The sequence below is a fragment of the Pseudomonas sp. 20-5 genome (assembly GCF_056782835.1).
In genome coordinates this window covers 3,042,180-3,098,482 of the sequence record NZ_CM165584.1, presented here as the reverse complement: position 1 = coordinate 3,098,482, position 56,303 = coordinate 3,042,180, and the positions used below count along the sequence as shown (strand labels likewise).

Genomic DNA, 56,303 nt, shown 5'->3' with positions numbered 1-56,303 from the left:
ACTCCGACGATATCTTCAGCAACCGCCTGCGCTTCCGCATCATGTTCTTCGCCTGGGCCTCGGCGTTCTGCCTGCTGTTGTTCATGTACCAGGGCCTGGGCCTGTTTCCCTACCTCAGCAGCAAGCTGGTGATCTTCTGGTTCACCGGCAGCCTGCTGCTGTTCGGCGTGCAGCGCCTGCTGGTGCTGCGCCTGTACCGGGCCTGGATGAAACGCGGCATGTACCTGCAACGCACGGTGATCCTCGGCTTCACCGAGAGCGGCATGCACCTGGCCGAATACCTGGTACGCAACCACGACATCCGCTCCGGCATCATCGGCTTCATCGACGACCGCTCCGAGCGGGTCCCGGAGAACTACAACTCGCTGCCGCTGCTGGGCAACACCAAGGACCTGGAGAAGCTGATCCGCCAGGAACAGGTCGACCAGGTGCTGGTCGCCCTGCCCTGGTTCGCCGAGGGGCGCATCGGCGCCATCGTCCATCGCCTGCGGCAATTGCCGGTGAACGTCCTGCTGGTGCCGGACATGGCTGCCTTCCGGCATGCCCACAACCGCATCGTCGATGTCTCCGGGATCCCCATGTTCAACGCGTCCGAGCTGCCGCTGCGCGGCTGGTCGCCGCTGATCAAGCGCTGCGAGGACCTGGTCCTGGCGAGCATCGCGCTGGTCCTCTTCGCCCCGCTGATGGCCCTGGTGGCCCTGGCGATCAGGCTCGACTCCAAGGGGCCTGTGCTGTTCCGGCAGAAACGCTACGGCTACAATAACCGGCTGATCTGGGTCTTCAAGTTCCGCTCGATGTACACGGAAAGGACCGACGCCAACGCCGAACGCCAGACCACCCGCGACGACGACCGCATCACCCGGGTCGGCCGCTTCATCCGCAAGACCAGCATCGACGAGCTGCCGCAGCTGTTCAACGTGCTCGCCGGCAGCATGTCGATGGTCGGCCCGCGCCCCCACGCCACCGCGACCAAGGCCGCCGGCATTCCCTTCGAGGAGGCGGTCAGCGAATACAGCTCGCGCCACCGGGTCAAGCCCGGCATCACCGGCTGGGCGCAGATCAACGGCTACCGGGGTGAGACCGACACCCTGCACAAGATCAAGAAACGCGTGGAATACGACCTCGAATACATCGCCAAGTGGTCGGTGTGGTTCGACCTCTACATCCTGTTCCGTACGGTGCCAGCCGTACTCCTGACCAAGGAAGTCTACTGATGAACGCCGTCGCCCCGCTGATCCCCTGCATCGTTTCCGGCGGTTCCGGGACCCGCCTGTGGCCGGTTTCCCGGGAGAGCATGCCGAAACCCTTCATGCGCCTGGCCGATGACCAGAGCCTGTTGCAGAAGACCTTCCTGCGTATCGCCGGGCTGCCGGACGTCGCCCGCCTGCTCACGGTGACCAACCGCGACCTGCTGTTCCGTACCCTGGACGACTACCGCGCGGTCAACCGCAGCGGCCTGGCCCAGGACCTGCTGCTGGAGCCGGTGGGACGCAATACCGCGCCGGCCATCGCCGCCGCCGCGCTGCATGTGCAGGAGCACTTCGGCGACCAGGCGCAGTTGCTGATCCTTCCCGCCGACCACCTGATCCGCGACGAGCAGGCCTTCGCCGCGGCGGTGGCCGAGGCTCGCGGACTCGCGGCCCAAGGCTACCTGGTGACCTTCGGCATCACCCCGGAGCGCGCCGAGACCGGCTTCGGCTATATCGAACAGGGCGCCCCGCTGGGCAACGGCTTCCGGGTCGCGCGCTTCGTCGAGAAACCCGACCAGGCCACCGCCCAGTCCTACCTGGACAGCGGCAAGTACCTGTGGAACGCCGGCATGTTCTGCTTCCAGGCCGCCACCGTGTTGCAGGAACTGGAGCGCCACGCGCCGGAGGTGCTGATCGCCGCCCGCGCCGCCCTGGCCGACGGCAGCAGCCTGGAGAACGGCCAGTGCCGCCAGCGCGAGCTGGCCGCCGGGGCCTTCGCCGAGGCGCCGGACATCTCCGTCGACTACGCGCTGATGGAGCGCTCGGACAAGGTCGCCGTGGTGCCCTGCTCCATCGGCTGGAGCGACATCGGCTCCTGGCAGGCGCTGCGCGAACTCAGCGCGGCGGACGAGAACGGCAACCAGGTACGCGGCGAAAGCGTGCTGCACGACGTCAGCAACTGCTACATCGATTCGCCGAAGCGCCTGGTCGGCGCCGTCGGCGTGCACGACCTGATCATCGTCGACACCCCCGACGCCCTGCTGGTGGCCGACGCGGCGCGCAGCCAGGACGTCAAGTTCGTCGCCCAGGAACTCAAGCGTCGCGGCCACGACGCCTTCCGCCTGCACCGCACGGTCAGCCGGCCCTGGGGCACCTACACCGTGCTCGAGGAAGGCCGCCGCTTCAAGATCAAGCGCATCGTGGTGCGCCCCAAGGCTTCGCTGTCGTTGCAGATGCACCACCATCGCAGCGAGCACTGGATCGTGGTCAGCGGCATGGCGCTGGTGGAGAACGGCGAGCGCGAGTTTCTCCTCAACACCAACGAATCCACCTTCATCCCCGCCGGGCATAGCCACCGCCTGAGCAACCCGGGGATCATCGACCTGGTGATGATCGAGGTACAGAGCGGCGAGTACCTCGGCGAGGACGACATCGTCCGCTTCAACGATATCTACGGTCGCGCCCCCGCCAGCGACGAGAAGAAAGCCTGATGCGCTGCGCCCTGGTCATTCCCACGCGCAACGCCGGCGCGCACCTGGACCGGCTGCTGCCGGCCCTGGCCGCGCAACGGCGGCAGCCGGACAGCATCCTGGTGGTGGACAGCCGCTCCAGCGACGACACGGTGGAGCGCTTCCGCGCCTTCGGCGCGCGGGTCGCGGTCATCGAGCCGGCCAGCTTCAACCACGGCGGGACGCGGCGCTGGGCCAGCCAGCAGGTCGAGGCCGACGCGCTGATCTACCTGACCCAGGACGCCATTCCCGCCTCGCCCGACAGTTTCGCCAACCTGCTCGACGAACTCTATGCCGAGGCCGACATCGGCGTGGCCTACGGCCGCCAGTTGCCGCACCCCGGCGCCGGCCTGCTCGGTGCCCAGGCGCGGCGCTTCAACTACCCGCCGGAAAGCCGCAGCAAGCGCCTGGCCGACGCCTCGGAACTGGGGATCAAGACCTGCTTCAGTTCCGACTCGTTCTCCGCCTACCGCAGCGACGCCCTGGCGGCCGTCGGCGGCTTCCCCGAAGACGTCATCGGCAGCGAGGACGCCTACGTCGCCGCGCGCCTGCTGCAGGCCGGCTACGCGGTGCGCTACGCGGCCAGCGCCGAGGTCTACCATTCCCACGATTACCGCTTGCTGGAAGAGTTCCGCCGCTATTTCGACATCGGCGTGTTCTACGGCCGCGAGCGTTGGATACGTGCCGCCTTCGGCGGCGCGGGTGGCGAGGGCAAGCGCTATGTCCTCGCCGAGATACAGGCCTTGCGTGCCGCCGGTGCCCTGTATCGCGTACCTGAAATAGCGCTGCGTAGCGCGTTCAAGCTGCTCGGCTACCGCCTTGGCCAGTTGGAACGCCACCTGCCGGTCGCCCTCAAGCGCCGCATCAGCATGTTTCCAGGCTACTGGAAGTGAACATCATGACCTACAGGAAGTGCTCCCTCATGAAACGCACCCTCCTCATGCTCGCCATGCTCGCCCTGGCCGCATGCAACACCCCCGCACGGATTCCCGCACCGGACAGCGACACCGTGGACAGCGGCAAGCGTGCCCTGGAAGAACTCGCCAGGCTACCGCCGGCGATGGAGCGGGTGCGCGTCGGGGACACCCTGCGGATCGTCCGCGATGCCGGGGAGATGCCGACCCTCTCGGCGTTCAACGTCGCCACCATCTATGAACTGACGCTGTACACCGTGCTCAACGACGGCAGCATCTACTATCCGTTCATCGGTCGCATCCAGGCCGCGCACCGCACGCCGCAGGAAATCGCCAACGAGCTGACCACCAAGCTCGCGCCGATCTACCGCGAGCCGCGGGTCACGGTGAACATCAACCAGGCGCCGGGCAATACGGTGTTCGTCGGCGGCGCGGTGCGCAACCCGTCGGCCGTGCCGATCCCCGCCGCCAACAATATGGAGCAGGCGATCCTCGGCGCCGGCGGCATCCTGCCGGTGGGCGACGCCCGCCGCGTGGCGCTCATGCGCGAGGACTCGGAAGGCCGCTATCACGCCTACTTCCTCGACTTCAGCCAGTTGATGAAGATCGGGCCGGAAGGCCGCAAGCCCCTGGCCATGCAGCGTGGCGACATCGTCTTCGTGCCCAAGTCGATGGTCGGCGACCGTATCGAGGGCGTCGACGTCTACCTGAACCAGTTGCTGCCCTTCGCCAAGTCCATCGGCGTCGGCGTCAGCTACACCGTCAACAACGATCGCTGAGGAGCGACATCGCCATGATAGAAATTCGTTCCTTGCGTGATCTGTTGCGCCTGCTGTTCATCTACCAGCGCGAGTTCAAGCTGGCGGCCCTCAGCGCGGTGGTGATCATCGTCCTCGGCGCCTTCCTGCTGCCGGCCAAGTACGAGTCCAACGCACGCCTGCTGGTCAAGCCGGGCCGTGACTCGACCCTGCCGATCGAGATCAGCAACCGCCAGGCGCTGGTGATGCCGAGCACCCAGCGCGACCCTATCGTCGACGAAGAACGCCTGCTCACCGGCCGGCCGATCGTCCGTCAGGTGGCCGAGCGCTACCTCGAGGTGCTGGCCAACCGGCCGCCGCCGGAGGGCCTGTGGAAGCGCACCAAGTTCTATGTGAAGAAGGCCATCGGCGCGGTGTTCGACGGGATTCGCGTGACCCTGGAAACCTTCGGCGTGATCGAGGAAACCACCGCGGTCGAGCGCCTGGCCAAGGACCTCGAGAAGAAATTCGAGGTCACCCATGCGGCCGGCTCGACGGTGATGGAGATCAGCTTCACCTGGAGCGAGCCGGAAGTCGCCCAGGAAGTGGTCAAGGCCTGGATCGAGATCTACATGGAAGAGCGCACCCAGGCGCTCGGCCGCAAGAGCCTGTACGCCTTCTACGAGGCGCAGACTGCCGACAGCGCGGCGCAGATCAAGAGCTACAAGGCGCAGATCCTCAAGCACCTCAACGAGATCGGCGCATCCAGCATCGAGGACCGCCTGCAGGACCTGTCCGAGCGGATCAACGTGCTGCGCGGCGAGCGTTTCAACTCGATCCGCCTGATCGCCTCCTCCGACAGCGCCCTGGAATCCACCCGCCAGCAACTCAAGGGGCTGCCCAGGGAGATCGTCACGGTGCGGCAGATCGCGCTGAACCCGGCGCAGCAGGACCTGCGCCGGCTGCTCAACCAGAAGCGCCTGGAACGCGCCGACATGATGCGCACCTACACCGACGACGCGCCGCCGGTGAAGGCCCTGGACGCCTCGATCCGTGCCCTGGAGAAGGAAGTCCAGGACGAAGGCGCCACCGTGCAGAGTTCCGAGGACCGCGCGCCGAACACCCTGACCACTCACCTGGAACGGGTCCTGCTGGACGAGACCAGCAACAACGCGGCCCTGCGCACCCAGCTCGCGGAGCAGGAAAAGCAGCTCGCTGAACTCGAGGCGCAACGGCGCGAAGCGCTGGACATCGAGCCGACCCTGGCGCGCCTGCAGCGCGAGCTGAACGCCACCGAGCGCAACTACGCGCTGTACGTCGACAGCCTGGAGAAATCGCGGATCGACCGTGAACTGGACAAGAGCCAGATCAGCAACATCTCGGTGATCGAGGAAGCCACCTACAACCCCGGGCGGATCTTCCCGAAAACCCTGCTGATGCTGTTCCTCGCCGTGCCCTTCGGCCTCGCCGTCGGCCTGCTGGTGGTCTATCTCTGCTACCTGCTCGACCAGCGCATCCACGACGGCGGCCTGGTCGAGGAGAAATTCGGCCTGCCGCTGTGGACCACCCTGCCGGAGCTGAGCAACAGCACCGCGGAGAGCAGCAACGCCTTCACCGCCAGCATCTACCGGCTGTACGGGCTGCTGCCCTACGCGCGCATCGAGGAAAAGGGCCTGACCCTGGGCCTGACCTCGGCGCGCCACGGTGAAGGCGTGACCTTCATCATCGAGCAACTGCGCCGCCTGCTGGAGGAAAACGGCGTGCGCGTGCGGATCGGCGGCGAACCGGCCCAGCCGGGTGAAGTGGTATTGCTCGACGCGCCGGCCCTGCTGGACAGCCGCGAGGCCTTCATCGCCCTGCGCCGCGCCGACCTGATCGCCCTGGTGGTAGAGGCGCAGAAGAGCACCGTGCCGGTGGTCGAGCATGCGCTGACCATCCTCACCACGGCGTTCGGCAAGGTCGACGGGATCATCATCAACCGGCGCCGCTTCGAGGTGCCGAGCAAGGTCCTGCAGACCATCGCCCGCTACCGGAGCGCGTTCTGATGCGGATCGCCCTCCTCGCGCCCCTGCCGCCGGAAAAGAATGGCATCGCCGACTACGCCAGTCATTTCCGCAACGCCCTGCAGGGTCTCGGCATCGAAGTAGCCACGCCGCTCGCCGGCGTGGCGGCCGACAGCGCGAATATCGCCAGCCGGCTGGACAGCGTCGACTGGAACGCCTTCGACCTGGTCCATGCCGAACTCGGCGGCGGCCGCCTGGGCGAGTTCATCGCCCTGCGCGAGCTGCGCAAGCGCTTCCCGCGCCTGCCGCTGAGCGCCACGGTGCACGATCCGGAGCGCATGGTCTGGCGCCGCGAGCGCCTGCCCTGGCCGCTGAACCTGCTGGAACGCCTGCCCTCTCCCCTGCCCCAGGCCGCCGTGGTGCTCGCCGACCCGCTGACCCTGCGCGAAGAGCGTGCCGTGGCCCAGGGCCTGACGCGCCTGGTGACCCTCACCGGCCTGGGCGGCGAGTGCCTGGCCCGGCGGATGCGCCTGCCGCCCGGGCGGGTCGAGGTGATCAACCACGGCAACCTGGAGATCGCCACGGTGCCGCTGCCGTCGCTGGACACCCTGCGCCTGCTGTACTTCGGATTCATCTATCGCGGCAAAGGCATCGAGGACCTGCTCGAGGCCCTCGCCGACCTATTCGCCAGCGCGCCGGAGATGCGCCAGCGCGTGCGCCTGACCCTGGCCGGCGGCACCGCCGCGGAAATGGCCTTCGGCGCCGGCGGCAACTACCTCGACCAGTTGAAGGCACAGATCGCCGAGCTTGGCCTGGCCGACGCCATCGACTGGAACCTGAACCTGGCCGCCGCGGACATCCCGCGTACCATCCAGGCCCACCACGTGATGGTCCTGCCGTACCGCGAGTCGAAGAAACTCGGTCTGCTCGGCCAGCAGCGCGGCACCAGCGGCGCCCTGTCCTGGGCGGCAGCCTGCGGGCGCGGCGCGATCACCTCGGACGCTCGTGCCTTCGCCGAGGAAGTCGCCAGCGGCAACGGCGCCATCTACCCTCAGGGAGACGTGGCAGCCCTCTCCGAACAGTTGTTGAACCTCGCTCGCGAACCCCGCCTGGCACAGGCCTGGGCCGAGCGCGCCGGAGCGATCGGCCATGCGCGGACCTGGCCGCGCACCGCGCTGCGCTTCCAGGCACTGTTCAACGACATGGTGGGAACCGTTCATGGCACGTAAGGGACTCTATCTGGGCGGCAGCGCGCTGCTGCTCGCCGTGGTACTGCTGCTGGTGTTCTGGGGGCGTCCCGCCGACGCCGAGATCCAGGTACTGAAGGCGCCTCGCGCGGTGGTCTGGAAAGACTTCCTCGGGGTCAACGCGCAGTTCCTCTGGTTCAGCCCGGAGCGTTACAACAAGCAGATCGACCGCCTGCAGGACCTGGGGCTGGAGTGGGTGCGCCTGGACCTGCACTGGGACCGCCTGGAAACCGCCGAGGACCAGTACCAGCTGGCCTCCCTCGACCAGTTGGTCAAGGATCTCGAGGCGCGCCAGCTGAAGTCGGTGTTCTACCTGGTCGGCTCGGCCCGCTTCATCACCACCGCGCCGTTCTATTCGCCCTTCCAGGACCAGTATCCGCCGCGCGACCCGGAAGTCTTCGCCCGGCGCATGGCGATGCTCTCGCAGCGCTACCCGAGCGTGGCCGCCTGGCAGGTATGGAACGAGCCCAACCTGATCGGCTTCTGGCGGCCCAAGGCCGACCCGGAAGGCTACGCCAAGCTGCTCCAGGCCAGCACCATCGCCCTGCGCATGGTCGACCCGGAGAAGCCGGTGGTTTCCGCCGGCATGGCCTTCTTCAGCGAGATGCCCGACGGCCGCACCATGTTCGATGCCCTCGGCCACCTGGGCGTGGAGAGCCTCGGCACCATCGCCACCTACCACCCCTATACCCAGTTGCCGGAAGGCAACTACCCGTGGAACCTGGACTTCGTCTCCCACGCCAACCAGATCAACCGCGCCTTGCGCAACGCCGGCGTGCCGGCGATCTGGAGCACCGAGTGGGGCTGGTCGGCCTACAAGGGGCCGAAGGAGTTGCAGGACATCATTGGCGTCGAAGGCCAGGCCGACTACGTGCTGCGTCGCCTGGCGCTGATGAGTGCACTGGACTACGACCGGATCTTCCTCTTCACCCTCAGCGATCTCGACCAGCGCGCCAGCGTGCGCGACCGCGACTACGGCCTGCTCGACCTGGACGCCAACCCCAAGCCGGTCTACCGGGCCCTGCAACGCTTCCTCAAGGTCACCGGGCCGAAGCTGCGCCCGGCCGACCCGCCGGTCACCGAGGACCTGCCCGACGGTTCCTTCAGCATCGGCTGGACCCGCGAGGACGGTCGCAACGTCTGGCTGTTCTGGTCGGCCCGCGGCGGCAACGTGCGCCTACCGAAGCTCAAGGAGGCCACCCTGCACGATCCGCTCAGCGGCAAGGTCACGCCCTTGAGCGGCAGCGACGGCCTGGAAGTCCCGGTGAAGTCCAGCCTGCAGATGCTGGTCTGGGAGTGAAGCCACCCATGCGTATTCTCTGGATCCTGCCCTACTCGCCCTGGCCCACCACCAGCGGCGGCAAGACCCGCCAGTACCACCTGCTGCGCAGCCTCGCGGCACGCGGCCACCGGATCACCGTGCTGCTGCACAGCAAGCAGCCGGTGAGCGCCGAGGACCGCCAGGCCCTGGAGCCCTTCCTCGAACGCCTGGTCGTGCTGCCGCGCCGACCGCTGCGCAGCCTCTCCACGCTGCTCGCCGCGCTGTTCGCGCCCTACCCGCTGCTGGCCAGCGTCAACGGCCTGTCGGCGGAGCTGCAACGCACCGCCACGGAGTTGCTGCGCGAGCCCTGGGACGTGGTCCAGGTCGAGCACAGCTATAGCTTCCAGCCCTACGAGCGACCGCTGCGCGACGCCGGCCAGCCGTTCGTGCTCACCGAGCACAACGTCGAGTCGTCCCTCGGTGCCGCCACCTACGACCGCCTGCCGGGCTGGGCGCTGCCCTTCGTGCGCTACGACCAGTGGCGTTACCGCCGCTGGGAACGCCGGGTGATGAGCCAGGCGGCAGCGGTCGTCGCCGTGACCGAGAAAGATGCGCGGCAGCTCGGCGCGATGCTCGGGCGCCCGGTGCCAGTGGTGGTCAACGGGGTCGACTGCGAGCACTTCGCCGCCGCCCGGCCGACGCCCGAAGCGCAGCGCGTGCTGTTCCTCGGCAACTACGAATACGCACCGAACGTCGATGCCGTGGAATGGATGCTCGACGAGATCCTGCCGCGGGTCTGGGCACACTGCCCCGAGGCGCGCATGAGCGTCTGCGGCTATGCGCTGCCGGCGGAGTGGGCGCAACGCTGGAGCGATCCGCGCATCGAATGGCAAGGCTTCGTTCCCGACCTGCTGCAACTGCAATCGAGCAGTTCGGTGTTCCTCGCCGCGCTGCGCCATGGCGGCGGTTCGAAGCTGAAGGTGCTCGAGGCCCTGGCCGCCGGGCTGCCGCTGGCGAGTACCGCGCAGGGCGTTTCCGGCCTGGAACTGCGGGACGGCGAGGACTACCTCGGCGGCGAATCCGCCGAGCAGCTCGCCAACGCCGTGGTGCGCCTGTTGCAGGACCCGGCGCAGGCCCGCGCGCTGGGCGAGAACGGCCGCGCCTACGTACGTCGCGCGCACGACTGGAGCGTCGCCGCCAGCCAACTGGAACAGGTCTACGCCGGCCTCGCCGAAGGAGCGCCGGCATGCGCATAGGACTCGACTACCGCACCGTCGGCAGCTCGCCGCACTCGGGCATCAGCCGCCAGGTCTATGCCATGGAGCAGGCCCTGGAAAGCCTGCCCGGCACGCAGGTGACCCGCTTCACCGTGGCCCCTCTCGACGACCCGCTGCGCCAGCGGGCGGTCTGCCCGCCGTGGGGCTGCCCGCGCACCGCGATGCACCAGCCGCACCAGCGCCTGCGCTTCGAAGCCGGGTTCCTCCCACGCGCCTTGCGCGAACAGGACATCGACCTGTACATCAGCACCTTCAACATGGGCCTGCCGCTACCGCCGCGTCCGCCGGGCGTGCGCTATGCGCTGCTGATCCACGACCTGTTCCAGATCACCCTGAAGAACTACCACGCCAACCGCCTCAAGGCACTGGTCTATCGGATCAGCGACTACCTGTCGATCGCCTATGCGCTGCGTGTCGCCGACCGTGTCTGGACCCCTTCGCAGTACAGCGCCGACGAGGCTGTGCGGCTGTTTCCCGGGGTCGCCGGGAAAGTCCGGGTGCTGCCCAACCAGGTCGACGGCTTCGCCGGCGAACCCGCCGACCTCTCGGCACGCGGCCTGCCGCCACGCTACTGGCTGCTGGTGGGTACCCGCGAACTGCGCAAGAACGTGCCCTGGTTCGTCAGTGCCTGGACCCGGGCGCGCGCCCAGGCGCCCGGCGTGCCGCCGCTGGTGCTGGTCGGCAGCCTCGACCACCTGCCCGAGGAACAACGCGGCTTGCCCGGCCTGCACGCGCTCGGCGGGCTCGACGACGCCGAACTGCACGCGCTGTACCGCCAGGCCGAGCGGCTCTGGCAACCGTCCTACGCGGAAGGCTTCGGCCTGCCGGTGGTCGAGGCGCTGAGCGTCGGCACGCCGGTGGCGGTGGCCAGCGGCACCTCGCTGGACGAAGTCACCCCGCCGTCGGCGCCGCGCTTCTCGCCCAGCGACGGCGCCGCCCTGGAACGCCTGATGCTGCGCCTGGCCGATGCGCCGCGCGAAGCCTCGGCGGAAGAACTCATCGCCTGGGCCGCGCGCTTCAACCGCGAAGCCTACCGGCAACGGCTGGCCGCACTGATCGAGGAACTGAGTTGAGAATGTCGTTGGGAAACCTCGTCGCTGTCGTCTTCGGCCTGGCCTTCGGCGGAGCGCTGCTGATGCTCAGCCCGGCCAAGGCCGGCGCCGCCATGGTCGGCCTGGCGGCCGCGGTCACCATCCTGCGCTTCCCGTTCTGGGGGCTGCTGCTGTTCGCCCTGGTGGCGACCTTCATGCCCTACTCCACGGTCAACGTGGGGATCCGTTCGACGGTCAGCGAAGCGATCCTCGCCCTGACCTGGGGCGCGGTGCTCTGGCACATCTTCCTCTCGCGCCTGCCGCCGGCGCCGGCGCTGCGCTACCGCTCCACCGAGCGCATGCTGCTGTGGCTGATGCTGTTCACCGTGCTGCCGTTCGTGGTCGGCCAGGTCAGCATCAAGGCCGAGGCCAGCGGCCTGTCGAACTGGCTGCGCTGGCTGCTCAACCTGTCCATCGTGTTCCTCGCCGGACGCCTGCTGGTGGAGCGCAAGAACCGCGAGACCCTGGTCATCGCCCTGCTGCTGGGCACCCTGGCGATGCTGCTGATGTCCATCGCGGTGTTCATCCGCTACCGCTCGGCGTCGGGGATGGCGCCGATCCTGGCGATGTTCAACTACGCCAACCTGGACACCCTCAAGTTCGGCCTGGAGGCGCTTTCCTCGCGGATGGGCTCGCCATGGATGCACCCCAACGCCACCGGCGGGATCATGGCCCTGCTGCTGCCCCTGGCGTTCTGCTACGGGGTCGCCAACCAGGGCTGGCGGCGCGGCCTGGGCCTCGCCGTGGCGGTCCTCGGCGCCGCCGCGATCCTCCTCGCCAGTTCCCGCGGGGCGATGCTCAGCCTGGCGGTGGTGCTGTTCTGGATGTCCCTGCGCAAGGTGCCCTACACCGGCCGCCTGCTGTTGCTCGGGGTCGGCCTGGTGGTGGTCCTGGTGCTCAGCTACCCGCCGTTGCAGGAACGCCTGGCGACCATCTTCTCGCCGCAGAACGCCAGTACCGAGGTGCGCTTCGACGAATACCGGATGTTCCCCAAGGCCGTCGCCCGCTATCCGCTGGGAATCGGCTTCAAGGTCGACCCGCCGGTGCCGGGTACCGACCTCCTGGGCATCTCCAACCTGTGGCTGAACTTCATGTACAAGGTCGGCCTCGGCGGCATGCTGCTGTTCATCGCGGTGACCTGGCGCTGGTGGCGCGAAGCCCGTCCGGAGAAAGGCCCGATCCGCCTGACCCGCGACAACGCGATCTGGCTGGGCAGTACGGGCGGCATCCTGGCGGCGCTGGTCAGCGGCCTGTTCGACCACTACTTCAGCTTCGCCGTGGTGATGATCGGCCTGTTCTGGCTGCTGGTCGGGATCAACCTGCTGGAAGCCCGCCGGCTGTTCCCGGAACGCCAGCCGCAACCGCGGGCGGTGGGTTATCGCAAGCTCAAGCGACAGCTCGAGCGCGGGGCCGAGGCCTGAGATGCTCGGCTCCGCCTTCTGGCTGACCCTGGCCACCCTGCTCGGCCTGTGCCTGGGCTTCGCCCGCGAATGGCTGCTGGTGGCCTCCTGGGGCGCCGGCGAGCGCAGCGACGCCTTCCTCATCGCCCTGTTCCTGCCCGAGGCCCTGCGCATGTCGCTGGCCGGCGGCGTGCTCAGCGCGGCGGCCCTGCCACTGTTCCTCGAACGCCAGGGCGAACGTCGCCTCGACTGGCTGGCGGCAATCCTCCCGGCGCTGCTCGGTATCGCCGTGGCGCTCAGCCTCCTGCTGCTGGCGGCGGCGCCCTGGCTGGTGCGCTTGCTCGGCCCGGGCCTGGCCGAGACGGCCAGCGCCCAGGCCGCGGCCAACTTGCGGGTCCTCGCCTGGTGCGTGCCGGGGCTGATGCTCCATGCGCTATTCAGCATCCCCCTGCAGGCCGCCGAGCGCTTCGTCCTGGCCGGGCTCGGCTCGCTGCTGTTCAACCTGCCGCCGGTGCTCTACCTGGCCTTGCACGGCCAGGCCAGCCAGCCCGAACAACTGGCCCTGGCCTGCCTGCTCGGCAGCCTGCTGATGCCGCTGGTGCTGCTGCCTTCGCTATGGATCGAGGGCTGGCGGCCCTGGCACTGGCGCCTGTCCGGCACCGAACTGGGCGAGCTTGGCGGGCGCATCGCTCCGCTGTTGCTGAGCAACGCCGCCAGCCAGGGCCTGGCGCTGGTCGAGCGGCTGGTGGCCTCGCTGCTCGGCGAAGGCGCGGTGACCTGGGTCAACCTGGCGCGCAAGCTGATGAACCTGCCGCTGATCGCCCTGATGAGCCTCAACCAGGTGTTGCTCGGCATGATGAGCCGACGCCAGGGTGGCGAGCGCCTGGCCCTGCTTCGCCGCGGCCTGGAGACCGCCAGCCTGCTGACCCTGCCGGCCGGGGTCGGGCTGGTCGCTGCCGCACCCGGCCTGGTGGCCCTGTTGCTGCCGCGGCAGACCGCCGGCTCGCCGTTGCCGGCGCTGCTGGCCTGGTTCGCCGTGCCACTGGTGTTCGGCGCCTGGAATGCCTTGCTGGCGCGTTACGCCTACGCCGCCGGCGATACTCGCCTGCCGCTGCGCTGCGAGCTGCTCGGCAGCGCGCTGAACGCCGCGCTGCTGGCGGTCCTGCCGTTGATTTTCGGACTGCCGGGGATTCCCCTCGCGGCCCTTGGCGGGGTGCTCTGCACCGCGCTGCTGCTGATGCGTCGCCAGGCCCTGCTCGGCGCCCTGCCCTGGGCCCGGCTGTGGCTACTGAACGCCCTGGCCATGGCGCTCGCCGCCGGCCTGCTGTTCCGCATCGACGGTATCTGGCTGCAATTGGGCCTGGGCACCGTCGCCGGCTGCCTGGCGCTGCTCGGCATGGCGCTCTGGCTGCGGCCCTGGCGCACCGATTGACCCATGGCTCCGGGTAGGGAGCCTGGCCCTGGGGGCCTTCGAACAACCACTGTGAGTTAGCGCGTCAAGCGGGAGTTGCAAAGTGAAAAAACGCTGGATTCAGATGGATGTGACCCGCGGCGTGGGCATCCTGATCATCGTCTTCGGGCACAGCTGGTTCGTCGCCAGTTCGCCGACCGTGCTCTATCCGTTGCTCTCTCCGTTCATCCTGCCACTGTTCTTCTTCATTTCCGGGGTGTTCTTCAGGACCGAGCAACCCTTCGGCGAGATGGCCCTGCGCAAGGCCGACGCCCTCCTCAAGCCGTTCTTCGTGACCATGCTCGGCTACGTCATCCTCCGCGACCTGCTGCGCGGCCAACCGCTGCTGCCGGACATCGGCGGAGTGCTGTACGCCTCGGTCGACACCCTGCCCTGGCAGGCGCTCTGGTACCTGCCGCACTTCTGGGTAGCGACCCTGTTCGCCTGGTTCATGCTGCGCGTCATCCAGCGTCTCGGCCTGTCCCTCGCCGCCAGTTGCGTGCTGCTGGCCGTGCAACTGGGCCTGGGCATCCTGTTCCTCAAGACGTTCTGGCAGATCCCGGTGGAGTTCGGCGGCGAACAGTACCTGCTGCCAGGCCTGCCGTTCAGCCTGGACATCACCCTGATCAGCAGCGCCCACTTCATGTTCGGCTATGTCCTGCGCGACGTCCTGCGTCGCCACCAGAGTTCGTTGCTGACCCTGTGCATCGCCCTTGCCGTGACCACCGCCAGCTTCCTCTACTACCCGACGGTGGTGGACATGGCGCAGCGCCGCTACGACCACTGGTTCTGGGCCACCGTCCAGGCGGTGAGCGGCGTCTACCTGTGCTGGGCGCTGTCCGGGCTGATGATGAAGATCGACTGGCTGGGCAAGGCGATGACCTACATCGGCCAGTCGACCCTGATCCTGCTGATCTTCCACGGCGAGATCCAGCACAAGACCTTCAACCTGCTGGTCCACCTGGGTCTGTCGGAACCGGCCGCTGCCAGCGTCGCCCTGGTGATCTCGGTGATCGTCTCGCTGCTGATCGGCGAAGTGATCAAGCGCGTCGCGCTGCTGCGCGCCCTCTACTTCCCCTTCCCGGTGCGCAAGAAGGCCGCCGCGGTCCAGGGCGGCGGCGAAGCGCGCTGACGCCCTCGGCCCGGCGCGCCTGCGCCGGGCCTTTCCCCTCCCGTCTCCCTTTTCCCTGACGGGCGGCCGACCTCGCTTCGACCTGGCCGATGATCGCCCGCTCCTTTCGCTGAGCGGGTTGGTACGCGGGCATTGCCTCCCTAGAATATGGAACATCGTTCCGAAATCTTTAAAAAGGGAGAAGCCATGACCTCTGCGGCCGTCGAGACCACCCCGCTAACCTGTGACGTGCTGGTCGTCGGCTCCGGCGCCGCCGGGCTGGCGGCGGCGGTGACCGCGGCCTGGCACGGGCGCCGGGTAGTCCTGGTGGAGAAGGACCCGGTGTTCGGCGGCGCCAGCGCCTGGTCCGGCGGCTGGGCCTGGTTGCCGCGCAACCCGCTGGCGCGTCGCGCCGGTATCGAGGAGGACATCGAGCAACCGCGTACCTACCTGCGCCACGAACTGGGCGAGCGTTACGACGCCGCGCGGATCGACGCCTTCCTCGAAGCCTGCCCGCACATGGTGGCCTTCTTCGAGCGCCACACCCACCTGCGGTTCGTCGACGGCAACGGCATCCCGGACATGCATGGCGACACGCCGGGCGCCGCCGAGGGCGGCCACCAGTTGGTCGCCGCGCCCTATGACGCACGGCAACTGGGCCCGCTGCTGCCGCGCCTGCGCAAGACCCTGCGGGAGACCTCGTTCATGGGCATGCCGATCATGGCCGGCGCCGACCTCGCCGCCTTCCTCGACCTGACCCGCTCGCTGCCGGCCTTCCTGCATGTCGCCCGGCGCTTTTCCAGCCACCTCTGGCACCTGCTGCGCTACGGTCGCGCCATGCACCTGGTCAATGGCGTGGCCCTGGTAGCGCGCCTGGCCAAGTCCGCCGAAGCCCTGGGTGTGCGCCTGATCGAATCGGCGCCAGCCCGCGAACTGCTGCTGCGTGACGGCAAGGTGGTCGGCGCGCTGGTCGAGAGCGCCGAGGGACTCCTGCGCATCGAGGCAGGCGCCGTGGTCCTGGCCTGCGGCGGCTTTCCCCATGATCCGCAGCGCCGCGCCGAGCTGGCCCCCACCCTGGACACCCTGCTGCCGCTGCCGCCGCCGGGCTGCAACGGCGACGGCTTGCGCCTGGGGGAAAGCGCCGGCGGCCGGGTGGCCGACGACCTGCGCTCGCCGATCGCCTGGGCGCCGGTCTCGCGAGTTCCCCACGGCGATGGCGAGACCGGGCACTTCCCGCACATCATCGAGCGCGGCAAGCCCGGGCTGATCGGCGTGCTGGCCAACGGCAGGCGCTTCGTCAATGAGGCGCACGGTTACCACGACTATGTCGCCGCCCTGCTCGAGGCCACCCCGCCCGGGCAGCCGGCACGCTCCTGGCTGGTCTGCGACCGGCGCTTCCTGCGTCGCTACGGCCTCGGCTACGTGCGTCCGGCGCCGCTGCCGATCGCCGCGCACCTGCGCAGCGGCTATCTCAAGCGCGGGACCAGCCTGGATCAGTTGGCAAGGAGCTGCGGCATCGACCCGTCCGGCCTGGCCGCCACCGTCGCCGAATACAACCGCCACGCCCGCGAGGGCCGCGACCCAGAGTTCGGCCGCGGCGGCACGGCATTCAACCGCAAGCAGGGCGACCCGGCGTATCCGGGGCCGAATCCCTGCGTCGCCCCCATCGAACGCGGACCGTACTACGCGGTGCAGGTCGAGCCCGGCTGCTTCGGCACCTTCGCCGGGCTGAAGACCGACGCCCAGGCCCGCGTGCTGGACGGCGGCGGCCAGCCGATCCCCGGCCTGTACGCGGCGGGCGCGGACATGGCGAGTCTGTTCGCCGGCCACTATCCCTCCGGCGGCATCAACCTGGGGCCGGCGCTGACCTTCGGCTACATCGCCGGCCGCCATATCGCCGGCGCCCTCGGCTACGAGCAGGAGCAAGCGCAGCGCGGTTGAACGTTCCAGCGGGCGCAGCGGCCTAAACAGGCAAGCTTTCCTTCGGAACCCAAGCATGAGCGCAGCGCCACCGGATATCCCCGCCCTGCCCGCCGGCCTCTGCTACGTCGACGACCGCCAGCCGGGCATCCGTCGACGCCGGCAGGGCAAGCGCTTCGTCTATTTCGACGCCAACGGCCAGCGCATCGGCGACGCCGAGGAGATCCGCCGGCTGGACAAGCTGGCCATTCCGCCGGCCTATCGCGAGGTCTGGATCTGTCCCGACCCCAACGGCCATCTCCAGGCCACCGGCCGCGACGCCCGTGGGCGCAAGCAGTACCGTTACCACCCGCGCTGGCGCGAGGTACGCGATGCCGACAAGTACGAGCGCCTGCTGCGCTTCGGCCAGGCGCTGCCGGGGCTGCGCCGGCACATCGACGCCCAGTTGCGCCTGCCCGGCCTCGGTCGCGACAAGGTGGTGGCCCTGGCGGTTGCGCTGCTCGACGCCACCCTGATCCGCGTCGGCAACCACCGCTACGCCCGCGACAACCGCTCCTACGGCCTGACCACCCTGCGTACCCGGCACGTGGACGTGAACGGCAGTCGCATCCGGTTCCGCTTCAAGGGCAAGAGCGGCATCGAGCACGACGTCAGCCTGGAGCATCCGCGCCTGGCGCGGGTGCTGCGGCGCTGCCTGGAATTGCCCGGCCAGGACCTGTTGCAGTACCTGGACGAGGACGGCCAGCCGCACCGCATCGGCTCCCACGACATCAATGAGTACCTGCGCCGGCATACCGGCGAGGATTTCAGCGCCAAGGACTACCGTACCTGGGCCGGCAGCGCGCTGGCGCTGGAGCGCCTGCGGCGTGCCGAAGCCGACGGGCTTGGCGCGGTGGTGGCGGAGGTCGCCGCCGAATTGGGCAACAGCGTGGCGATCTGCCGGCAATGCTACATCCACCCGGCGATCATCGAGGCCTACCAGGCCGGGCAACTGGGCCAGCTCAGGCGCGCCCGCAAGCGCCGCTGGCTGAGTGCCGAGGAAGCGACCCTGCTGGCCTTCCTCGACACGCCCGGCTGATCAGTTGCCCGGGTGCGGATCGATGCCGTGCCGGCGCAGCAGGCCGAGCAGGCGGCCAATCTCGGTCTGGCAGGCTTCCAGTTCCTTGCGCAGGGTGTGTTCGCGGCGCTGCTGCTCCAGCTTCACGCGTTCGAGTTCGGCGCGCGCCTCACGGCGGATCTGCCGCTCGCGCTCCTTGTCGAAATGCTCGGCGCCGAGGGCCTCCTCGGCCTTGCGCGCGCGGTACTCGCGCATCCGCTGGGCGGCCGACTTGGCCTTGCCGCTCGGCTTGGGGCCGGGTTTGCTGGCTTTCATGAACGCCTCCATCTGCGTAACGTTACGCAATCAGAATAGCGTAACGTTACGCAGATAAACAGGGTCTATGCTTAGAGCGGCGGGGCCGAGCGCAGCATCACCGACTTCAGCGCGAAGGCCGACTTGATGCCAGCCACGCCGGGAATGCAGGTCAGGGTATTGGTGAGGAACGCCTGGTAGGCGGCGAGATCCTTGACCACAACCCGCAGCATGTAGTCCGCATCGCCGGTCATCTGGAAACAGCTCATGACCTGCGGCGCATCGACGATGCGTTCCTCGAAGCGAGCGAGGTAGTCGCCGGTCTGCTTTTCCAGGGACACCGAGACGAACACGCTCATCGCCCCGGACAGGCGCTCCTCGTCGAGCCGGGCGAAGTAGCCCTGGATGTAGTGTTCCTCTTCCAGGCGGCGTACCCGGCGCAGCGTCGGCGTCAGCGACAGGCCGACCTTCTGGGCGAGATCGCGCCAGCTCAGGCGGCCGTCGTCGGCCAGGGCACGGAGGATTTTCAGGTCGATGCGGTCGAGTTCAGCCATGGTGCGTTGTTTCTCTTGTTAGCAATTCTTGTAGTTCAAACAACCCAATACTGCCGGAATACCTTAGTCAATTTGGAGCAAAAAACTAGCACCCGAAGCCTATACTGAAATTACAAAAACAAAACCCGAGGGCCTCACCATGAGTGACGTCACCCAGTACGACCGCGCCTGCCGTACCCCGGCATGCCTGCAACCCGCCCCCACCCACAGGACGGGAACCCGCCATCCGCCCAGTCCGCCGCTTCGAGCGCCGTTCGCCCGTTTCTGATCTCTCCAACCGTTTGGCCCGGACCGGGCCGGAGGCCTGTCATGAGTGATTACGAGCCGTTGCGTCTGCATGTCCCGGAGCCCACCGGGCGTCCTGGCTGCAAGACCGACTTTTCCTATCTGCACCTGTCCCCCGCCGGCGAGGTACGCAAGCCGCCGGTGGATGTCGAGCCCGCCGAGACCAGCGACCTGGCCTACAGCCTGGTACGTGTGCTCGACGACGACGGCCACGCCGTCGGTCCCTGGAATCCGCAGCTCAGCAACGAACAACTGCTGCGCGGCATGCGGGCGATGCTCAAGACCCGCCTGTTCGACGCGCGCATGCTCACCGCGCAACGGCAGAAAAAGCTTTCCTTCTATATGCAATGCCTCGGCGAGGAAGCCATCGCCACCGCCCACACCCTGGCCCTGCGCGACGGCGACATGTGCTTCCCGACCTATCGCCAGCAAGGCATCCTGATCACCCGCGAATACCCGCTGGTGGACATGATCTGCCAGCTTCTCTCCAACGAGGCCGACCCGCTCAAGGGCCGCCAGCTACCGATCATGTACTCGAGCAAGGAGGCCGGTTTCTTCTCCATCTCCGGCAACCTCGCCACCCAGTTCATCCAGGCGGTCGGCTGGGGCATGGCCTCGGCGATCAAGGGCGACACGCGCATCGCCTCGGCCTGGATCGGCGACGGCGCTACCGCCGAGTCGGACTTCCACACCGCCCTCACCTTCGCCCATGTCTACCGCGCGCCGGTAATCCTCAACGTGGTCAACAACCAGTGGGCGATCTCCACCTTCCAGGCCATCGCCGGCGGCGAAGGCACCACCTTCGCCAACCGTGGCGTGGGCTGCGGGATCGCCTCGCTGCGGGTCGACGGCAATGACTTCCTGGCGGTCTACGCCGCCTCCGAGTGGGCCGCCGAGCGCGCCCGGCGCAACCTCGGGCCGAGCCTGATCGAATGGGTCACCTACCGCGCCGGCCCGCACTCGACTTCGGACGACCCGTCCAAGTACCGCCCCGCCGACGACTGGACCAACTTCCCGCTGGGCGACCCGATCGCCCGCCTGAAGCGGCACATGATCGGCCTCGGCATCTGGTCGGAGGAACAGCACGAAGCCACCCACAAGGCCCTCGAAGCCGAAGTACTGGCCGCGCAGAAACAGGCGGAGAGCCATGGCACCCTGATCGACGGCCGGGTGCCGAGCGCCGCCAGCATGTTCGAGGACGTCTATGCAGAACTGCCGGAGCACCTGCGCCGGCAACGCCAGGAGCTCGGGGTATGAATGCCATGAACCCGCAACACGAGAACGCCCAGACGGTCACCAGCATGACCATGATCCAGGCGCTGCGCTCGGCGATGGACATCATGCTCGAGCGCGACGACGACGTGGTGGTATTCGGCCAGGACGTCGGCTACTTCGGCGGCGTGTTCCGCTGCACCGAAGGCCTGCAGAAGAAATACGGCACCTCGCGGGTGTTCGATGCGCCGATCTCCGAGAGCGGCATCATCGGCGCCGCGGTCGGCATGGGTGCCTACGGCCTGCGCCCGGTGGTGGAGATCCAGTTCGCCGACTACGTCTACCCGGCCTCCGACCAGTTGATCTCCGAGGCGGCGCGCCTGCGCTATCGCTCGGCCGGCGACTTCATCGTGCCGATGACCGTACGCATGCCCTGTGGCGGCGGCATCTACGGCGGGCAAACGCACAGCCAGAGCCCGGAGGCGATGTTCACCCAGGTCTGCGGCCTGCGCACGGTGATGCCGTCCAACCCCTACGACGCCAAGGGCCTGCTGATCGCCTGCATCGAGAACGACGACCCGGTGATCTTCCTCGAGCCCAAGCGCCTCTACAACGGCCCGTTCGATGGCCACCACGACCGCCCGGTGACGCCCTGGTCCAAGCATCCGGCCAGCCAGGTGCCGGACGGCTACTACAAGGTGCCGCTGGACAAGGCGGCGATCGTCCGCCCCGGCGCGGCGCTGACCGTGCTGACCTACGGCACCATGGTCTACGTGGCCCAGGCCGCGGCCGACGAGACCGGCCTGGACGCCGAGATCATCGACCTGCGCAGCCTCTGGCCGCTGGACCTGGAAACCATCGTCGCCTCGGTGAAGAAGACCGGCCGCTGCGTCATCGCCCACGAGGCGACCCGCACCTGCGGGTTCGGCGCCGAGCTGATGTCGCTGGTGCAGGAGCACTGCTTCCACCACCTGGAGGCGCCGATCGAGCGCGTCACCGGTTGGGACACCCCCTACCCGCATGCCCAGGAGTGGGCGTATTTCCCCGGCCCCGCGCGCGTCGGCGCGGCATTCAAGCGTGTGATGGAGGTCTGAATGGGTACCCATGTGATCAAGATGCCGGACATCGGGGAAGGCATCGCCGAGGTCGAACTGGTGGAGTGGCATGTCCAGGTCGGCGACTCGGTCAATGAAGACCAGGTCCTCGCCGAGGTGATGACCGACAAGGCCACGGTGGAGATTCCCTCGCCGGTGGCCGGACGCATCCTCGCCCTCGGCGGCCAGCCGGGCCAGGTGATGGCGGTGGGCGGCGAACTGATCCGCCTGGAGGTGGAAGGTGCCGGCAACCTCGCCGAGAGTCCGGCCGCGGCGACGCCGGCCGCGCCCGTCGCCGCCACCCCGGAGAAACCGAAGGAAGCCCCGGTCGCGGCGCCGAAAGCCGCCGCCGAAGCGCCGCGCGCCTTGCGCGACAGCGAGGCGCCACGGCAGCGGCGCCAGCCCGGCGAACGCCCGCTGGCCTCCCCCGCGGTGCGCCAGCGCGCCCGCGACCTGGGCATCGAGTTGCAGTTCGTGCAGGGCAGCGGTCCCGCCGGACGCGTCCTCCACGAGGACCTCGATGCCTACCTGACCCAGGATGGCAGCGTCGCGCGCAGCGGCGCCGCCGCGCAGGGGTATGCCGAGCGACACGACGAACAGGCGGTGCCGGTGATCGGCCTGCGTCGCAAGATCGCCCAGAAGATGCAGGACGCCAAGCGACGCATCCCGCATTTCAGCTATGTCGAGGAAATCGACGTCACCGATCTGGAAGCCCTGCGCGCCCATCTCAACCAGAAATGGGGTGGCCAGCGCGGCAAGCTGACCCTGCTGCCGTTCCTGGTCCGCGCCATGGTCGTGGCGCTGCGCGACTTCCCGCAGTTGAACGCGCGCTACGACGACGAGGCCGAGGTGGTCACCCGCTACGGCGCGGTGCACGTCGGCATCGCCACCCAGAGCGACAACGGCCTGATGGTGCCGGTGCTGCGCCACGCCGAATCGCGCGACCTCTGGGGCAACGCCAGCGAAGTGGCGCGCCTGGCCGAAGCCGCACGCAGCGGCAAGGCGCAACGCCAGGAGCTGTCCGGCTCGACCATCACCCTGAGCAGCCTCGGCGCGCTCGGCGGGATCGTCAGCACACCGGTGATCAACCATCCGGAGGTGGCCATCGTCGGCGTCAACCGCATCGTCGAGCGACCGATGGTGGTCGGCGGCAACATCGTCGTGCGCAAGATGATGAACCTCTCCTCCTCCTTCGACCACCGGGTCGTCGACGGGATGGACGCGGCGGCCTTCATCCAGGCCGTGCGCGGCCTGCTCGAACATCCCGCCACCCTGTTCCTGGAGTAAGCGATGAGCCAGATCCTGAAGACTTCCCTGCTGATCGTCGGCGGCGGTCCCGGCGGCTACGTCGCGGCGATCCGTGCCGGGCAACTGGGCATTCCCACCGTACTGGTGGAGGGCGCCGCCCTCGGCGGCACCTGCCTGAACGTCGGCTGCATCCCGTCGAAGGCGCTGATCCACGCCGCCGAGGAATACCTCAAGGCCCGCCACTATGCCGGCCGGTCGGCGCTGGGCATCCAGGTACAGGCGCCGAGCATCGACATCGCCCGCACCGTGGAATGGAAGGACGCCATCGTCGACCGCCTCACCAGCGGCGTCGCCGCGCTGCTGAAGAAACACGGGGTCGATGTCGTCCAGGGCTGGGCGAGGATCCTCGACGGCAAAAGCGTGGCGGTCGAACTCGCCGGCGGCGGCAGCCAGCGCATCGAGTGCGAGCACCTGCTGCTGGCCGCCGGCTCGCAGAGCGTCGAGCTACCGATCCTGCCGCTGGGCGGCAAGGTGATCTCCTCCACCGAGGCGCTGGCGCCCGGCAGCCTGCCCAAGCGCCTGGTGGTGGTCGGCGGCGGCTACATCGGCCTGGAGCTGGGTACCGCCTACCGCAAGCTCGGCGTCGAGGTGGCGGTGGTGGAAGCGCAACCACGCATCCTGCCGGGCTACGACGAAGAACTGACCAAGCCGGTGGCCCAGGCCTTGCGCAGGCTGGGCGTCGAGCTGTACCTCGGGCACAGCCTGCTGGGCCCGAGCGAGAACGGCGTGCGGGTCCGCGACGGCGCCGGCGAGGAGCGCGAGATCGCCGCCGACCAGGTACTGGTGGCGGTCGGCCGCAAGCCGCGCAGCGAAGGCTGGAACCTGGAAAGCCTGGGCCTGGACATGAACGGCCGGGCGGTGAAGGTCGACGACCAGTGCCGCACCTCGATGCGCAATGTCTGGGCCATAGGCGATCTCGCCGGCGAGCCGATGCTCGCGCACCGGGCCATGGCCCAGGGCGAGATGGTCGCCGAGCTGATCGCCGGCAAGCGTCGCCAGTTCGCCCCGGTGGCGATCCCCGCGGTGTGCTTCACCGATCCGGAAGTGGTGGTCGCCGGGTTGTCCCCGGAGCAGGCGAAGGATGCCGGCCTGGACTGCCTGGTGGCGAGTTTCCCGTTCGCCGCCAACGGCCGCGCCATGACCCTGGAGGCCAACGAAGGCTTCGTCCGCGTGGTGGCGCGTCGCGACAACCACCTGGTCGTCGGCTGGCAGGCGGTGGGCAAGGCGGTCTCGGAACTGTCCACGGCCTTCGCCCAGTCGCTGGAGATGGGCGCCCGCCTGGAAGACATCGCCGGCACCATCCACGCCCATCCGACCCTCGGCGAAGCGGTCCAGGAAGCCGCCCTGCGCGCGCTGGGACACGCCCTGCACATCTGATTCCCGCGAACCTCGGTAGCCGGCCAACCACCGGCGCACATTACCCCCTTGCCCGTCGGGCAAGGGGGCTTTTTTCGTGGCCGCGAACCGGGTCGTCAGCAGGTCTCACCGCCCTGCGCGATCCCCGCCCCTCACTCCGTCTCCAGCAACCCATGCCGCAAGCTCCCCGCCGCCAGGCGCTGGCGAATATCCTCGTCGATCCGCGGATCGTCCGGGCGGTACAGGCGCACCTGGCGGTAGGCGTTGATCCGGTTGATTTCCGCACCGAGGTACTCCCAGACCACCCGGCTGCATGCCGGGGTCCGCCGGTCACCGCTGGAAACGCCCATCTTCAGGCCGTTCAGGCGGGTGATACGGCTCTTGAAACTGGGAATGAGGATGGTCTGGCTCATCTCGTTGAGAGTCAGCGACTCGTAGTCGATCAGGAACACCCGGTCCTGCAACTGGAAGGCCGCGCCGAGATAGCGGCAACGCGCCCACTCCTCCGCCTGCACGTCGGTACTGCTGGTGCGCTCCTGGCGTTCCTGGCGCTCGAAGAGGAACACGCCGTCCTCCTCGTAGAGATGCACCAGGGAGAGCAGGATGCTGCCTGGCACCGACATGCAGTTGGCATATTCGAAGTAGTAGCCGCAGTAGCGGCCCAGGTCGCCGGCCTCGGCGCGCAGCGGTTGCAGCAGCCGCAACAGCGGGTCGTTGCTGGGCTGGCGCGGCTGGGCGCTGGTGCGGGCGCCGATCAGGCGGGCGAACTGCTCGGGCGGCAAGCCCAGCTCGTAGTCCTCGACGCCGAAGAAGTCGCCGATCCGCTTGCGGTTGTACGGCGTCGGCTGGCTCTGGCCGCTGAGGTACTTGTTGAACTGTGCGCGATTGATCGCCAATTGCCGGCAAACCTCGGAAATCGAGCGGTAATGGCTGCAAAGCAGCTTGAGATTGGCGCCCAGGTGCTCGGACATCGATGGCTCCAAAACTGATGCTATGGACGCGATTCTAGCATCAGGTCGCATCAAGCAGGAGCAACCCGCGAAATTGTAACCAGGTGCGTCATGGCCAACCATGCGCCGCGCACCAAGGCGCTGCCGCAGCGCACGCCGGTACCAGAATAAGAACCGAGGTAGACCTCCATGCTTGAAATGCTCAACGATTTCCTTTCCGGAAAAGTCCTCATCGTCCTGATCGTCGGCCTGGGTGCCTACTTCACGATCCGTTCGCGTTTCGTCCAGTTCCGCCACTTCGGCCACATGTTCGGCGTATTCAGGGAATCGCTGCGCGGCCAGGCCGGCCAGCTCAGCTCCTTCCAGGCCCTGATGCTGAGCCTCGCCGGCCGGGTCGGCGCCGGCAACATCGCCGGGGTCGGCATCGCCGTGACCCTCGGCGGTCCGGGGGCGGTGTTCTGGATGTGGGTCACCGCGCTGGTCGGCATGTCCAGCAGCTTCTTCGAATGCACCCTGGCCCAGGTCTACAAGCGCAGCGACGGCGACGGCCTGTATCGCGGCGGCCCGTCCTACTACATCCAGCACGGCCTGAAGCTGCGCTCGATGGCGGTGGTCTTCGCGGTACTCCTGCTGGTGACCTACGGCTTCGCCTTCAACGGCCTGCAGTCCTACACCGTCACCCATTCGCTGCAGAACGCCTTCGGCTTCGCCCCGCAGCACACCGGGATCGCCCTGGCGGTGCTGCTCGGCGTGGTCTTCATCGGCGGCATCAAGCGCATCGCCGCGGTCTCCGACCTGCTGGTGCCGATCAAGACCCTGGCCTACATCGGCGTCACCCTGTACGTCATCGCCAGCCAGATCGAGCACGTCCCGGCAATGCTGGAAACCATCGTCAAGAGCGCCTTCGGCCTAGACCCGGCGTTCGGCGGCCTGCTCGGCAGCGCCATCGTGATGGGCGTCAAGCGTGGCGTCTTCGCCAACGAGGCCGGCCTGGGCAGCGCGCCGAACGTCGCCGCGGTCGCCGCCGTGCGCCATCCGGCGGCACAGGGCGTGGTCCAGGCCTTCAGCGTGTTCCTCGACACCTTCGTGATCTGCACCTGCACCGCCCTGCTGATCCTGCTCTCGGGCTTCTACACCCCGGGCTTCGAAGGCGACGGCATCGTCCTCACCCAGAACTCCCTGGCCGCGGTGGTCGGCGACTGGGGCCGGGTGTTCGTCAGCGTGGCCCTGTCGCTGTTCGTCTTCACCTGCATCCTCTACAACTTCTACCTGGGCGAGAACAGCCTACAGTTCCTCAGCCGCAACCGCCTGGTGCTGATCGGCTACCGCGCGCTGGTGCTGGCCCTGGTGGTCTGGGGCTCGGTGCAGGACCTGTCCACCGTGTTCGCCTTCGCCGACATCACCATGACCTGCCTGGCCTTCGTCAACCTGATGGCCCTGGCCCTGCTGTTCAAGGTCGGCCTGCGGGTGATGCGCGACTATGACGTGCAGCGCCGCGCCGGGATCAAGCAACCGGTGTTCGACTCGGCGCAGTTCGCCGACCTCGACCTGGACCGCGAAGCCTGGCCCGCCGGCCAGCGCGCCGAGCCCCCGGCGCAGGCGGACGCCGAGCCGCTGCCGAGCGGCAATCGCTGAGTCTCGCGCAGGCGCCCTCCCCCCGGAGCGGCGCCTGCGCCACAATGGTGTCCCCTCTTCGCACGTCCGGCGCGAAAAGGCCCGACACAAGGATTACGGATGCTCCCAGTCAAGAACCTCTTCGTGCTCTACACCGGCGGCACCATCGGCATGCTGCAGACCCCTCAGGGACTGGCTCCGGCCGGTGGCTTCGAAGCGCGCATGCGCGACCACCTGCAAAGCCTCGGCGACGCCCCGGACCTGCGCTGGCGCTTCGCCGAACTGCAACCGCCGCTGGACAGCGCCAACATGACCCAGGGCAACTGGCTGGCGATGCGCGACGCCATCGTCGCCGCGCTCGACGCCGGCCACGACGGCGTGCTGCTCCTGCACGGCACCGACACCCTGGCCTACAGCGCCGCGGCGCTGTCCTTCCTGCTCCTCGACCTGCCGATCCCGGTGCTGCTGACCGGCTCCATGCTGCCGGCCGGCGCGCCGGGCAGCGATGCCTGGGACAACCTGGTCGGCGCCCTGCGCGTCCTCCAGGAGGGCCACGCGCGCGGCGTACAGGTCTATTTCAACGATGCCCTGCTGCACGGCGCGCGAGTCAGCAAGCTGCGCAGCGACGCGTTCGACGCCTTCGCCGAACTGCCGCGACCGCGCCACGCCGAGCATGCGCCGGTGCCTGCGGCGCTCGGCTACCGCCAGCCGCGCCGGGAAGTGAACCTCGCCGTGCTGCCGCTCTATCCAGGGCTGCGCGCCGCGCACCTGCGCGGGCTGCTCGACAGCGGCGTGGAAGCGCTGCTGCTGGAATGCTATGGCAGCGGCACCGGCCCGTCCGACGACGAGGAGCTGCTGGCGCTGCTGCGCGAAGCCCACGCCCGCGGCGTGCTGCTCGCCGCGGTCAGCCAGTGCGCCTACGGCCAGGTCGAGTTCGGCGTCTACGCCGCCGGCAGCCGCCTGCGCGACGCCGGCCTGCTCTCGGCTGGCGGAATGACCCGCGAGGCGGCCCTGGGCAAGCTCTTCGGCCTGCTCGGCGCCGGCCTCGGACGCGACGAAGCGCAACGCTGGTTCGCCCTCGACCTGTGCGGCGAGAACGCCGACTGACCACCCTGCGGCCGCCCGCCGGCGGCCGCTTCCTTCAGCCCTCCCCGCGATACGCGACACGCCGGCGGCCCGCCCGTGCCCGGCGCCCATCGTCAAGCTTCAGCGAACAGTGTTTCCGGCCTTCCCCGGTTTATCCCCCGGCGGCGAGTCCACAGGATGTCGCCTTCCGCTGCCGGCCCCGCCGGCATCCGCCCACAAGGAGGAAACACCTGCATGTACGCCATCGCCGAAGACACCCTTCCCGCACGCGTATTGAAAGAACTGTTGCTCTATCGCCGCCGTTACCCCGAGCATCGCCAGAGCGCCAGCGAAGCGGACGAGATCCGCCGCATCGAACAGGTCCAGTTGCCGCGCATCGCCGCCTTCATCGAAGCCGGCGAGCCCATCGAATTCGTCCTGCCGGCGTTTCCGGCCAAGTCGCCGAACCCCGGCAAGGTCCTCGACAGCCGTCCGGACATGGCCGAGCGCCTGTCGCTGTCGTTCCTCAACCACCTGTGCCAGCGCATCCAGCTGTTCTATGCACCGGGCGCGAAGATCACCGTCTGCTCCGATGGCCGGGTGTTCGGCGACCTGGTGAGGATCGGCGATGCGCACATCAGCGCCTACCAGGATGCCTTGCGCCTGATGATCGAGGAGATCGGCGCCACCCATATCGGCGTGTTCAACCTAGAGGACGTACGCGCCTTCGAGGCCCAGCGCGACAACCACGAGCAGCTCCGCCAGTTGCTGATCGACGGCTACGCCGAGCCGCTGGAAAGCATCCGCGAGACCCTGCTGGCCAGCGAAGAAGGCCTGCTGCTGTACCGCGCCATCACCCGTTTCCTCTACGAGGACGGCCTGACCCCCGACTACCAGGGCTCGAAGACTGCCCTGCAACGCGACGCCAAGGAGCGCGCCTACGGGGTGATCCAGCGCAGCTGGGCCTGGGGCGCGCTGCTGGCCGACCAGTTCCCCCGCGCGATCCGCCTGTCCATCCATCCGCAGCCGGCGGACAGTCTGAAGTTCGGCATCCACATGATGCCGACCCGCGACGACTGGCTGACGCCCTGGCACGGCGTGGCGGTGAACACCGAGGACCGCTTCGTGCTGATGAAGCGCAGCGAGGTGCTGGAACTCGGCGGCGAGCTGGTGCAGATCAACGGCCAGCCCAGTCACTACCGCCTGCCGGCCAGGGCCGCCCGGCGCGCCGCCGTGGCCTGAGCCCGAGGAGCCAGACGATGAACGCCTATCTCAGCGATCAACCGGTACGTCTCTCGCCGCTGCGCGACGAACAGGGCAACCAGCCGCGCTTCGGCCTGCTGCTGGAGCCCGGCCGCCCCGGCATGCACGTCGGCGAGCTGCCGGCGCAGTGGCTCAAGGGCCTGGCTCGCAGCCACCACCTGCTGCTCCTGCGCGGCTTCGCCGCCTTCGCCGACGCCGAGAGCCTGACCCGCTACTGCCACGACTTCGGCGAAGTCATGCTGTGGCCGTTCGGCGCGGTGCTCGAGCTGGTGGAACAGGAAGGCGCCGAGGACCACATCTTCGCCAACAACTACGTGCCGCTGCACTGGGACGGCATGTACCTGGAGACGGTCCCGGAATTCCAGGTGTTCCACTGTGTCGACGCGCCCGGCGACAGCGACGGCGGCCGCACCACCTTCAGCTCGACCCCGGCGGCGCTGCAACTGGCCGACAGTAGCGAGCTGGAACTCTGGCGCCACGCCAGCGGCCGGTACCAGCGCAGCGCGGCGCACTACAGCAGCCGCTCGGCGGCGCCGATAGTCGAGCGCCACCCGCGCCGCGAATTCCCCATCCTGCGTTTCTGCGAACCGCCGGTCGAGGGCGACGCCAGCTTCATCAACCCCTCCGAGTTCCACTACGACGGCATCGCCCCGGAACAGCGCGGCGAACTGCTCGCCAGCCTGCGCCGCTGCCTGTACCACCCACAGGCGCACTACGCCCACCGCTGGCGCAGCGACGACCTGGTGATCGCCGACAACCTGACCCTGTTGCACGGTCGCGAGGCCTTCGCCCACCGCGCGCCGCGCCAACTGCGGCGGGTGCATATCCACGCCGAGCCGGCGCTGCGCAACCCGCACCTGCAGCGCGACTGACCGCCCCGCCGGCCGTGCGCGCCACGGCCGGCGTCCCGACAAGGAACCAGCATGAGCCATTCCGTCCCCAACGCGCTGATGACCGGCGCCGACTATCTCGACAGCCTGCGCGACGGTCGCCAGGTCTACCTCAACGGCGAACGGGTCGCCGACGTCACCCGGCACAGGGCGTTCCGCAACGCCTGCCGCAGCATCGCCGGGCTCTACGACGGCCTCCACGGCGAGCAGCGCGACGTCCTCACCCGGGTCGATGCCCAGGGCCGCCGCAGCCACCGCTTCTTCACCCCCGCGCAGAACGCCGAGGACCTGCTCGGCGCGCGCGAGGCGATCGGCTGCTGGTCGCGCATGACCTACGGCTTCATGGGGCGTACCCCGGACTACAAGGCGGCGTTCATGTCCGGGCTGGAGGCCGGCGCCGGCTTCTACGGCGACTACCGGCAGAACGCCTGCGCCTGGCACCGCGCCTTCGCCGACCGCGGGCTGTTCCTCAACCACGCGATCATCAATCCGCCGCTGGACCGCAGCAAGGCGATCCACGAGATGCGCGACGTGTTCGTCCACGTCGAACGCGAGACCGACCAGGGTATCGTCGTCAGCGGGGCGAAGATGCTCGCCACCGGCAGCGCCATCACCAACGCCACCTTCGTCGCCCCGGTCGCCTCGGCGCAGATGGAAGCCGGCAAGGCCGAGGACTTCGCCCTGGTGTTCTTCGCCCGCATGGACAACCCCGGCCTGCGCCTGATGTGCCGGCCATCCTACGAGGAGCGCGCGAGCAGTCCCTTCGACTATCCGCTGTCCAGCCGCTTCGACGAGAACGACAGCGTGCTGCTGTTCGACAAGGCGCTGATTCCCTGGGAGGACGTCCTGGTCTACCGCGACCTGCGCCGCGCCACCGGCTTCTATGCCGAGTCGGGCTTCGCCAACCTGTACAACTTCCAGTCCGGCATCCGCCTCGGGGTGAAGCTGGAGCTGATGATCGGCCTGCTTTCCCTCGGCGTGCGCGCCAATGGCACCCAGGGCTTCCGCGGGATACAGGCTGCCCTCGGCGAGCTGATCGCCCTGCAGCACCTGCTGCAGGCGCTGACCACCGCCATGGCCCGCGACCCGGAGCGCAACGCCGCCGGGTCGGCGGTGCCGCGCCTGGAGTACGCCAATGCCCTGCGCATCCAGGTGCCGCAGATCTGGAAGCGGGTCCGCGAGCTGCTGGAAAGCGCCCTCGGCGGCGCCCCGCTGGTCACCGTCTCGGGCGCCGCCGACCTGCGCGACGGCGAGGCGCGGCGGCTGGTGGACAGCTACTACCGCGGTGCCGAGCTGGAGCCGGAGCAGCGCCTGAAGCTGTTCAAGCTGATCTGGGACGCCACCGGCAGCGAGTTCGGCGCGCGCCACGCGGTCTATGAGAGCCATTATTCCGGCAATGCCGAGCAGATCCGCCTCGACTCGCTGGCCTGGGCCAGCCGTCGCGGGCACCTGGCCTACTGCGAGGCGATGGTCCAGCGCTGCATGGCCGACTACGACATCCACGGCTGGCTGCGGGGGCCCTGGCAGCATGACTGAGCGCAAACGCTGGCTGGCCGGCTGCCTCTCGGCCCTGCTTTCCCTGCCGCTGGCCGCCGCCGTGCCGGGCCCGGACGCGCCCGCCGACCTGGCGCGCGGCAAGGCGATGGCGCAGAAAATGTGCTCGCGCTGCCACGACGACAACGGCAACGGCGGGCCGCGGCCGAACCGCAGCTACCCGAAGCTCGCCGGGCTCGACCGGGAATACCTGTACAAGCAGATCTACGACCTCAAGACCCAGCGCCGGCGCAACCCGGCCACCAACGGCCGCGGCGAGGAGCTGAGCGCGGCGGACGTGGTCAACGTCTCCGCCTGGTTCGCCGCCCAGCGCATGAGTGCCGGCGAGCAGACCCTGGCCGACCCGAGGCAACGCGAACGCGGCCGCCAGCTCTTCGAGAACGGCCTGGCGCAGCGCGGCGTACCGCCCTGCGTCACCTGCCACGGGCCCGCCGCCCAGGGCCTGGCGGCGCTGAAGGCGCCGCGCCTGGCCGGGCAATGGGCGGAATACCTGGCAACCCAGTTGCACGGCTTCCGCGACGGCAAGCGCGGCAACAGCGCGACCATGCGCGCGGTCGCCGGCGGCCTGGAGGATAGCGACATCCAGGCGCTCGCCGGCTACCTGGGCAGCCTGGGGCCGTAGGGCGAATAACCGCTCGCGGTTATCCGCCGCCTATCCATGACGTCGGCGGCGGATAACGCCTGTGGCGTTATTCGCCCTACGCCAGTTGGAATGGCTTGCGACCGAGATGCTGCCGAAGCCCGATTAGGGCGAATAACCGCTCGCGGTTATCCGCCGCCTATCCGTGACGTCGGCGGCGGATAACGCCTGTGGCGTTATTCGCCCTACAGCCCCCCCAGCACGGATGCCCGGCCTCATTCGCTCTGCGCCAGGCGGAACGGCTCGCGACCGAGATGCTCGCGCAGCGACTCGATGAACGCCCTGACCCGCACCGGCATGTAGCGCGCCGAGGGGTACAGGGCATAGATGCCGCCCTGCGGCAGGCGCCAACCGGGCAGCAGCCGGACCAGCCGTCCGCGGGCGATCTCGCGGGCTACCAGGAAGCTTGGCAGCACGCTGACGCCGGCACCGTCGAGCACCAGGCGGTACACCGCCAGGGTGTTGTTCGCCAGCAGGCGCCCTCGGGTCTGTACCGTGGCACGCTCGCGCTGGCGTTCGAAGGTCCAGGTCCAGGGCGTGCTCAGGCGGGTATGGCCGATCCATTCGCAACGCGCCAGGTCGTGCGGCTGGAGCACCGGCGGCAGGCCGGCGAGGTATCCCGGCGTCGCCACGGCAACCTGCTGGAAGTCGCACAGCTTGCTGGCATGCAGGCCGGAGTCGCGCGGCCAGCCGATACGTACCGCGAGATCGATGCGCTGGCCGACCAGATCGCTGAACTGGTCATCGGCCAGCATTTCCACCTGGACCTTGGGAAACTGCCGGATGAACGCCGCGGAAACGCTGCTGATGTGCCATTTGACGAAGTCCTGCGGCGCGGTGATGCGCAACCGGCCACTGGGCTCGCCCTGCAGGTCGCGCACATCGGAGAGCGCGCCGTCCAGCTCGCCGAGCATGCGCTGGGCCACGCCGAACAGCAGTTCGCCGCGATCGGTAAGGGTCATGCGACGGGTGGTACGGGTCAGCAACTGGATCCCGAGGTCGGCCTCCAGGCGTCGCAACTGCTCGCTGAGTAGCGATTTCGACAAGCCCAGGGCCTCCGCCGCGGCGGTGAAGCTGTTGTGTTCGGCGACGGCGACGAAGGCATACAAGTGATTCAGGTTCAGATGATTCAATCGCTCCAGGGCGGCGCTCATCCTGTCATTCCTTAGCCGGGAAGTGGGTCCGGACGGGTCTTGTCGAAAAATCCTGCTGCGACGGAACGGCGGCATTCGACAGGACCCGCAACGATCGGTGAGCGTGATGACGCGACCGGGCGGTCAGGTCGTCGATAAAGACCGCCAGGCGCGCATAAGTTTCAGCGCGCCACCTTCGTTTTCCGATAAATGAGAACTGCTTCAGACGGTCGGCCGGGTGCTTTTCATGTCAGCGAAGCTCGCCTGATTGATCGCTTTCTACCGACAAAACCTTCTTAAAGTAGTTTCTCAAGTATTGGACAAACTTCCTTTTTATTTATGGAGATATGGCACATTCATTCCATTCGACATTAATAATTGCAAACCATCATTCGAAACGATTATTCGGTTTTCATGAACAACGTCCTGGCCTCATGCCTGGCTCGGCCCCGGTAGGCGTTTTTTTCCCGTTGACGGGCATCGGCCTTCTGGTATTTTCTGAAACCGGTTTCAACTCCTGGCATCCGCTGGCGAAGACCAGCCGGACACACCAATAAGAACAGCACCAAGAGGTACCAGGTCCGTGAATGGTTCAGTACTGCCCAGCCGTGGCCGCGTCACCATCAACCAGGTGGCCGAGGCCGCCGGCGTCTCCAAGGCTAGCGTGTCGCGCTATATCGGCGGCGACCGCCAGTTGCTCGCCGATGCCACCGCCCGGCGCATCGAGCGCGCCATCGACCAGCTCGACTACCGCCCCAACCAGATGGCCCGAGGCCTCAAGCGCGGGCGCACACGGCTGATCGGAATGCTGGTGGCGGACATCCTCAACCCCTACTCCGTGGCCGTCATGCATGGCGTGGAAACCGCCTGCCGCGAACACGGCTACAGCCTGGTGGTGTGCAATACCGACCGCGACGACGAGCAGGAGCGTCATCACCTGGCCGCCCTGCAGTCCTACAACGTCGAAGGACTGATCGTGAACACCCTCGGCCACCATCCCGGCGAATTGCGCGCCCTGCACCGCGAACTGCCGATGGTGCTGGTGGACCGCCAGTTGGCCGAGCTGGATACCGACCTGGTCGGCCTGGACAACGCCGACGCCGTCGAACAGGCCCTCGACCACCTGCAGCACCGCGGCTTCCGCGACATCCTGCTGGTCACCGAACCGCTCGACGGCACCAGCTCGCGGATCGAGCGGGTCCAGGCCTTCAATGCCTCCATCGGCCGGCGACCGGCGCTCAAGGGCCAGGTCCTGCAAACCGACGACTTCTTCCGCGACGGCCTGCGCGCCTTCCTTTCGGCCAGCGGCCCCGGGCCGAAGGCGCTGTTCACCTGCAACGGCGTCGCCACCCTCTGCGCCACCCGCCAACTGCGCGACCTCGGCTGCCGGCTGTTCGATGAGGTCGGCCTGCTGGCCCTGGACGAACTCGACTGGTACCCACTGGTGGGCAGCGGCATCACCGCCCTCGCCCAACCCACCGACGAAATCGGCCGCACCGCCTTCGAGCGCCTCCTGGCGCGACTCGAAGGCGACCGCGAGCCGGCGCGCCGGGTGACCTTCCCGGCGCAACTGATCGTTCGCGGCTCGACCCATCCACGCGGCTAGCGGCCCGCCGCCGGCGCGTTGCCGGCGGCTTTCGCACGGCTTGAAATGAAACCGGTTTCAGAGGATCGCCAATGTCCCTTCACCCCGTCTCCATCAGTCTTTCCAGCTATGGCGCGGACCTCGTTCGCAGTCGCGGCCAGGCCAGCTTCCTGCCCTTGCTGGCGATGGCCGGCGCGCAGCGCGTGGAACTGCGCGAGGAACTCTTCGCCGGCCCGCCGGATACCGAGGCGCTGACCGCCGCCATCCAGTTGCAGGGGCTGGAGTGCGTGTTCTCCTCACCCCTCGAGCTGTGGCGCGAAGACGGCCAGTTGAACCCCGAGCTGGAACCGACCCTGCGCCGCGCCGAAGCTTGCGGAGCCGGATGGCTCAAGGTCTCGCTCGGCCTTCTGCCGGAACAGCCCGATCTCGCCGCCCTCGGCCGGCGCCTGGCGCGCCACGGCTTGCAACTGCTGGTGGAGAACGACCAGACGCCCCAGGGCGGCCGGATCGAGGTGCTGGAACGCTTCTTCCGCCTCGCCGAACGCCAGCAGCTGGACCTGGCGATGACCTTCGACATCGGCAACTGGCGCTGGCAGGAGCAGGCGGCCGACGAAGCCGCCCTGCGCCTTGGCCGCTATGTCGGCTACGTGCACTGCAAGGCGGTGATCCGCAACCGCGACGGCAAGCTGGTCGCGGTGCCGCCGTCGGCCGCCGACCTGCAGTACTGGCAGCGCCTGCTGCAGCATTTCCCGGAAGGCGTGGCGCGGGCCATCGAATACCCGCTGCAGGGCGACGACCTGCTCAGTCTCAGCCGCCGGCACATCGCCGCCCTCGCCCGCCTCGGCCAGCCCCAGGAGGAACGCCAGCATGGCTGACTTCGAGATCCTCTGCTTCGGCGAGACCATGGCCATGTTCGTCGCCGAACAGCCCGGCGAACTGGACCGGGTCGAGCAGTTCGGCAAGCGCATCGCCGGCGCCGACAGCAACGTCGCCATCGGCCTCGCCCGCCTCGGCTTCACGGTGGCCTGGCTGAGCCGGGTCGGCGACGACTCGCTCGGCCGCTTCGTACTCGACAGCCTGACCCGCGAGGGCCTCGACTGCCGCTTCGTCGAGGTCGACGCGCAAGCGCCCACCGGGTTCCAGATGAAGTCCCGCGAGGTCGATGGTGCCGACCCGCGGGTCGAGTACTTCCGCCGCGGCTCGGCGGCCAGCCGGCTGGGCCTCGCCCATATCCGCGAAGAAATGCTCGGCGCCCGCCACCTGCACGCCACCGGCATTCCGCCGGCACTCTCGGCGAGTGCCTGCGAGCTGTCCCACGAACTGATGCGGCGCATGCGCGGCAGGGGCGCCAGCCTGTCCTTCGATCCCAACCTGCGGCCCTCGCTGTGGCCCAGCGAGCGCCGCATGATCGCCGAGATCAACGCCCTCGCCGCGCATGCCCACTGGGTCCTGCCGGGCCTGGAGGAAGGCCGCCTGCTCAGCGGCTGGCAGGAACCCGCGGATATCGCCGCGTTCTACCTGGACATGGGCGTCGACGCGGTGGCGATCAAGCTCGGCCCGAGCGGCGCCTACTATCGCGATGCCCACGGCGAAGGGCTGGTCCCCGGCGTGCCGGTGGCGACCGTGGTGGACACCGTGGGCGCCGGCGACGGCTTCGCGGTCGGGGTGGTCAGCGCGCTGCTGGAAGGCCTGCCGCTGCCCGACGCGGTGGCGCGCGGCAACTGGATCGGCAGCCGCGCGGTACAGGTCCGCGGCGACATGGAGGGGCTGCCGAAACGCAGCCAACTGCTCGACCGCGAGCGCCGCAGGAGCGCCTGAACCCGCCGCCCACGCGGCACCTGTTGCGACAAGAACAAGACAAGCTCAGGAGATACCCGACCATGACCATGCCTCGCCTCGCCAGCAGCCGCTGGTGGTACATCATGCCGATCGTTTTCGTCACCTACAGCCTGGCCTACCTGGACCGCGCCAACTACGGCTTCGCCGCCGCCTCCGGGATGGCCGACGACCTGCGGATCACTCCCGGGCTGTCCTCGCTGCTGGGCGCGCTGTTCTTCCTCGGTTACTTCTTCTTCCAGGTGCCGGGGGCGATCTACGCGGAAAAGCGCAGCGTCAAGAAGCTGATCTTCGTCAGCCTGATCCTCTGGGGCGGACTGGCCACCCTGACCGGGATGGTCGCCAACGTCTATCTGCTGATCGGCATCCGCTTCCTCCTCGGCGTGGTCGAGGCGGCGGTGATGCCAGCGATGCTGGTCTACCTCTGCCACTGGTTCACCCGCGCCGAGCGCTCGCGGGCGAACACCTTCCTGATCCTCGGCAACCCGGTGACCATCCTCTGGATGTCGGTGGTCTCCGGCTACCTGGTGGAGCATTTCAGCTGGCGCTGGATGTTCATCATCGAAGGCCTGCCGGCGGTGATCTGGGCCTTCATCTGGTGGCGCCTGGTGGATGACCGCCCGCGCCAGGCCGCCTGGCTGAGCGGCTCGGAAAAACGCGACCTGGAAGACGCCCTGGCCGCCGAGCAGCAGGGCATCAAGCCAGTGAAGAACTACCGCGAGGCGTTCCGTTCGCCAAAGGTCATCGTCCTCTCGCTGCAGTACTTCTGTTGGAGCATCGGCGTCTATGGCTTCGTCCTCTGGCTGCCGTCGATCCTCAAGCACGGCGCCAACATCGACATCATAGAAGCCGGCTGGCTGTCGGCGCTGCCCTACCTGGCGGCGGTGATCGCCATGCTCGGGGTGTCCTGGGCCTCGGACCGGTTGCAGAAACGCAAGCGTTTCGTCTGGCCGCCGCTGCTCATCGCGTCCATCGCCTTCTACGGTTCCTACGCCCTCGGCAGCGAGCACTTCTGGCTGTCCTACGCCCTGCTGGTGCTGGCCGGGGCCTGCATGTACGCGCCCTACGGACCGTTCTTCGCCATCGTCCCGGAAGTCCTCCCGGCCAACGTCGCCGGCGGCGCCATGGCGCTGATCAACAGCATGGGCGCGCTGGGCTCGTTCTCCGGCTCCTGGCTGGTCGGCTACCTGAACGGCATCACCGGCGGGCCCGGGGCTTCCTATCTGTTCATGAGCGGAGCGCTGCTGCTGTCGGTGCTGCTCACCGTGTTCCTCAACCCGCACGCCGACAAGCGCGAGCCCGATGCCGCTCGCGCGCACGCCTCGCGGCGGGCGGCGCCGGCCCACCCCTGACCGACTCCGGAGCATCCGATGAAGAAAGTGGTTCTCTACAAACGTCTCTCCGCGCCCCTGACGGAACGCCTGCGCGAACGGGTCGAGGTGCTCCTGGTCGAGGAGCCCGGCCGCGACGGCCTGGCCCGCCTGCGCGACGCCCTGCCCGAGGCCCACGGCCTGCTCGGCGCCAGCCTGCGCCTGGACGCCGGACTGCTCGACCTGGCACCGCGACTGGAAGCCATCGCCAGCGTCTCGGTGGGCGTCGACAACTATGACATCGACTACCTCGACCGCCGCGGCATCCTCCTCAGCAATACCCCCGACGTGCTCACCGAGACCACCGCCGACACCGGCTTCGCGCTGATCCTGGCGACAGCCCGGCGGGTAGTGGAACTGGCCGGCTGGGTGCGCGCCGGGGAATGGAAGAAGAGCGTCGGCGCCGCCCAGTTCGGTACCGACGTGCATGGCAAGACCCTCGGTATCGTCGGCATGGGCCGCATCGGCGAGGCCCTGGCCCGGCGCGGGCACCACGGCTTCGGCATGCGCGTGCTGTACCACAGCCATAGCCCGAAGCCCCACGTCGAAGAACGCTACGCAGCGAGCTACCGCCCCCTCGACGCGCTGCTCGAGGAATCCGACTTCGTCTGCCTGACCCTGCCGCTGACCGCCGCCACCGAAGGCCTGATCGGTGCCGAGCAGTTCGCCCGGATGCGCCCGCAGGCGATCTTCATCAACATCTCCCGTGGCCGGGTGGTCGACGAGGCGGCCCTGATCGAGGCCCTGGCCCAGCGGCGGATCCGCGCCGCCGGCCTCGACGTGTTCGAGCGCGAGCCGCTGTCTCCCGACTCGCCGCTGCTGCGCCTGCCGAACGTGGTGGCCACTCCGCACATCGGCTCGGCCACCGAGGAAACCCGCGAAGCCATGGCCCGCTGCGCGGTAGACAACCTGCTGGCCGCCCTCGCCGGCGAGCGGCCGCTGAACCTGGTCAATCCTTCGGCCTGGGCGCGACGGCGAGGCGCCTGAAGGCCGCGCCGGGCCGACGCCCGGCGCGCCGTTCTGCTTCACTTGCCGGTATTGGCCTGCCTGAATCCTTGCTGAAACGTTTTTTCAACGTGACACATGAACTTATAATTAGCCTGCTAATCATTATCAGAAAGACGAAACCGTGATGATCCAAAGAGGACCCCACCATGCCCGATGACAAGGCCGTCAACGGCCGCCGCGACTTCCTGCGCAAGACCCTGACCGTGATCCCGGCGGTGACCCTGGCCGGCTATGGCGTCGGCCATGCCATGCAGACGCCCGCCGCCGAGCAGGACAAACCCCGCGAACGCTACCAGCCTCGCTTCTTCACCAACACCGAATGGGCTTTCGTCAACGCCGCGGTGGCGCGACTGATCCCCAGCGACGACAACGGCCCCGGCGCCATCGAGGCCGGGGTGCCGGAGTTCATCGACCGACAGATGGAAACCCCCTACGGGCACGGCGCACTCTGGTACATGCAGGGGCCGTTCGTCACCGACGCCGCGCCGGAGTTCGGCCATCAGTTGAAGCTGGTGCCACGCGACATCTACCGGGTCGGCATCGCCGCCCTGGGACGCTGGAGCAAGGCCAACCAGGGCAAGCCGTTCGCCGAGCTGGAGCCGTCGGCGCAGGACGACATCCTGCAACGCCTGGAAGCCGGCCAGATCGACCTGCAGGACCTGCCGGCCAAGCTGCTCTTCGGCCAGTTGCTGCAAAACACCCACGAAGGCTTCTTCTCCGATCCGCAGCACGGCGGCAATCGCGGCCTGGTGGGCTGGAAGCTGGTCGGTTTCCCCGGCGCCCGCGCCGACTTCATGGACTGGGCCGACCGCGGCGAGAAGTATCCCTTCCCGCCGGTGGCGATTTCCGGCGAGAGGGGTTGAACATGGCGACGACACTCAAACCGGTGGACGCGGTGGTGGTCGGCTTCGGCTGGACCGGAGCGATCCTGGCCAAGGAGCTGACCGAGGCCGGGCTCAACGTGGTGGCGCTGGAGCGCGGCGAGAACCGCGATACCTATCCCGACGGCGCCTACCCGAACACCCTCGACGAGCTGACCTACAACACACGCGGCAAGCTGTTCCAGAATCTCTCCAAGAGCACCGTGAGCATCCGCCACGGGATCAACGACACCGCGCTGCCCTACCGTCAGCTCTCCGCCTTCCTTCCCGGCGACGGCGTCGGTGGCGCCGGCCTGCACTGGTCCGGCGTGCATTTCCGGATCATGCCCGAGGAACTGCGCCTGCGCAGCCATTACGAGGAACGCTACGGCAAGAAATTCATCCCCGAAGGCATGACCATCCAGGACTACGGGGTCAGCTACGAAGAGCTGGAGCCGCACTTCGATTTCGCCGAGAAGGTCTTCGGCACCTCCGGCACCGCGCATACGGTCAAGGGCCAGGTGGTCGGCAAGGGCAATCCGTTCGCCGCCGACCGCTCGGACGACTTCCCGCTGCCGGCGCTGCGCCAGGTGTACTCCGCGCAACTGTTCCGCAAGGCCGCCGAGGAACTCGGCCTGCACCCCTACGACCTGCCGGCGGCCAACGCTTCGGGGCCCTGGACCAACCCCTACGGGGTGCAGATGGGGCCGTGCAACTTCTGCGGCTTCTGCAGCGGCTACGCCTGCTACATGTATTCCAAGGCCTCGCCGAACCTGAACATCCTGCCGGCGCTGCGCCAGACCCCGCTGTTCGAACTGCGCGCCAACTGCAACGTGCTCAAGGTCAACCTCGACAGCGACGGCAGGCAGGCCACCGGCGTGACCTACGTCGACGCCCAGGGGCGCGAGATCGTGCAGCCGGCGAAGCTGGTGATCATCAGCGCCTTCCAGTTCCACAACGTGCGCCTGCTGCTGCTCTCCGGCATCGGCAAGCCCTACGACCCGCGCACCGGCGAGGGCGTGGTGGGAAAGAACTTCGCCTACCAGAACATGGCCACCATCAAGGCGTTCTTCGACAAGGACGTGCATACCAACCCCTTCGTCGGCACCGGCGGTGGCGGCGTGGCGGTGGACGACTTCAACGCCGACAACTTCGACCACGGACCGCTGGGCTTCGTCGGCGGCTCGCCGATGTGGGTCAACCAGGCCGGCTCCAAGCCGATCGGCGGCCTCGCCGTGCCGCCCGGCACGCCGAGCTGGGGCAGCGGCTGGAAACAGGCGGTCAAGGACGCCTACACGCACACCGTGTCGATGGACGCCCACGGCAGCAACATGACCTACCGCGACAACTACCTCGACCTCGACCCGACCTACAAGGACGCCTACGGCCAGCCACTGCTGCGCATGACCTTCGACTGGAAGGACAACGAGATCCGCATGAGCCGCTACGTCACCGAGCACATGCGCAAGATCGCCGAAGCGATGAACCCGAAGGCCATCTCGGTGAGCGTCAAGAACTTCGGCGACCACTTCAATACACGGGTCTACCAGACCACCCACCTGCTCGGCGGGGCGATCATGGGCAGCGATCCGAAGACCAGTGTGCTCAACCGCTACCTGCAGAGCTGGGACGTGCACAACGTCTTCGTCATGGGCGCCTCGGCCTTCCCCCAGGGCACCGGCTACAACCCCACTGGGCTGGTGGCGGCGCTGGCCTACTGGTCGGCCAAGGCGATCCGCGAGCAATACCTGAAGAACCCCGGTCCGCTGGTGCAGGCATGAGGAGCGCAACGATGAAACCGACAGCCTTCCTCGCCCTCTCCGCCCTCGCCTGCGGCATCGCCCAGGCCGCCGCAGCGCCGGACCCGGCCCTGGTCAGGCAGGGTGAATACCTGGCCCGCGCCGGCGATTGCGTGGCCTGCCACACCGCCAGGGACGGCAAGCCGTTCGCCGGGGGCCTGCCGATGGAAACGCCGATCGGCGCGGTGTACTCGACCAACATCACCCCGGACCGCAAGACCGGCATCGGCGACTACAGCTTCGAGGACTTCGACCGTGCCGTGCGCCACGGCGTGGCCAGGTCCGGCGACACGCTCTACCCGGCGATGCCCTACCCGTCCTACGCGCGAGTCAGCGAAGCGGACATGCGCGCCCTCTACGCCTACTTCATGCATGGCGTGGAGCCGGTGGAGCAGCCCAACAAGGCCAGCGACATCCCCTGGCCGCTGTCGATGCGCTGGCCGCTGGCATTCTGGCGCTGGACCTTCGCTCCCGAGGTGAAGGACTTCCAGGCCGCCGCCGGGCAGGACCCGGTGCTGGCGCGCGGCGCCTACCTGGTCGAAGGCCTTGGCCACTGTGGCGCCTGCCATACCCCGCGTGGGCTGGGCATGCAGGAGAAGGCCCTGGCGGCGAGCGATGGCGCGGCCTACCTGTCCGGCAGCGCGCCGCTGGAGAACTGGATCGCCAAGAGCCTGCGCGGCGACCACCGGACCGGACTGGGCAGCTGGAGCGAAGCCGACCTGGTCAGCTTCCTGCGTACCGGCCGCAGCGAGCGCAGCGCGGTGTTCGGCGGCATGTCCGACGTGGTGGTGCACAGCATGCAGTACATGACCGACGCCGACCTCACCGCCATCGCCCGCTACCTCAAGTCGCTGCCGCCGGCGGACCCCGCCGACCAGCCGCACGTCTACGACGAGAGCGTAGCCCAGGCACTGTTCCACGGCGACGACAGCAAGACCGGCGCGGCGCTCTACGTCGACAACTGCGGGGCCTGCCACCGCACCGACGGCAAGGGCTATGCGCGGGTCTTCCCGGCCCTGGCCGGCAACCCGGTAGTGACCGGCAGCGACCCGACCTCCCTGGTGCACATCGTGCTCAAGGGCGGCACCCTGCCGGCCACCCACCAGGCACCGTCGAGCTTCACCATGCCGCCGTTCGGCTGGCGGATGAACGACCAGGAGATCGCCGACGTGGTCAACTTCATCCGCACCAGCTGGGGCAACCAGGCGCCAAGCGTCAGCGTCGACGAGGTCAGGCGCCTGCGCAAGGACACCGGCGCGGCGGCGGTGGGCGACATTCCGCCGCCGGGATCGGCCGCGGCGGATCGCGGCTGAGCGCCAGGCCTGCCATTCCAGCCCCTCTCCCGCTCGCGGGAAAGGGTTGCCATACCAGGCACGGGCACCCCTTCACTCATCTCCCAATCGCACATGCCGCCCCAGCTCGTCGAACAATGCGACCACCGAGCGCAACGCCCGGCAGTCCGGACGGGTCAGCAGCCACAGGGCGCTGGCGCAGCCCTCGAGGTCGGCGTCCAGTACCCGCAGGCCGTCGCCGTCGCGTAGCAGGTAGGCAGGGATCGCCGCCAGGCCGAGGCCGGCGCGGGCCATCTCGGCGACCGCCAGCACGCCGTTGCAGCGGTAGGCCGGCAGCACCCCAGGATAGTGTCGACGACGCCAGACCACGCTCGGGTGGTCGGGAAGAAAATCGTCCGGGGCGATCCAGTGCAGCATGGCGGGCTCCGTCGCGTCGCGGCCCTCCAGGTAGCGTTCGCTGGCGCAGAGCACGTAGCGCACCTCGCCGAGGTTGCGCCCGACCAGGTGTTCCGGCGGCGTGCGGGTCATGCGCAGGGCGATGTCGGCGTCGCGCCGGCTGAGGTTGGCAAAGTCGTTGGAGGTCGCCAGCTCCAGTTGCAGGGCCGGATAGCCAGGCATGAAGCGCGCCAGCGCCGGCAGCAGCAGGCCATGCAGGACGGCGTCGGAGCAGGTCATGCGCACGGTACCGCTGAGCACCTCGCGCTCCAGTTCGAGGCCGATGCGCGCCGCCTCCAGCGCCTGCTCCGCCAGTTCCGCCTGCTGCGCCAGACGGCGGGCGGTCTGGTTCGCCAGGTAGCCGCTGCGGCTTTTGTCGAACAATGCCTTGCCGAGGTTCTTCTCCAGCCGGCGGATGGCCCGGAAGACCGTCGACACATCGACCCTGAGCAACTCTGCGGCCCGCGCCAGGCTGCCGCCGCGAACCAGGGCGAGGACCAGGGCAAGATCGGCATGGTCCAGGCGATATTGCAGCGGTGCATTCATCTTTTGCATTGGCGCCGATATCGAGTGCGGAAACGCAACTATAGAGTGAGCGCCAGGGCCCGCCAACCGGCGTGGCGAAACTGGAGCGAAAACGGATGTCCACCCCTCCCGCGGCGCCGCTGCGCATTGCCCTGGTCGGCGACCACGACCCGCACATCACCGCCCACCGGGCGATTCCCCTGGCCCTGCGCCTGGCCGGCGAGGCACTCGGCCTGGAGATCGCATTCGACTGGCTGGCCAGCGACCGCCTGCCCGCCGAGCCGGCGCTGGAGCGCTATGACGGGTTCTGGTGCGTGCCGGGCAGCCCCTATCGCGACGCCGACGCGGTGCTGCGCCTGATCGCCCATGCCCGGGGCCGGCGCCGGCCGTTCCTCGGTACCTGCGCCGGCTTCCAGCACACGATCCTCGAGTTCGCCCGCAACGCCCTCGGCTGGCAGGCGGCGACCCATGGTGAGGAGCATCCGCACAGCGACCAGGCGGTGATCGCCGCCCTGCCCTGCGCTCTGCTCGAAGCCCGCGAGGAAGTCCGCCTGCTGCGCGGCTCGCGCCTGGCCCTGGCGTATGCCGCCGACTGGATCGAGGCGGACTACCATTGCCGCTACGCAATCGCCCCGCGCTTCGCCGCGGAACTTACCGGCGGCGCACTGCGGGCCAGCGCCTGGAGCGCCGACGGAGCGATCCGCGCGGTGGAGCTGGAACAGCATCCGTTCTTCGTCGCCACCCTGTTCCAACCCGAGCGGGCAGCCCTGGCCGGCGTCCTGCCGCCACTGCCGAAGGCATTCGTCGAGGCGTGCCGGACGCAGCGCCGCGACCACCCCCGGCGCGGCCCGACACCTTATTACGCAGTGATCTTCAGCTCCCATCGCAGCGCCGTCGACGACGGCTACGCCGAAGCGGCCGAGCGCATGCTGGAACTGGCCAGCCGCCAGCCGGGCTATCTCGGCGTGGAGTCGGTCCGCGGCGCCGACGGTTTCGGCATCACCGTCTCCTACTGGGACAACGAGGCGGCGATCCGTGCCTGGAGCCGCCACGCGGAGCACCGCGACGCCCAGGCGCGCGGCCGGCGCGACTGGTACGCCGGTTTCAGCGCGCGGATCGCCCGGGTCGAACGCGAATACGCCTTCCCGGCTCAGCCGGACACCGCGCAGTCTCCGGCCTCGTCCTGAGCCAGCACCCGGAAGCAGGCCAGGGCCAGCAGCCAGGCCAGCCAGCCGGCGCCGACCGCGACGAGGAAACCGCTGGCGGCGCCGTAGCCCTCCACCACCCAACCGGCCAGCGCCGAGCCCAAGGCCATGCCGATGCCCAGCCCGGTGATGGCCCAGGTCAGGCCTTCGGTGAGGCGCGCCGGGTCCACCGCGCGCTCGACCAGGCCCATGGCCAGGATCATCGTCGGCGCCACGCTGAAGCCGGCCACCAGCACGGTCAGGGCAAGCGCAAGGATGCTCTCCACCCCTAGCAGCGGCATCAGGCTCAGGGCCATCAGCGTAACCATGCAGAGCAGTTGCCGGGAAAGCGCCAGGCGCCAGCGCAGCAGCCCGAACAGCAATCCCGCGAGACATGAGCCGACGGCATAGACCGACAACACCAGGCTTGCCGCAGCCTTGTTGCCGTGCGCCTCGGCGAAGGCCACGCTGACCACTTCCACCGCGCCGAAGATCACCCCGATGGCGGCCAGCACCAGCGCCAGCACGCGTACCGCCGGATAGGCCAGCGCGCTGCCGGCGCGGCGCCGCGGATGGGCATGCAGCGGCGGTTCGGTGCCGCGTTGCAGGCTGAACAGGCTCACCCCGGCGACCAGGAACAGCGTCGCCAGCAGCGGCCCCGCCTCGGCGAACCAGCCGACGCTGAGGCTCACCGCCAGCACCGGCCCGATGATGTAGCACACCTCGTCCATCACCGATTCGAAGGAAAACGCCGTGTGCAGCTTCGGCGAGCCCCGGTACAGCTCGGTCCAGCGCGCCCGTACCATGGCCGGCATGCTCGGCATCGCCCCGGCGAGCAAGGCGAACAGGTAGAGCCAGGCATTCGGCGCTCGATAGTGCGTACACAGCAACAGCGCGCTCATCGCCAGGGCGCTGGCCAGCGCGGCCGGGAGCAGCACCCGGCCCTGGCCGAAGCGGTCCACCAGGCGCGATACCTGCGGCGCGAGCAAGGCATTGCAGAACACGAAGGTGGCCGCCACGGTACCGGCCAGCCAGTAGTCGGCATGCACCTGGGAAAGCATGGTGACGATGCCCAGGCCGGTCATCGACAGGGGCATCCGCGCCAGCAGGCCGGCGGCTGAAAAGCCCTTGGCGCCGGGCGCGGCGAACAGTTCGAGATAGGGGTTGCTCATGGAAAGCCTCGGCTGGCCGGCTCCAGCGGAACCGGCGACGATGGGAGAAGACGAAATTAACATACGCTGCGTATGTCAAAAATCATGGAGACATACGCAGCGTATGTCAATTATCCTGAAGCCCCTTTGCCACCCGGAGACCTCGCATGGCCCGCAAGCCTCGCGCCGAGATGATCGAGGAAACCCGCGCCAAGCTGATCGACGCCGCGCGCCGAGCGTTCGCCGACAACGGCTACGCCGGCGCCTCGATGGACGAACTGACCGCCAGCGCCGGCCTCACCCGCGGCGCGCTGTATCACCACTTCGGCGACAAGAAAGGCCTGCTGGCCGCGGTGGTGCAGCAGATCGACGACGAGATGAATCTTCGCCTCGGCGCCATCCTGGCTGCCGGCGAGGACCTCTGGAGCGGCTTCCGTGCCTACAACCGGGCCTACCTGGAAATGGCCCTGGAAGCGGAAATCCAGCGCATCGTCCTGCGCGATGCCCCGGCCATCCTCGGCAGCCCCAGCAGCGAGGCCAGCCAACTGCGCTGCCTAAGCTCGATGACCGGGCAACTGCGCGAACTGATGGACAGCGGGCGGGTCCGCCGCACCGACGCCGAGGCCCTGGCCTGGCTGCTCAACGGCGCGCTGGTGGACGCCGCCCTGCGTATCGCCAACGCCGAACACCCGCCGGAGAGCCTGGCCAGGGCCTGCCAGGCCCTGGACGTGCTGCTCGACGGCCTGCTCATGGAGTGAAAAGCCAATGGACTACCGCATCAGAACCAGCCGCGACGAGGACGCCGCGCTGCTCCCGGCCATCGAGCGCTCAGCCGGGGAAAGCTTCCGCCTGCTGCCCGAGCTGGCCTGGATCGCCGACGCCGGGGTCGCCGGGGTGGACTTCCATCGCCGCCTGATCGAGCGCGGCAGCCACTGGCTGGCGGAAGACGCCGATGGCCAGCCGGTCGGTTTCCTCGCCGCCGAACGCTGCGCCGACGAGTTGCACATCGCCGAGTTGTCCATCGCCCAGGCCCACCAGCAACAGGGCCTGGGCCGCCGCCTGCTGGAGCGCGCGGTGACCTACGCCCACGCCAGCCACTGCCGGGCGCTGACCCTGACGACCTTCTGCGACGTGCCCTGGAACGCGCCGTTCTACGCACGCCTGGGCTTCCAGCGGCTGACCTGGCAGGAAGCCGGCGAGCGCTTGCGCGCGATCCTCGGCCACGAGCAGGAAATCGGCTTCGCCGCCGACAGCCGCTGCGCGATGCGCCTGGTGCTCTAGACGGCGGCAAAGGGCTTGACCGGCGGGTGGCGGGTGACGGTACAGTTGCCAACTGCAACAGGATGTTTCAGCACTGCCCCGGACGGGCTTCCGCTCTCCCTCTTCCCCAGTGTGCCCTTGCATGAGCAGTCAACGCCGAAACTACCGCTTCATCCTTGTCGTCACCCTGTTCGTCCTCGCCTCCCTGGCCGTCTCCGGACGGTTGGTCTATCTCCAGGTCCACGACCACGAATTCCTCGCCGACCAGGGCGACCTTCGCTCGATCCGCGACCTGCCGATCCCGGTCACCCGCGGCATGATCACCGACCGCAACGGCGAGCCGCTGGCGGTATCCACCGAAGTCGCGTCGATCTGGTGCAACCCCAGGGAAATGGCCGCCCACCTCGACGAGGTGCCGCGCCTGGCCGGCGCCCTGCACCGCCCCGCGGCGGCGCTGCTGGCCCAGCTCCAGGCCAACCCGAACAAGCGCTTTCTCTACCTCGAGCGCGGCCTGTCGCCGATCGAGGCCAGCGAGGTGATGGCCCTGGGCATAACGGGGGTACACCAGATCAAGGAATACAAGCGTTTCTACCCCAGTTCCGAGCTGACCGCGCAGTTGATCGGCCTGGTCAACATCGACGGCCGCGGCCAGGAAGGCACCGAACTGGGCTTCAACGACTGGCTGAGCGGCAAGGACGGGGTACGCGAGGTGGCGATCAACCCGCGCGGCTCGCTGGTCAACAGCATCAAGGTGCTGAAGACGCCCAAGGCCAGCCAGGACGTGGCCCTCAGCATCGACCTGCGACTACAGTTCATCGCCTACAAGGCGCTGGAAAAGGCCGTGCTCAAGTTCGGCGCGCACTCCGGCTCGGCGGTCCTGGTGAACCCGAAGAGCGGGCAGATCCTGGCGATGGCCAACTTCCCCTCCTACAACCCGAACAACCGCGCCAGCTTCGCCCCGGCCTTCATGCGCAACCGCACCCTCACCGATACCTTCGAGCCGGGCTCGGTGATCAAGCCGTTCAGCATGTCGGCGGCGCTGGCCTCCGGCAAGTTCGACGAGAACAGTCAAGTCAGCGTGGCACCGGGCTGGATGACCATCGACGGGCACACCATCCACGACGTCGCCCGGCGCGACGTACTGACCATGACCGGAGTGCTGATCAACTCCTCGAACATCGGCATGAGCAAGGTCGCCCTGCAGATCGGACCCAAGCCGATCCTCGAACAGCTCGGCCGGGTCGGTTTCGGCGCGCCGCTGTCGCTGGGCTTCCCCGGCGAGAACCCGGGCTACCTGCCGTTCCACAAGAAATGGTCGAACATCGCCACCGCCAGCATGTCGTTCGGCTACAGCCTGGCGGTGAACACCGCCGAGCTGGCCCAGGCCTACTCGGTGTTCGCCAACGACGGCAAGCTGGTGCCGCTCAGCCTGCTCCGCGACAACCCGCAGAACCAGGTGCGCCAGGCGATGGACCCGCAGATCGCACGGCGCATCCGGGCGATGCTGCAAACCGTGGTGGAAGACCCGAAGGGCGTGGTCCGCGCCCGCGTGCCGGGCTACCACGTGGCGGGCAAGAGCGGCACCGCGCGCAAGGCCTCGGGCCGGGGCTACGCGGACAAGTCCTACCGTTCGCTGTTCGTCGGCATGGCGCCGGCGTCCGACCCGCAACTGGTGCTGGCGGTGATGATCGATTCGCCGACCAGGATCGGCTACTTCGGCGGCCTGGTCTCGGCGCCCACCTTCAGCGACATCATGGCCGGATCGCTACGCGCCCTGGCGATCCCGCCGGACAACCTGCAGGACAGCCCGGCCGTCGCCGACCGCCAGCACCACGGCTGACCGCTGCCTAGCCGTCGTGCTCGCGGCCCTCGGCGTCCAGCCAGTGCGCTCCCGGCCCCTCGGCGGAAAGCTGGTCGCCGGGGTTGCGCAACGGGCAGGCCTGGAGCGACAGGCAGCCGCAACCGATGCAGCCGTCCAGTTGGTCGCGCAACAGCAGCAGCTTGTCGATGCGCTCGGTGAGATCCTCCTTCCACTGCGCCGACAGGCGCGCCCAGTCCGCCGCGCTAGGGCTGCGCCCGGCCGGCAGGGTCTGCAGGGCGCGAGCGATCTCCGCGAGGGGAATGCCGACCCGCTGGGCGACCTTGATCACCACCACCCGGCGTAGCGTCTCGCGACTGAAGCGCCGCTGGTTGCCGGCGTTGCGCTGGCTGCTGATCAGCCCCTTGGTTTCGTAGAAATGCAGGGCGGAGACCGCCACGCCGGCACGCCTGGCCAGTTCGCCGACGCTCAGTTCACGAGATGCGCAGGAATTCTTCATGATTGGCTTGACCTCAAGTTTGCTTGAGGTTTTACCCTGGGCCGGCCCTCGACACAAGTCACCCGGAGTAACCCGCCATGCTCATCCCCTCCTCCTACTGCTGCACCGACGATCAGTGCCCGGCCGCTAGCGAGCGGTCGCCGTGCTACGCGCAACTCATCGATATCGAGGTGGAACCCGCCAGCCAGTTGTCGCTGGCGCTGGAACAGAACGCGCACCTGCAACGCCTGGAACGCTGCTTCAGGAACTGCCCGGGCTACCTGTCCGCCAGCCTGCACCCCAGCGAGGACGGCCAGCACGTGCTGAACTACACCTGCTGGCGTTCACGCGAGGACTGCGAACGCGCCTGGCAGGCCCGGGAGGACGCGCAAGGCCCGCTGAGCGCGGGCGTCTGGCGGCTGGGGGCGAAAAGCGTGCGTTTCGAGACCTTCCTGGTCGACGCCGAGGGCTGCTGAGCCCGCCGGCGCCGACGGCCCGTCTCAGAAGGACTTCTGCAGGGAGGCCATGTCGATCACGAAGCGATACTTCACGTCGCTGGCCAGCATCCGCTCGTAGGCCTGGTTGATCTGCTGGATCTCGATCATCTCGATGTCGCAGGCGATCCCGTGGGCCGCGCAGAAATCCAGCATTTCCTGGGTCTCGGCGATGCCGCCGATGGCCGAGCCGGCGATCGAGCGGCGTCCCATCACCAGTTGCGCACCGTGCACCGCCGGCTCCAGCGGCTCGAGCAGGCCGACCAGTACGAGGGTGCCGTCGCGCTTGAGGGTCGCCAGATAGGGATTGAGGTCATGCTGGTGCGGCACGGTGTCCAGGATCAGGTCGAAGCGTCCGGCGACGGCGGCCATCCGCTGTGGGTCGGTGGAAAGGATCACCTGGTCGGCGCCGAGCCGCCGCGCTTCCTCTTCCTTGCCCGGCGAGCGGGTGAACAGGGCCACCTCGGCACCGAGCGCCCTGGCGAACTTCAGGCCCATGTGACCGAGGCCGCCCAGGCCGACCACCGCCACCCGGCTGCCGGGACCGACCTTCCAGTGACGCAGTGGCGAGTAGGACGTGATCCCGGCGCACAGCAGCGGCGCCGCCGCCTTCGGATCGAGCCCCTGGGGAATGCGCAGGACGAACCTGGCCGAGACCACGATGCGCTCCGAGTAGCCGCCGAAGGTCGGCAGGCCGTCGTGGCGGTCGCGGCCGTTGTAGGTCAGGGTCGGGTATTCCGCGCAATACTGCTCCAGGCCCTCGGAGCAGGCGGCGCAGTGCCGGCAGGAGTCGACCATGCAGCCGACGCCGACCAGTTCGCCGACCGCGAAACCGCTCACCGCCTCGCCGACGCTGGCGACCCGGCCGATGATCTCGTGGCCCGGCACCAGCGGGTACAGGCTGTTGTGCCATTCGTTGCGCGCCTGATGGAGGTCCGAGTGGCAGACGCCGCAGTAGAGGATGTCGATCACCAGGTCGTCGGCGCGCGGCGCGCGGCGTTCGAAGCGATGGGCGGTCAGCGGGGTGCTGGCGGACTGGGCGGCGTAGCCGCGGATCTGTAGGGTCATCGGTGTGTCCTCTGCGCAGGATGGCGGGCCGCGACGGCTTGCTGGCGGCGGTCCGTTCGGGGGGCAATTGTTCGCCGGATGGGCGCCGCCGCAGAATGTCCATTCCTGTCGAAGCCTTGCCCATTCGTGCCGATGTTGCGTGCCGCCACTGCCCAGGCGCGCACGGGGTTGCTACGTTTGCCTCCCCTCCTGGAGAAACAGCCAAGGCATGAGCACTACTTCCACCGACATGGCGTCGCTGATCGCCACCCTGCAAGACGAACCGGGTTTCGACGCCACCCGCATCCCCGGGGTTCGCCTGATGCGCGCCGAACAGGCCTATCCGCGCAGCCCGGTGTTCTATGAGCCGCGCATCTGCATCCTCGCCCAGGGCCAGAAGATCGGTTTCCTCGGCGGCGAAACCTACCGCTACGACGCCGAACGCTACCTGGTGATGTCGGTGCCCCTGCCGTTCGAATGCGAAACCCACGCCTCCGCCGCCGAACCCTTGCTGGGAGTGAGCGTCGACGTGGATATCGGCACCTTGAAGGAACTGCTGCTACAGATGGAAGAGGCTCCCGGCAGCGACGACGACAATGAGCTGGCACCCAGCGCGCCGATGGCTTCGGTACCGCTGGACGCGGGGATGGCCGATGCGGTGATGCGCCTGCTGGGCTGCCTGCAGAGCCCGCTGGACAGCCATATCCTCGGCCCGCAACTGGTCCGCGAGATCATCTTCCGCGCCCTGCGCAGCGAGCAGGGCAACGCCCTGCGTGCGGTGGCCGGCCGGCACAGCGGCTACGGGCGCATGGCCAGGGCCCTGCGGCGCATCCACACCGACTACGCCAGTGCGCTGGACATCGACACCCTGGCTCGCGAGGCGAACATGAGCGTGTCGACCTTCCACCACAACTTCAAGGCGATGACCTTCACCTCGCCCCTCCAGTACCTGAAGAGCGTGCGCCTGTACAAGGCCTGGAGCCTGATGGTGCAGGACGGGCTGAACGCCAGTACCGCCGCCAACCAGGTCGGCTACGAGAGTCCCTCGCAGTTCAGCCGCGAGTTCAAGCGCTACTTCGGGCGCACGCCGAGCGAGGAAGTCCAGGCCGCCCGCCGCTAGCCGGCGGGAGCGGGGGCGCTTGCAATACATACGGATATCCGTATATTCAGCTTTCCATATATCCAGGAAGGCCCAGCGATGCCCAGCCCCGCCGAAGTGTTCAAGTGCCTGGCCGACGAGACGCGCGTTCGCGCCACCCTGCTGATCGTCGACCAGGGCGAACTGTGCGTCTGCGAACTGATGTGCGCCCTCGCCGACAGCCAGCCGAAGATCAGCCGCCACCTGGCCCAGTTGCGCAGTGCCGGGCTGCTCCTCGACCGTCGCCAGGGCCAGTGGGTGTATTACCGCCTGAACCCTACGCTGCCGGCCTGGATCCACGAAGTCCTGCAAGTGACCCTGCGGGCCAACGGCGACTGGCTGCAAGCCGACGCAGCGCGCCTGCGCGACATGGACGGCCGCCCGCAGCGCGCCTCCGCCTGCTGCCAATAGCGCGAGCCGCCCCATGCTGATCGCCTTCGCCATCTTCCTGTTCACCCTGGTCCTGGTCATCTGGCAGCCCAGGGGCCTCGGCATCGGCTGGAGCGCCAGCATCGGTGCCCTGCTCGCCCTGGCGCTGGGCAGCGTCGCGCCGGGCGACATCCCGACCGTCTGGAACATCGTCTGGAATGCCACCGCCACCTTCATCGCGGTGATCGTCATCAGCCTGCTGCTGGACGAGGCCGGCTTCTTCGAATGGGCCGCGCTGCACGTCGCGCGCTGGGCTGGCGGCGACGGCCGGCGCCTGTTCGCCTTCTGCGTGCTGCTCGGCGCGGCGGTCTCGGCGCTGTTCGCCAACGACGGCGCGGCGCTGATCCTCACGCCCATCGTGATGTCGATGCTGCTGGCCCTGCGCTTCAGCCCGGCGGCGACCCTGGCCTTCGTCATGGCGGCGGGCTTCATCGCCGACAGCGCCAGCCTGCCGCTGGTGGTCTCGAACCTGGTGAACATCGTCTCGGCCGACTACTTCGGGCTCGGCTTCGGCGAGTACGCCGCGGTCATGCTGCCGGTAAACCTGGTGAGCGTCGCGACCTCCCTGCTGGTGCTGTTCCTCTATTTCCGCCGCGACCTGCCGCCGGTCTATGCGCTGGAGCAATTGAAGCCGCCGCGGGCGGCGATCCGCGACCGCGCGACCTTCGTCGTCGGTGGCTGGATGCTGCTGGTCCTGCTCGCCGGGCTGTTCGCCCTGGAGCCGCTGGGCGTCCCCGTCAGCGCGGTGGCCGCGGCCTGTGCGGCGCTGCTGCTGGCGGTGGCCGGGCGCGGGCGGGTGATCTCGACCCGGCGGGTGCTGCGCGAAGCGCCCTGGCAGATCGTGGTCTTCTCGCTGGGCATGTACCTGGTGGTCTACGGCCTGAAGAACGCCGGTCTCACCGACCTCCTGGCGCAGCTCCTGAACCGCCTGGCCGAGCACGGCGTATGGGCGGCCGCGCTGGGTGCCGGACTGCTTTCCGCCGCCCTCTCGTCGGTAATGAACAACATGCCCAGCGTGCTGCTCGGCGCCCTGTCGATCCAGGCCAGCGACACCGCCGGCGCGGTGCGCGAAGCGATGATCTACGCCAACGTCATCGGCTGCGACCTGGGTCCGAAGATCACCCCTATCGGCAGCCTGGCGACGCTGCTCTGGCTGCACGTGCTGGCGCGCAAAGGCATGCGCATCACCTGGGGCTACTACTTCAGGGTCGGCGCCCTGCTGACCCTGCCGGTCCTGCTGGCGACCCTTTCGGCCCTGGCCCTGCGCCTGGCCATCTGACGGCCGCCGGCGACGGCGGCAGGAGCATCCCATGCGAGTCCTGTTCATGTGCACGGCCAACAGTTGCCGCAGCATTCTTTCCGAAGCCATGTTCAACCACCTGGCCCCGCCGGGTTTCGAGGCATGCAGCGCCGGCAGCCAGCCCAGCGGGCGGGTGCATCCGCGCAGCCTGGCGACCCTCGAACAGGCCGGCATCGCCACCCACGGCCTGTACAGCAAGGGCAGCGAAGCCTTCGAAGGCGCACCGCCGGACATCGTCATCACCGTTTGCGACGCCGCCGCGGGGGAAGCCTGCCCGCTGTATCTCGGCGCAGCGCTGAAGGCCCATTGGGGCCTGGCCGATCCCTCCGCCCTGGATGGCGACGAAGCCCTGCGGGATGCGGCGTTCCACACCACCCTGGCACGCATCGAACAGCGTTGCCGAGCCTTCCTCGGCCTGCCCTTCGCTACCCTGGATCGCGACCAGCTCAAGCGTGAGCTGGAGCGCATCGGCTCGCTCTGACCGGAGGAAGCATGTCCGAACAACTACCCAACCTCGATCCCGCGCTGCTCGGCGACCCGCCCCCCGTCTCCGGGCACAGGCCGCGCATCCTCCTGCTCTACGGCTCGACCCGCGAGCGCTCCTTCAGCCGCCTGCTGGTGCTGGAGGCCGCACGCCTGCTCGAACGCTTCGGTGCCGAAACGCGGATTTTCGACCCTTCCGGGCTGCCATTGCCCGATGATGCACCGGTGGAGCATCCCAAGGTCCGCGAGTTGCGCGACCTGGTGCAGTGGTCGGAAGGCCAGGTCTGGTGCTCGCCCGAGCGCCACGGTGCGCTGTCCGCGGTATTCAAGGCGCAGATCGACTGGATTCCCCTGGCACTCGGGGCGGTGCGCCCGACCCAGGGCAAGACCCTGGCGGTGATGCAGGTCTGCGGCGGCTCGCAGTCGTTCAACGTGGTCAACCAGTTGCGCGTGCTGGGTCGCTGGATGCGCATGTTCACCATCCCCAACCAGTCCTCCGTTCCCAAGGCCTACCTGGAGTTCGACGAAGCGGGCCGGATGAAGCCATCGCCCTACTACGACCGGGTGGTCGACGTGATGGAGGAGTTGTTCAAGTTCACCCTGCTCCTGCGCGAGCGCACGGACTTCCTGGTGGACCGCTATTCGGAGCGCAAGGAAAGCGCCGAGCAGCTTTCCGCGCGGGTCGACCAGCGTTCGCTCTGAACCGCGTCCGCCTCACTCGCGCCCCGGCGGATGGCCGAAGCGCGCGCGGTAGGCATGGGTGAAGTTTTCCGGACTGGAGTAACCCAGGCGATAGGCTATCTGCGCGATCTGCCAGCGACCCTCGCGGACCATCTGCCGGCCGATCTCGAGACGCCGGTCGCGGACGTACTGCAACATCGAGCGACCGAACTCGTTCTTGAAAATCCGCCGCAGGGTGGTTTCGCCGACCCCCAGTTGGCGCGCCAGTTCGAGGCTGGCCGGCGGCTCACCGAGGTTCGCCTCCAGCAGGCGGCGCGCTTCATGGGCCAGGTCGCGCTGGGCGCGTGGGGTGCGCGCGCGACGAAGGTCCGCGCCGCCCAGGTAGGCGGCCAGCTCCACCAGCAGGCCCAGGGTCAGGCTCTCTTCGTGCAGGCGTCCGAGGGCGCCGCGGTATGGATTCTGGTAGAGGCGCTCGAACAGGGCGGTGATGGCGCCGCAACGAGACAACTGGGTAAAGCTCGCGCCGTCGCCCTTCAGCCGCGCCAGCGGCCGCAGGGCGCCATCGCCGGTTTCCAGTTCCTCTTCCAGATAGCTGGCGGCGATCCGCAGCCCGCCCAGGCGCACGCGGCTGCCCGCCGGCAGGATATCGAAGGCCTCCATCGGCTCGCCGGTGCCGAGCACCGAAGGACCACCCAGGTTGTAGAGATAAGGCTCGCCGCCGTCGACGCTGTGCCGCCACTGGCCGTCGAAC

The 56,303-nt window shown here is 68.5% G+C and carries 51 protein-coding genes (2 of these 51 cut by a window edge); 42 read left to right on the top strand and 9 right to left on the bottom strand.

Annotated features, from left to right (window positions below):
- The 14 genes from AC1RB9_RS14225 to AC1RB9_RS14160 all read left to right on the top strand — a co-directional run.
- Positions 1-1,214, top strand: the 3' portion of a protein-coding gene (locus tag AC1RB9_RS14225; protein WP_003111160.1) for an undecaprenyl-phosphate glucose phosphotransferase. Its footprint begins 223 nt before the window's first position; 1,214 of the gene's 1,437 nt are visible here — the last part of the coding sequence; its start codon lies beyond the left edge, outside the window; its stop codon occupies positions 1,212-1,214.
- Complete coding sequence (locus AC1RB9_RS14220; protein WP_003113717.1) at positions 1,214-2,680, top strand: mannose-1-phosphate guanylyltransferase/mannose-6-phosphate isomerase; 1,467 nt, start codon at positions 1,214-1,216, stop codon at positions 2,678-2,680. The genes AC1RB9_RS14225 and AC1RB9_RS14220 overlap by 1 nt, the downstream gene beginning before the upstream one ends.
- A complete protein-coding gene (locus AC1RB9_RS14215) occupies positions 2,680-3,591 on the top strand; it encodes a glycosyltransferase family 2 protein (protein WP_003450805.1) in 912 nt (303 codons plus the stop codon). Before AC1RB9_RS14220 ends, AC1RB9_RS14215 begins: the two co-directional genes overlap by 1 nt.
- 29 nt (positions 3,592-3,620) lie before the next feature.
- Entirely contained in the window at positions 3,621-4,391 is a 771-nt protein-coding gene (locus tag AC1RB9_RS14210) for a polysaccharide biosynthesis/export family protein (RefSeq protein WP_003089227.1), read from the top strand.
- 14 nt (positions 4,392-4,405) lie between these two features.
- Positions 4,406-6,394 carry a GumC family protein gene (locus AC1RB9_RS14205; protein ID WP_003113719.1) on the top strand — a complete coding sequence of 663 codons (1,989 nt, stop codon included), beginning with the start codon at positions 4,406-4,408 and terminating at the stop codon, positions 6,392-6,394.
- Positions 6,394-7,581, top strand: a complete 1,188-nt coding sequence (locus AC1RB9_RS14200) for a glycosyltransferase family 4 protein (protein ID WP_003089229.1) — start codon at positions 6,394-6,396, stop codon at positions 7,579-7,581. Before AC1RB9_RS14205 ends, AC1RB9_RS14200 begins: the two co-directional genes overlap by 1 nt.
- On the top strand, positions 7,571-8,899 hold the full coding sequence (locus tag AC1RB9_RS14195) for a glycoside hydrolase 5 family protein (RefSeq protein ID WP_003450806.1): 1,329 nt from the start codon (positions 7,571-7,573) through the stop codon (positions 8,897-8,899). The genes AC1RB9_RS14200 and AC1RB9_RS14195 overlap by 11 nt, the downstream gene beginning before the upstream one ends.
- Before the next feature lie 8 nt (positions 8,900-8,907).
- On the top strand, positions 8,908-10,116 hold the full coding sequence (locus tag AC1RB9_RS14190) for a glycosyltransferase family 4 protein (RefSeq protein WP_003158940.1): 1,209 nt from the start codon (positions 8,908-8,910) through the stop codon (positions 10,114-10,116).
- Complete coding sequence (locus tag AC1RB9_RS14185) at positions 10,107-11,210, top strand: glycosyltransferase family 4 protein (RefSeq protein WP_003450807.1); 1,104 nt, start codon at positions 10,107-10,109, stop codon at positions 11,208-11,210. Before AC1RB9_RS14190 ends, AC1RB9_RS14185 begins: the two co-directional genes overlap by 10 nt.
- Before the next feature lie 2 nt (positions 11,211-11,212).
- Positions 11,213-12,649: a biofilm formation protein PslJ gene (locus AC1RB9_RS14180; RefSeq protein ID WP_003089234.1), complete on the top strand. Its 1,437-nt coding sequence runs from the start codon at positions 11,213-11,215 to the stop codon at positions 12,647-12,649.
- A 1-nt stretch (position 12,650) separates the two neighbouring features.
- Positions 12,651-14,060 carry a lipid II flippase MurJ gene (locus tag AC1RB9_RS14175; RefSeq protein WP_003122758.1) on the top strand — a complete coding sequence of 470 codons (1,410 nt, stop codon included), beginning with the start codon at positions 12,651-12,653 and terminating at the stop codon, positions 14,058-14,060.
- 82 nt (positions 14,061-14,142) lie between these two features.
- Positions 14,143-15,210 carry an acyltransferase family protein gene (locus tag AC1RB9_RS14170; protein WP_003089238.1) on the top strand — a complete coding sequence of 356 codons (1,068 nt, stop codon included), beginning with the start codon at positions 14,143-14,145 and terminating at the stop codon, positions 15,208-15,210.
- A gap of 186 nt (positions 15,211-15,396) precedes the next feature.
- Positions 15,397-17,130 carry an FAD-dependent oxidoreductase gene (locus AC1RB9_RS14165; protein ID WP_003113725.1) on the top strand — a complete coding sequence of 578 codons (1,734 nt, stop codon included), beginning with the start codon at positions 15,397-15,399 and terminating at the stop codon, positions 17,128-17,130.
- Positions 17,131-17,185: 55 nt separating this feature from the next.
- The gene (locus AC1RB9_RS14160) at positions 17,186-18,187 is read left to right on the top strand and encodes a DNA topoisomerase IB (RefSeq protein ID WP_003450810.1); all 1,002 of its coding nucleotides are present in this window, start codon (positions 17,186-17,188) and stop codon (positions 18,185-18,187) included.
- Here AC1RB9_RS14160 and AC1RB9_RS14155 read toward each other — a convergent pair whose 3' ends face one another.
- Both AC1RB9_RS14155 and AC1RB9_RS14150 read right to left on the bottom strand, forming a co-directional pair.
- The gene (locus tag AC1RB9_RS14155) at positions 18,188-18,481 is read right to left on the bottom strand and encodes a hypothetical protein (RefSeq protein WP_003450819.1); all 294 of its coding nucleotides are present in this window, start codon (positions 18,479-18,481) and stop codon (positions 18,188-18,190) included.
- Between the two features lie 71 nt (positions 18,482-18,552).
- Positions 18,553-19,014, bottom strand: coding sequence for an Lrp/AsnC family transcriptional regulator (locus tag AC1RB9_RS14150; protein ID WP_003089245.1), 462 nt, complete (start codon positions 19,012-19,014; stop codon positions 18,553-18,555).
- Between the two features lie 309 nt (positions 19,015-19,323).
- Between AC1RB9_RS14150 and AC1RB9_RS14145 the strand changes: the two genes are divergently transcribed.
- Genes AC1RB9_RS14145 through lpdA form a run of 4 tightly spaced genes read left to right on the top strand, consistent with a single transcriptional unit; the run spans position 19,324 to position 24,290 of the window.
- The gene (locus tag AC1RB9_RS14145) at positions 19,324-20,556 is read left to right on the top strand and encodes a 3-methyl-2-oxobutanoate dehydrogenase (2-methylpropanoyl-transferring) subunit alpha (protein ID WP_003111886.1); all 1,233 of its coding nucleotides are present in this window, start codon (positions 19,324-19,326) and stop codon (positions 20,554-20,556) included.
- Positions 20,553-21,605 carry an alpha-ketoacid dehydrogenase subunit beta gene (locus AC1RB9_RS14140; protein ID WP_003089248.1) on the top strand — a complete coding sequence of 351 codons (1,053 nt, stop codon included), beginning with the start codon at positions 20,553-20,555 and terminating at the stop codon, positions 21,603-21,605. Before AC1RB9_RS14145 ends, AC1RB9_RS14140 begins: the two co-directional genes overlap by 4 nt.
- Positions 21,606-22,892, top strand: a complete 1,287-nt coding sequence (locus AC1RB9_RS14135) for a dihydrolipoamide acetyltransferase family protein (protein WP_003124668.1) — start codon at positions 21,606-21,608, stop codon at positions 22,890-22,892.
- A gap of 3 nt (positions 22,893-22,895) precedes the next feature.
- A complete protein-coding gene (gene lpdA, locus AC1RB9_RS14130; protein WP_003144146.1) occupies positions 22,896-24,290 on the top strand; it encodes a dihydrolipoyl dehydrogenase in 1,395 nt (464 codons plus the stop codon).
- A gap of 131 nt (positions 24,291-24,421) precedes the next feature.
- Here lpdA and AC1RB9_RS14125 read toward each other — a convergent pair whose 3' ends face one another.
- Positions 24,422-25,240 (bottom strand): transcriptional regulator, encoded by an 819-nt coding sequence (locus AC1RB9_RS14125; RefSeq protein ID WP_003117809.1) that lies wholly within the window; start codon positions 25,238-25,240, stop codon positions 24,422-24,424.
- Between the two features lie 168 nt (positions 25,241-25,408).
- Between AC1RB9_RS14125 and AC1RB9_RS14120 the strand changes: the two genes are divergently transcribed.
- The 6 genes from AC1RB9_RS14120 (at position 25,409) to pvcD (ending at position 32,227) form a co-directional block, all read left to right on the top strand.
- On the top strand, positions 25,409-26,854 hold the full coding sequence (locus AC1RB9_RS14120; protein ID WP_003113731.1) for an alanine/glycine:cation symporter family protein: 1,446 nt from the start codon (positions 25,409-25,411) through the stop codon (positions 26,852-26,854).
- A 99-nt stretch (positions 26,855-26,953) separates the two neighbouring features.
- Positions 26,954-27,940: an asparaginase gene (locus AC1RB9_RS14115; RefSeq protein ID WP_003113732.1), complete on the top strand. Its 987-nt coding sequence runs from the start codon at positions 26,954-26,956 to the stop codon at positions 27,938-27,940.
- A 213-nt stretch (positions 27,941-28,153) separates the two neighbouring features.
- Positions 28,154-29,140, top strand: coding sequence for a paerucumarin biosynthesis protein PvcA (pvcA, locus tag AC1RB9_RS14110; protein WP_003089256.1), 987 nt, complete (start codon positions 28,154-28,156; stop codon positions 29,138-29,140).
- Positions 29,141-29,157: 17 nt separating this feature from the next.
- Positions 29,158-30,033, top strand: a complete 876-nt coding sequence (gene pvcB, locus AC1RB9_RS14105) for a paerucumarin biosynthesis oxygenase PvcB (RefSeq protein ID WP_003450829.1) — start codon at positions 29,158-29,160, stop codon at positions 30,031-30,033.
- A gap of 51 nt (positions 30,034-30,084) precedes the next feature.
- Complete coding sequence (gene pvcC, locus AC1RB9_RS14100; protein WP_003122752.1) at positions 30,085-31,587, top strand: paerucumarin biosynthesis protein PvcC; 1,503 nt, start codon at positions 30,085-30,087, stop codon at positions 31,585-31,587.
- Positions 31,580-32,227, top strand: coding sequence for a paerucumarin biosynthesis heme-binding protein PvcD (pvcD, locus tag AC1RB9_RS14095; RefSeq protein WP_003450834.1), 648 nt, complete (start codon positions 31,580-31,582; stop codon positions 32,225-32,227). The genes pvcC and pvcD overlap by 8 nt, the downstream gene beginning before the upstream one ends.
- Positions 32,228-32,460: 233 nt before the next feature.
- On the opposite strand, the gene ptxR is transcribed toward pvcD, so the two are convergent.
- Positions 32,461-33,399 (bottom strand): HTH-type transcriptional regulator PtxR, encoded by a 939-nt coding sequence (ptxR, locus tag AC1RB9_RS14090; protein ID WP_003089264.1) that lies wholly within the window; start codon positions 33,397-33,399, stop codon positions 32,461-32,463.
- A 562-nt stretch (positions 33,400-33,961) separates the two neighbouring features.
- On the opposite strand from ptxR, the gene ptxS reads away from it, so the two are divergent.
- The 8 genes from ptxS to AC1RB9_RS14050 all read left to right on the top strand — a co-directional run bounded on the left by ptxS (position 33,962) and on the right by AC1RB9_RS14050 (position 43,149).
- Positions 33,962-34,984: a transcriptional regulator PtxS gene (gene ptxS, locus AC1RB9_RS14085; RefSeq protein ID WP_003113738.1), complete on the top strand. Its 1,023-nt coding sequence runs from the start codon at positions 33,962-33,964 to the stop codon at positions 34,982-34,984.
- A 71-nt stretch (positions 34,985-35,055) separates the two neighbouring features.
- A complete protein-coding gene (locus tag AC1RB9_RS14080) occupies positions 35,056-35,838 on the top strand; it encodes a sugar phosphate isomerase/epimerase family protein (protein ID WP_003113739.1) in 783 nt (260 codons plus the stop codon).
- Positions 35,831-36,781, top strand: a complete 951-nt coding sequence (locus AC1RB9_RS14075) for a sugar kinase (protein WP_003450835.1) — start codon at positions 35,831-35,833, stop codon at positions 36,779-36,781. The genes AC1RB9_RS14080 and AC1RB9_RS14075 overlap by 8 nt, the downstream gene beginning before the upstream one ends.
- A 62-nt stretch (positions 36,782-36,843) precedes the next feature.
- Positions 36,844-38,151, top strand: a complete 1,308-nt coding sequence (locus tag AC1RB9_RS14070) for an MFS transporter (RefSeq protein WP_003113740.1) — start codon at positions 36,844-36,846, stop codon at positions 38,149-38,151.
- Positions 38,152-38,169: 18 nt separating this feature from the next.
- Positions 38,170-39,156: a 2-hydroxyacid dehydrogenase gene (locus AC1RB9_RS14065; protein WP_003450836.1), complete on the top strand. Its 987-nt coding sequence runs from the start codon at positions 38,170-38,172 to the stop codon at positions 39,154-39,156.
- Positions 39,157-39,323: 167 nt separating this feature from the next.
- Positions 39,324-40,040 (top strand): gluconate 2-dehydrogenase subunit 3 family protein, encoded by a 717-nt coding sequence (locus AC1RB9_RS14060; protein WP_003450837.1) that lies wholly within the window; start codon positions 39,324-39,326, stop codon positions 40,038-40,040.
- A gap of 2 nt (positions 40,041-40,042) precedes the next feature.
- Positions 40,043-41,818, top strand: a complete 1,776-nt coding sequence (locus AC1RB9_RS14055) for a GMC family oxidoreductase (protein WP_003110747.1) — start codon at positions 40,043-40,045, stop codon at positions 41,816-41,818.
- Positions 41,819-41,829: 11 nt separating this feature from the next.
- Positions 41,830-43,149, top strand: a complete 1,320-nt coding sequence (locus AC1RB9_RS14050; RefSeq protein WP_003113742.1) for a cytochrome c — start codon at positions 41,830-41,832, stop codon at positions 43,147-43,149.
- A gap of 72 nt (positions 43,150-43,221) precedes the next feature.
- Here the strand turns inward: AC1RB9_RS14050 and AC1RB9_RS14045 are convergent, their stop codons facing one another.
- A complete protein-coding gene (locus tag AC1RB9_RS14045) occupies positions 43,222-44,118 on the bottom strand; it encodes a LysR family transcriptional regulator (protein WP_003117815.1) in 897 nt (298 codons plus the stop codon).
- Positions 44,119-44,204: 86 nt separating this feature from the next.
- On the opposite strand from AC1RB9_RS14045, the gene AC1RB9_RS14040 reads away from it, so the two are divergent.
- Positions 44,205-45,275 carry a CTP synthase C-terminal region-related (seleno)protein gene (locus AC1RB9_RS14040; protein WP_003450838.1) on the top strand — a complete coding sequence of 357 codons (1,071 nt, stop codon included), beginning with the start codon at positions 44,205-44,207 and terminating at the stop codon, positions 45,273-45,275.
- Here AC1RB9_RS14040 and AC1RB9_RS14035 read toward each other — a convergent pair.
- Positions 45,239-46,444: an MFS transporter gene (locus tag AC1RB9_RS14035; RefSeq protein WP_003117816.1), complete on the bottom strand. Its 1,206-nt coding sequence runs from the start codon at positions 46,442-46,444 to the stop codon at positions 45,239-45,241. The two genes, AC1RB9_RS14040 and AC1RB9_RS14035, sit on opposite strands and share 37 nt — an antisense overlap.
- A gap of 146 nt (positions 46,445-46,590) precedes the next feature.
- Here AC1RB9_RS14035 and AC1RB9_RS14030 point away from each other — a divergent pair, with 146 nt between their 5' ends.
- From AC1RB9_RS14030 to AC1RB9_RS14020, 3 genes are all read left to right on the top strand, one after another.
- Positions 46,591-47,181, top strand: coding sequence for a TetR/AcrR family transcriptional regulator (locus AC1RB9_RS14030; RefSeq protein ID WP_003113746.1), 591 nt, complete (start codon positions 46,591-46,593; stop codon positions 47,179-47,181).
- Positions 47,182-47,188: 7 nt separating this feature from the next.
- Positions 47,189-47,704, top strand: a complete 516-nt coding sequence (locus AC1RB9_RS14025) for a GNAT family N-acetyltransferase (RefSeq protein WP_003089295.1) — start codon at positions 47,189-47,191, stop codon at positions 47,702-47,704.
- 121 nt (positions 47,705-47,825) lie between these two features.
- On the top strand, positions 47,826-49,523 hold the full coding sequence (locus tag AC1RB9_RS14020; RefSeq protein ID WP_003450839.1) for a peptidoglycan D,D-transpeptidase FtsI family protein: 1,698 nt from the start codon (positions 47,826-47,828) through the stop codon (positions 49,521-49,523).
- Positions 49,524-49,530: 7 nt separating this feature from the next.
- On the opposite strand, the gene soxR is transcribed toward AC1RB9_RS14020, so the two are convergent.
- Complete coding sequence (gene soxR, locus AC1RB9_RS14015; protein ID WP_003089301.1) at positions 49,531-50,001, bottom strand: redox-sensitive transcriptional activator SoxR; 471 nt, start codon at positions 49,999-50,001, stop codon at positions 49,531-49,533.
- A gap of 77 nt (positions 50,002-50,078) precedes the next feature.
- Here soxR and pumA point away from each other — a divergent pair, with 77 nt between their 5' ends.
- Positions 50,079-50,456, top strand: a complete 378-nt coding sequence (pumA, locus tag AC1RB9_RS14010) for a monooxygenase PumA (protein ID WP_003089304.1) — start codon at positions 50,079-50,081, stop codon at positions 50,454-50,456.
- A gap of 24 nt (positions 50,457-50,480) precedes the next feature.
- Here the strand turns inward: pumA and AC1RB9_RS14005 are convergent, their stop codons facing one another.
- Entirely contained in the window at positions 50,481-51,542 is a 1,062-nt protein-coding gene (locus tag AC1RB9_RS14005) for an NAD(P)-dependent alcohol dehydrogenase (RefSeq protein ID WP_003113749.1), read from the bottom strand.
- 208 nt (positions 51,543-51,750) lie between these two features.
- Here AC1RB9_RS14005 and AC1RB9_RS14000 point away from each other — a divergent pair, with 208 nt between their 5' ends.
- From AC1RB9_RS14000 to arsH, 5 genes are all read left to right on the top strand, one after another.
- Complete coding sequence (locus AC1RB9_RS14000) at positions 51,751-52,641, top strand: AraC family transcriptional regulator (RefSeq protein WP_003113750.1); 891 nt, start codon at positions 51,751-51,753, stop codon at positions 52,639-52,641.
- Between the two features lie 78 nt (positions 52,642-52,719).
- Positions 52,720-53,070 (top strand): metalloregulator ArsR/SmtB family transcription factor, encoded by a 351-nt coding sequence (locus tag AC1RB9_RS13995; protein WP_003124660.1) that lies wholly within the window; start codon positions 52,720-52,722, stop codon positions 53,068-53,070.
- Between the two features lie 13 nt (positions 53,071-53,083).
- A complete protein-coding gene (locus AC1RB9_RS13990; RefSeq protein ID WP_213155289.1) occupies positions 53,084-54,367 on the top strand; it encodes an arsenic transporter in 1,284 nt (427 codons plus the stop codon).
- A 31-nt stretch (positions 54,368-54,398) separates the two neighbouring features.
- A complete protein-coding gene (locus AC1RB9_RS13985; RefSeq protein WP_003450840.1) occupies positions 54,399-54,869 on the top strand; it encodes an arsenate reductase ArsC in 471 nt (156 codons plus the stop codon).
- An 11-nt stretch (positions 54,870-54,880) separates the two neighbouring features.
- A complete protein-coding gene (gene arsH / locus AC1RB9_RS13980; protein WP_003117819.1) occupies positions 54,881-55,573 on the top strand; it encodes an arsenical resistance protein ArsH in 693 nt (230 codons plus the stop codon).
- 12 nt (positions 55,574-55,585) lie between these two features.
- Here arsH and AC1RB9_RS13975 read toward each other — a convergent pair whose 3' ends face one another.
- A protein-coding gene (locus tag AC1RB9_RS13975) for a helix-turn-helix transcriptional regulator (protein WP_003122741.1) crosses the window boundary here: on the bottom strand, positions 55,586-56,303 show its 3' portion. The gene runs 137 nt beyond the window's last position; the window shows 718 of its 855 coding nt (coding positions 138-855); its start codon lies off the right edge, out of view; it ends in the stop codon at positions 55,586-55,588.

Excerpts from the sequence above, each read along its gene's own strand:
- AC1RB9_RS14220 (WP_003113717.1), top strand. The coding sequence starts at position 1,214 with ATGAACGCCGTCGCCCCGCTGATCCCCTGCATCGTTTCCGGCGGTTCC.
- AC1RB9_RS14215 (WP_003450805.1), top strand. The coding sequence starts at position 2,680 with ATGCGCTGCGCCCTGGTCATTCCCACGCGCAACGCCGGCGCGCACCTG.
- AC1RB9_RS14210 (WP_003089227.1), top strand. The coding sequence starts at position 3,621 with ATGAAACGCACCCTCCTCATGCTCGCCATGCTCGCCCTGGCCGCATGC.
- AC1RB9_RS14205 (WP_003113719.1), top strand. The coding sequence starts at position 4,406 with ATGATAGAAATTCGTTCCTTGCGTGATCTGTTGCGCCTGCTGTTCATC.
- AC1RB9_RS14200 (WP_003089229.1), top strand. The coding sequence starts at position 6,394 with ATGCGGATCGCCCTCCTCGCGCCCCTGCCGCCGGAAAAGAATGGCATC.
- AC1RB9_RS14195 (WP_003450806.1), top strand. The coding sequence starts at position 7,571 with ATGGCACGTAAGGGACTCTATCTGGGCGGCAGCGCGCTGCTGCTCGCC.
- AC1RB9_RS14190 (WP_003158940.1), top strand. The coding sequence starts at position 8,908 with ATGCGTATTCTCTGGATCCTGCCCTACTCGCCCTGGCCCACCACCAGC.
- AC1RB9_RS14185 (WP_003450807.1), top strand. The coding sequence starts at position 10,107 with ATGCGCATAGGACTCGACTACCGCACCGTCGGCAGCTCGCCGCACTCG.
- AC1RB9_RS14180 (WP_003089234.1), top strand. The coding sequence starts at position 11,213 with ATGTCGTTGGGAAACCTCGTCGCTGTCGTCTTCGGCCTGGCCTTCGGC.
- AC1RB9_RS14175 (WP_003122758.1), top strand. The coding sequence starts at position 12,651 with ATGCTCGGCTCCGCCTTCTGGCTGACCCTGGCCACCCTGCTCGGCCTG.
- AC1RB9_RS14165 (WP_003113725.1), top strand. The coding sequence starts at position 15,397 with ATGACCTCTGCGGCCGTCGAGACCACCCCGCTAACCTGTGACGTGCTG.
- AC1RB9_RS14160 (WP_003450810.1), top strand. The coding sequence starts at position 17,186 with ATGAGCGCAGCGCCACCGGATATCCCCGCCCTGCCCGCCGGCCTCTGC.
- AC1RB9_RS14155 (WP_003450819.1), bottom strand. The coding sequence starts at position 18,481 with ATGAAAGCCAGCAAACCCGGCCCCAAGCCGAGCGGCAAGGCCAAGTCG.
- AC1RB9_RS14150 (WP_003089245.1), bottom strand. The coding sequence starts at position 19,014 with ATGGCTGAACTCGACCGCATCGACCTGAAAATCCTCCGTGCCCTGGCC.
- AC1RB9_RS14145 (WP_003111886.1), top strand. The coding sequence starts at position 19,324 with ATGAGTGATTACGAGCCGTTGCGTCTGCATGTCCCGGAGCCCACCGGG.
- AC1RB9_RS14140 (WP_003089248.1), top strand. The coding sequence starts at position 20,553 with ATGAATGCCATGAACCCGCAACACGAGAACGCCCAGACGGTCACCAGC.
- AC1RB9_RS14135 (WP_003124668.1), top strand. The coding sequence starts at position 21,606 with ATGGGTACCCATGTGATCAAGATGCCGGACATCGGGGAAGGCATCGCC.
- lpdA (WP_003144146.1), top strand. The coding sequence starts at position 22,896 with ATGAGCCAGATCCTGAAGACTTCCCTGCTGATCGTCGGCGGCGGTCCC.
- AC1RB9_RS14125 (WP_003117809.1), bottom strand. The coding sequence starts at position 25,240 with ATGTCCGAGCACCTGGGCGCCAATCTCAAGCTGCTTTGCAGCCATTAC.
- AC1RB9_RS14120 (WP_003113731.1), top strand. The coding sequence starts at position 25,409 with ATGCTTGAAATGCTCAACGATTTCCTTTCCGGAAAAGTCCTCATCGTC.
- AC1RB9_RS14115 (WP_003113732.1), top strand. The coding sequence starts at position 26,954 with ATGCTCCCAGTCAAGAACCTCTTCGTGCTCTACACCGGCGGCACCATC.
- pvcA (WP_003089256.1), top strand. The coding sequence starts at position 28,154 with ATGTACGCCATCGCCGAAGACACCCTTCCCGCACGCGTATTGAAAGAA.
- pvcB (WP_003450829.1), top strand. The coding sequence starts at position 29,158 with ATGAACGCCTATCTCAGCGATCAACCGGTACGTCTCTCGCCGCTGCGC.
- pvcC (WP_003122752.1), top strand. The coding sequence starts at position 30,085 with ATGAGCCATTCCGTCCCCAACGCGCTGATGACCGGCGCCGACTATCTC.
- pvcD (WP_003450834.1), top strand. The coding sequence starts at position 31,580 with ATGACTGAGCGCAAACGCTGGCTGGCCGGCTGCCTCTCGGCCCTGCTT.
- ptxR (WP_003089264.1), bottom strand. The coding sequence starts at position 33,399 with ATGAGCGCCGCCCTGGAGCGATTGAATCATCTGAACCTGAATCACTTG.
- AC1RB9_RS14080 (WP_003113739.1), top strand. The coding sequence starts at position 35,056 with ATGTCCCTTCACCCCGTCTCCATCAGTCTTTCCAGCTATGGCGCGGAC.
- AC1RB9_RS14075 (WP_003450835.1), top strand. The coding sequence starts at position 35,831 with ATGGCTGACTTCGAGATCCTCTGCTTCGGCGAGACCATGGCCATGTTC.
- AC1RB9_RS14070 (WP_003113740.1), top strand. The coding sequence starts at position 36,844 with ATGACCATGCCTCGCCTCGCCAGCAGCCGCTGGTGGTACATCATGCCG.
- AC1RB9_RS14065 (WP_003450836.1), top strand. The coding sequence starts at position 38,170 with ATGAAGAAAGTGGTTCTCTACAAACGTCTCTCCGCGCCCCTGACGGAA.
- AC1RB9_RS14060 (WP_003450837.1), top strand. The coding sequence starts at position 39,324 with ATGCCCGATGACAAGGCCGTCAACGGCCGCCGCGACTTCCTGCGCAAG.
- AC1RB9_RS14055 (WP_003110747.1), top strand. The coding sequence starts at position 40,043 with ATGGCGACGACACTCAAACCGGTGGACGCGGTGGTGGTCGGCTTCGGC.
- AC1RB9_RS14050 (WP_003113742.1), top strand. The coding sequence starts at position 41,830 with ATGAAACCGACAGCCTTCCTCGCCCTCTCCGCCCTCGCCTGCGGCATC.
- AC1RB9_RS14045 (WP_003117815.1), bottom strand. The coding sequence starts at position 44,118 with ATGCAAAAGATGAATGCACCGCTGCAATATCGCCTGGACCATGCCGAT.
- AC1RB9_RS14040 (WP_003450838.1), top strand. The coding sequence starts at position 44,205 with ATGTCCACCCCTCCCGCGGCGCCGCTGCGCATTGCCCTGGTCGGCGAC.
- AC1RB9_RS14035 (WP_003117816.1), bottom strand. The coding sequence starts at position 46,444 with ATGAGCAACCCCTATCTCGAACTGTTCGCCGCGCCCGGCGCCAAGGGC.
- AC1RB9_RS14030 (WP_003113746.1), top strand. The coding sequence starts at position 46,591 with ATGGCCCGCAAGCCTCGCGCCGAGATGATCGAGGAAACCCGCGCCAAG.
- AC1RB9_RS14025 (WP_003089295.1), top strand. The coding sequence starts at position 47,189 with ATGGACTACCGCATCAGAACCAGCCGCGACGAGGACGCCGCGCTGCTC.
- AC1RB9_RS14020 (WP_003450839.1), top strand. The coding sequence starts at position 47,826 with ATGAGCAGTCAACGCCGAAACTACCGCTTCATCCTTGTCGTCACCCTG.
- soxR (WP_003089301.1), bottom strand. The coding sequence starts at position 50,001 with ATGAAGAATTCCTGCGCATCTCGTGAACTGAGCGTCGGCGAACTGGCC.
- pumA (WP_003089304.1), top strand. The coding sequence starts at position 50,079 with ATGCTCATCCCCTCCTCCTACTGCTGCACCGACGATCAGTGCCCGGCC.
- AC1RB9_RS14005 (WP_003113749.1), bottom strand. The coding sequence starts at position 51,542 with ATGACCCTACAGATCCGCGGCTACGCCGCCCAGTCCGCCAGCACCCCG.
- AC1RB9_RS14000 (WP_003113750.1), top strand. The coding sequence starts at position 51,751 with ATGAGCACTACTTCCACCGACATGGCGTCGCTGATCGCCACCCTGCAA.
- AC1RB9_RS13995 (WP_003124660.1), top strand. The coding sequence starts at position 52,720 with ATGCCCAGCCCCGCCGAAGTGTTCAAGTGCCTGGCCGACGAGACGCGC.
- AC1RB9_RS13990 (WP_213155289.1), top strand. The coding sequence starts at position 53,084 with ATGCTGATCGCCTTCGCCATCTTCCTGTTCACCCTGGTCCTGGTCATC.
- AC1RB9_RS13985 (WP_003450840.1), top strand. The coding sequence starts at position 54,399 with ATGCGAGTCCTGTTCATGTGCACGGCCAACAGTTGCCGCAGCATTCTT.
- arsH (WP_003117819.1), top strand. The coding sequence starts at position 54,881 with ATGTCCGAACAACTACCCAACCTCGATCCCGCGCTGCTCGGCGACCCG.